Source organism: Microbacterium deminutum (genome assembly GCF_039530205.1).
In the GTDB taxonomy this organism is placed as follows: Bacteria; Actinomycetota; Actinomycetes; order Actinomycetales; family Microbacteriaceae; genus Microbacterium; species Microbacterium deminutum.
On sequence record NZ_BAAAOG010000001.1, the window covers coordinates 399,754 to 457,424 of the forward strand.

Genomic DNA, 57,671 nt, shown 5'->3' on the forward strand with positions numbered 1-57,671 from the left:
GGGCGCAAGCAGGAATCCCTCGATGCGGCTCTCGCCGAGCTGGGTCCGCGGGCATCGGCGATGGCGGGCAAGGCCGACGATCCCGATCATCGCGCCGAGGCCTTCGCGCATGTGGCCGAGCGTCACGGCCGCCTCGACCATCTCGTCAACAACGCCGGCATCAACCCGGCCTACGGCCCGGTGCTCGAGATCGCCCCCGGGATGGCACACAAGATCCTGGCCGTCAACGTGCTCGGGACGCTGGAGTGGACGCGCGACGCCGTCGCCGCCGGCCTCACGCGCTCGGTCGTGAACCTGTCGTCGATCAGCGCGCTGAGCGCGGCGCCGGGCATCGCGTTCTACGGCGTCTCGAAGGCGGCGATCATGAACCTCACGATCCAGCTCGCGCACGAGCTCGCGCCCGGCATCCGGGTCAATGCCGTCGCCCCCGCCGTGATCAAAACCGCGTTCGCGCGCGCCCTCTACGAGGGTCGCGAGGCCGAGGTTTCGGCCGGCTATCCCCTCGCGCGGCTGGGAGAGCCCGTGGATGTCGCCGGGCCGGTCGCGTTCCTGCTCTCCGACGATGCCGCGTGGATCACCGGGCAGACCATCGTTATCGACGGCGGAGCGAGCATGCGCTCGATCGCGTGAGGAGCGGCGTGAAAGCCACGAACGTCGCGGACGACGTCACCCATGCCGCGGTGCGGCTGTTCGCCGAGCAGGGCTACGCGAACACCTCCGTGCAGCAGATCGTGGAGGCCGCCGGCGTCACCAAGGGCGCGATGTACCACTACTTCGAATCCAAGGACGACCTGCTCTTCGCGATCTACGAGCGGATGCTGTCACTGCAGAAGTCGCATCTCGACGAGATCATCGCGCGCGGCGGCCCGGTCGAGGACGTCCTTCGCACAGCGTGCGTCGACGTCGTCGAGACGTCCATCGAGTTCCTCGCCGAGGGCACGGTGTTCTTCCGCAGCCAGCACATGCTGACCGAGCCCCGGCAGCAGGAGGTGGTGAGACGTCGTCGCGAGTACCACGACGAGTTCGCGAGGCTGATCCAGCGCGGGCAGGCCGAGGGACTCTATCGCGCCGACGTCCCGCGCGCCGTGCTGATCGCCAACTTCTTCAGCGACATCCACTATCTTTCCCACTGGTACGACCCGGCGGGGCCCGAGGACAAGACCCTGGTCGCCGAGCAGATCACCGATCTGTTCCTGACCGGGATCAGGAGGACGGATGCCTGAGCTCGAAGCCGCCGCCCTCCCGCCGTCGATGCGCGCCTGGCGTGTCACCGGCCTCGGGGAGCCCGCGCAGGTGCTCTCGCTCGACGCGGTCCCGGTGCCCGAACCCGGTCCGGGTGAGGTGCTGGTGCGGGTCGTCGCGGTCGCGGTGAACTTCCCGGATGTGCTGCTCGCCCGCGGACAGTACCAGGTGCGGCCGGAGCTTCCCTTCGTGCCGGGAGTCGAGTGCGTCGGTCGCGTCGCAGCGATCGGTTCCGGGGTGACGGGAGTCTCGGTGGGCGACCGGGTCGTCGGCTCGAAGATCGGCGTGCTGGCGGAGTACGCGGCGCTGCCGGCATCGGATGTCTGGGCGGCGCCTGATTCGCTCAGCGACGCCGAGGCATCCGGTCTGACCGTGGCGTACCAGACCGCGTGGTTCGGACTCCACCGGCGTGCAGCGCTGCAGCGGGGGGAGTGGCTGCTCGTGCACGCGGCAGCCGGCGGGGTCGGACTCGCGGCCGTGCAGCTCGGTGCAGCGGCGGGTGCGCGGGTGATCGGGGTCGTGGGTTCCGCGGCGAAGGCCCGGACCGCGATGGATGCCGGCGCAGAGGTGGTGATCGTCCGAGGCGTCGACGACGTCGTGGGCGCCGTCAAGTCCGCGACGGACGGGCAGGGAGCCGACGTCGTGTTCGACCCGGTCGGCGGCGAGGCCTTCGATGCGTCGACCCGGTGCATCGCGTTCGAGGGCCGGATCGTCGTGGTCGGCTTCGCCGGCGGCACGATCCAGAGCCTCGCCGCCGGGCACGTGCTCGTCAAGAACTACTCCGTGCTCGGACTCCACTGGGGCCTCTACCCGAGCATGCGGCCCGACCTCGTCGAGGTCGCACGCGAGGAACTGAGCAGGCTCGCCGACAAGGGCGTCATCCGGCCCGTCGTGGATCGCGTCGTGCCGTTCGCCGACGCGCCCGCCGCGTTCACGGCCCTGGCGGCGGGTGACACTGTCGGCCGGGTCGTGATCGAGGTGATGCCGTGATCGACCTCGGGGGAAGGGTCGCCCTCGTGACGGGCGGGGCGCGAGGCATCGGCGAAGCCTACGTGCGGGCACTGCACGCCGCCGGCGGCCGGGTGGTGGTGGCGGACATCCTCGACGACGATGGTGCGGCGCTCGCCGCCGAGCTCGGCGATCCGGCGAGGTTCGTCCACCTCGACGTGACCGACGCGGATCAGTGGGATGCCGCCATCCGCGCCGCCGTCGACGCGTTCGGCGCGATCGATGTGCTGGTGAACAATGCCGGGATCGCCAACGCGGCGCCCATCGAGCACTTCACCCTCGACAAGTGGAACGCCGTGATCGCGGTGAATCTGACCGGCGTGTTCCTCGGCTGCCGCGCGGTCGTGCCGCAGATGAAGGCGCGGGGACGTGGCTCGATCATCAACATCTCCTCGGTCGAGGGGATGCGCGGCAGCCCCGGTCTGCACGGCTACACTGCCTCGAAGTTCGGGGTTCGCGGCCTTTCGCAGTCCCTCGCCGTCGAGCTCGGGCCGTCCGGCATCCGCGTGAACTCGGTGCATCCCGGCTTCATCCGCACGTCGATGACGTCGCGCATCGACCCCGCGCACCTGGACATCCCGCTCGGGCGGGCGGGCGATCCGTCGGACGTCGCCGGCACGATCGTCTTCCTGGCCTCCGACGCCTCGGCATTCACGACCGGCGCCGAGTTCGTGGTGGACGGCGGCATGATCGCCGGCATCCCGCACCGATAGCCGGGACTGCGGGTGGCTCACACGCGCAGCTCGGCGCGGCCGAGGCTGCTCAGGTGCACCTCGTCGGGGCCGTCCGCAATGCGCAGCGAGCGGATGCCGGCGTACAGCTCGGCCAGTGGCGTGTCGGCGGAGACCCCGGCCGCGCCGAACACCTGGATCGCCCGGTCCACGATCGTCTGCACGGCGCGGGGCACCGCGATCTTGATCGCCTGGATCTCGGTCATCGCCCGGCGGTTGCCCACGGTGTCCATGAGCCACGCCGTCTTCAGGACGAGGAGGCGCAACGCCTCGAGCTGGATGCGGGACTCCGCCGCCCATTCCCGCACGACGCCCTGCTCGGCGAGCGTCCGGCCGAACGTGTGGCGCTCGTTCGCGCGTTCGCGGACAAGCGCGAGCGTGCGCTCGCCCATGCCGAGCGCACGCATGCAGTGGTGGATGCGCCCGGGGCCGAGGCGCGCCTGCGCGATCGCGAATCCCGAACCCTCGTCGCCGATGAGGTTGATCGCGGGCACGCGCACCTCGTCGAAAGCGATCTCGGCATGCCCGCCGTGGTCGCGATCGTCGTACCCGAACACGCTCAGGGGACGCACGATCCGAACCCCCGGGGAGTCGCGCGGCACGAGGATCATCGACTGCTGACGATGCCGCTCGGCCTCGGGGTCGGTCTTGCCCATCACGATGAAGATCGCGGCATCCGGGTTCATCGCACCGGTCGACCACCACTTGCGCCCCGTCACGATGCAGTCGTCGCCATCGCGGCGGATGCGCGTGGCGATGTTGGTCGCATCTGAGGACGCCGTGTCGGGCTCGGTCATGCAGAACGATGAGCGGATCTCGGCACGCAGCAGCGGATCGAGCCAGCGATCCTTCTGTTCAGGCGTGCCGAAGTCGTTCAGCACCTCCATGTTCCCGGTGTCGGGCGCGGCGCAGTTGAAGGCCGCCGGCGCGAGCCGGGGACTCCACCCGGTGACCTCGGCGACGGGCGCGTACTGAAGATTCGTCAGCCCCGCGCCGTTCTCGCCGGGAAGGAAAAGGTTCCACAGCCCCTGTGCGCGGGCCTCGGCCTGCAGCTCGCGCACGATCGGGCGCACGCCCCACTCGTGAGGTGACGCGGCGAGCTGCTCGTCGAGCACGGGCTCGGCGGGCATCACATGCTCCTCGAGAAATACGCGGGCTCGCTCGCGGAATTCGCGTGCACGCTCATCGAGTGCGAAGTCCATCAACGCGCCTCCAGTCCTCTGCGGGCGAGCGGCTCGACGAGCGCGCCCATTCGATCGAAGCCCTCGCCGACGGTCTCGCCGGCGCGGTAGCGGAAGTTGATCCCTTCGAGGATCACCGCCAGCTTGTAGGCCGCGAACGCGCGGAACCAGCTGAGGTCCGGGATGCCGATTCCCGCGCGATCGGCGTAGACGCCGACCAGCTCGTCGAACGAGGGGTAGCCGGCCGCCGGATCGACCGCGCTCGCGACGACGTCGGGCCCGCCGGGAAGCGCCGCGATGTCCCAGTAGAGCGCAAAGATGCCGAGGTCGACGAGCGGATCGCCGAGCGTCGCCATCTCCCAGTCCAGGATCGCGGAGACGCGGGGATCCTCTCGGCTGCCCACCACGAGGGCGTTGTCGAGGCGGAAGTCGCCGTGCACGATCCCCGCGCGCGCCGAGACCGGCACATCGTGCTCGAGCGAGGACTGCAGCTCGTCGAGCGCGGGAGTGTCACGGGAGCGCGAGGCGTCCAGCTGGCGCCTCCAGGTGGAGAGCTGGCGGACGAGGTAGCCGTCAGGGCGTCCGAAGTCCTCGAGTCCGACGGCTCGAGGGTCGACCGCGTGCAGGTCGGCCAGGTGCTCAACCAGCTCGAAGCCGAGGTGCCGCAGTCCCGCGCGGCTGTAGCCGGCGTTCTGTGCGGGATGCGCCAGGACCTCGCCCGGCGCACGCTCCATGACGAAGAACACCGTGCCGGTGATCCGCTGCCCGGCGGTGTCGTCGACCACATCGACGACGTTCGGCACCGGCACGGCGCTGCCGGCGAGTGCCGAGATCACCCGATGCTCGCGTCGCATGTCGTGCGCGCTCGAGAGCACGTGTCCGAGCGGCGGACGGCGGAGGATCAGCGGAACCCGGGCGCCTTCGACCGCGTAGGTCAGGTTGCTGCGTCCTCCGGCGATGACGCTCGCGGTCAGCGAAGCGTGGGCGAGGTCGGGATGCGTGTCGGCGAGCCAGTCCGTGAGCCCCTCGATGTCCAGGCCGGGAACCTCGGTCATCGTCGGCCCGCCTCCCCGGTTGCGCTGCATCGTCGCGGTCGGCTCAGCATACCGGATGGTCGGTTTGTCACCCGCCGAGGCCTGTCGGACGGGGGCTCTATGGTGGGCCGCGAGTCAGACACGACCGGGGAAAGAGGAGGGAACAACCTATGACGTCGAAACTCGGCAACATCACCTTCTACGCGGACGATCCCCGACGGCTCTCGCGCTTCTGGGCCGAGGTCTTCGGCTACCCGCCCGTCGACTGGGAGGAGCCCCTCAAGAGCGAGCTGCTCGCATCGGGTCTCACCGAAGAGGACCTCACGCACCGAGGCCTGGCCGAGGATCCGGACGGCGTCGGGCCGCGCCTGTTCTTCCACCATGCGTCGGCTCCGAAATCCAGCCGCAACAGGCTGCACCTCGACATCCAGGCCACCCCCGGCCGCCGTCCCACGCGAGACCAACTCGAGGCGGAGAAGGACCGCCTCGTCGCGCTCGGCGCCGAGGTTGTGCGCTTCGTCGACCAGACCTGGGGACCCTGGCCGGATGTCTACTATCAGCTGCGCGATCCCGAAGGCAATGAGTTCTGCCTGCAGTGACGGGGGCACAACGGCGCTCTCCGCGGTGGCGCGGCCCCCCCGTGTCGGGACTTCGACGCTCGCGGCGGTGGCGCGGCCACCCCGGTTGTGCGGCCGGTGACAGCCGTCGTCACGGACGAAGCAGCTGCACCTCGATGGCCGATCGCATCGCCGCCGGAACCGGCGTCGGGCGGCGGGTCTCGGCATCCACGAACACGTGAACGAAACGGCCTGTCGCGATGGGGTCGTCTTCGTCAGGACGCAGGATGCCGAGAGCCCACGTCACGCTCGTCGTGCCGAGCCGCTCCACCGCGAGCCCCACCTCGAGCGGTTCGGGAAAGGCTGCGGACGAGCGGAACTCGCACGAGGATGCGGCGCACAGCGCGATCGCGGCGTCTCCGAGGGGATCGAGGCCGGCGGCGCGGATCATCCAGGAGTTTGCCGCGGTATCCATCGCCTCGTAGTAGACCGCGTTGTTGAGATGGCCGTACTGGTCGTTGTCGTTCCATCGCGTGGCGAACGGCAGGCGCACGGGATAGGAAGTCATGGGTCTCCTCGCGGTTGGTCTGCGGGCCGTTCAGCCGTCGACGCGCAGCAGCAGCCGGAACGCGACGCGAGCGCGCTCCGCGCTGGGGTTGTCGCCTGAGATCAGATCGGCGTACGTGAAGGACTCGGACGTGCGGACCAGAAGGTATGCGAGGCCGGCGGGGTCGATCGCGCCGCCCAGCGGCGCTTCTCCGAGATCGCGGCGAACGAGCCACTCGGCGGTGGCCACATGGCGGCGCTGGATCGGGCTCTCCTTCGTCGTGAGCAGTCGCAGCGCCCGTGCCGGCTCGCGGCGCAGAAAGTCGCGGAAGTAGCGAGCTGTGATGAGGTCGTCCACGAAATGGGTCAGGATGCCGGCGACGCGCGGGCCGCCCGAATGCCATTCGTTCGCGTGGTCGGCCTGGACGAGCGTGGGCACTGCGAGCGACCACAGCACTTCGCTCAGGAGCGCGTCGCGGTTCCCGACCCATCGGAACAGCGACGTGCGATCGACGCCGAGCGAGGCGGCCAGCGCCCCCATGTCGATGCGGCGGGACGAGATGAAGGCCTCGCGTGCGGCATCGAACGCGCGGCGGGCGTCGTCGTGCGCGCCGTCGGCGAGCCGTTCGGACAGCCAGGAAGGAGCGGCCTGCACACCGGCCGTGGCGATCGTGACCACCGCGGGCATGGTCGTGGTCATAGCGGGAACTCTACCCAACGGCCGCTCCGGAGGTGCAACGTTCGCCGATTCGTTGCGCCACGGTCGTCGTCCCCGCTCGGTGACGATCTACCGGGCGGGGACGAACAGGCCGATCGTCTCGGCGACGAGCGCGGGGCGCGGTGAGCCTTGGAGCTCGACGGTGGTGTGCAGCGAGACCCGGTACCCCTTCGTGCTCGGATCGACTGCCGCGATCTCGGTCACGGCGCGCAGCCGGGAGCCGACGGGAACCGGCTGGAGGAACCGCACGCGGTCCAGGCCGTAGTTGACGATCATCTCCGTGCCGCCGACCGACAGCAGCCCCACGGTGAGGCGGGGGAGGAGCGAGAGTGTGAGGTAGCCGTGCGCGATGGTCGTTCCGAAGGGGCCGGATGCCGCGCGCTCGGCGTCGAGGTGGATCCACTGCCAGTCGTCCGTGGCGTCGGCGAACGCCGCGATCCGGGCGCGGTCGATCAGGAACCATTCACCCGCGGCGCGCCGGCCCACAGCATCCACGAGTCCTTCCGGCGAATCGACGACGATGGTCACGCTCGCGGACCGCCCGACACGTAGAGCACCTGACCGGAGACGAACCCGGCCTCGTCCGAGCAGAAGAACGACACCGCCGCCGCGATGTCGTCGGGGTGGCCTGCGCGGCCCACCGGGACCTCGGCGGCCCGCGCGGCGATGAAGTCGTCGAACCCCATCCCGACCCGCTCGGCGGTCTGGCGGGTCATGTCGGTGACGATGAAGCCCGGTGCGACGGCGTTCGCCGTCACGCCGTAACGGCCGAGCTCGAGCGCGAGGGTCTTCGTCAGCCCCTGCATGCCGGCCTTCGCGGCGGCGTAGTTCGCCTGGCCACGGTTTCCGAGCGCGGAGGTGCTCGAGAGGTTGACGATCCGGCCCCAGCCCGCGGCGACCTGGTGCGCCTGCACGGCACGCGACATCAGGAACGCCCCCCGCAGATGGACCGCCATGACCGCGTCCCAGTCGTCCTCGCTCATCCTGAACAGCAGGTTGTCGCGGATGATCCCGGCGTTGTTCACGAGGATCGTCGGGGCGCCGAGCTCGGCGTCGACGCGGGCGACGGCATCCGCCACGGCTGTCGCGTCCGCGACGTTCGCGCCGACGGCGATCGCACGGCCGCCCGCCTGTGTGATCGCGTCGACGGTCGCGGCGCAGGCATCGGCGTCGAGGTCGAGGACGGCGACGGCGTTGCCGTCTGCGGCGAGGCGGACGGCGGTCGCTGCGCCGATCCCGCGCGCGGCGCCCGTCACGATGGCGGTTCGGGTCATGAGGTGTTCCCTTCGAACCGGATGAGCTGGCGCAGCTCGCCGCCAGCGGCGAGCCGGTCCATGGCCTGGTCGATCTGCTCGAGTGCGACGTGCGACGTCACGAGGCGTTCGAGGGGCAGACGTCCCGCGCGCCAGAGGTCGACGTACCGCGGGATGTCTCGACTCGGGACCGCCGAGCCGAGGTAGCTGCCGACGACCGTACGTGCCTCGGCCGTCAGCTGCAGCGGCGACACGCTCGCGCGCGCGTCCGGAGCCGGCAGGCCCACGGTCACCGTCTTCCCGCCCGCAGCGGTCAGCGCGATCGCCGTCTCGAACGCGCGCGCCGAACCCGCCGCCTCGATCACGACAGGGGCCCGGATGCCGCGCTCGGCGGCCGCCGCCGGGCTGAAGGAATCCGCGGCGCCGAGCTCGTGCGCCAGCTCGAGCTTCGCCGCGACGGCATCCACGCCGACCACCTCATGACCGAACGCGACGGCGACCAGGAGCGCCGCCATCCCGACTCCACCGAGACCGACGACGATGACACGGTCACCCGGCTCGGGACGGCCCGCGTTGACGACGGCACCACCGCCGGTGAGCACGGCGCAGCCGAGGAGGGCGGCGATCTCGGGCGGCACGTCGGCGTCGACGGGAACGACCGACGTGCGGCTGACCACCGCGTGCGTGGCGAACGCGCTCACCCCGAGGTGGTGGTGCACGTCCTGCAACGTGCCGTCGCCGAGAGTGCGGTGCAGGCGCGTGCTGCCCGCGACGAGCGTTCCGGTGCTGTTCGCGGCGGTGCCGATCTCGCAGGGGAGGCGGCCGCCGGTCCGGCATCCGGCGCATTCACCGCAGCGGGGCAGGAACGTCATGACGACGCGGTCGCCGGGTGCGACATCCATCACCCCGTCGCCGACCTCCTCGACGATTCCGGCCGCCTCGTGGCCGAGCAGCATCGGCGTCGGACGCACCCGGTTGCCGTCGACGACGCTGAGATCGGAATGGCAGATTCCGGCGGCTTCGATCCGCACGAGCAGCTCGCCGCGGCGCGGCGGATCGAGCGTGAGCGCCCCTACCGTGAAGGGCCGGGACTGGCTGAAGGGCGCCGCCGCTCCGGAGCGTTCGAGCACGGCCCCGACGATCTGCACACGGTCCTCCTCATCGAGCGGTGTTGCGCTCGGACAGCATACCGACCGTGCGGTTTGCGCGGGTGGCTGGACGCCGGTCAGACCGGGCCGTCGTCTCCCGCGTCCGGCGGCGTCGCGTCGGGCGGGGTGTCGGCTGCCCTGGCCCGCGTGCGGCGTCGGTAGAAGACGAAGAACACGATGCCGGCGATCAACAGCACCAGCGCCACCAGCCATGGCCACCAGGCTGTGGCCGCCTGTTCGGCGTCGCTGCCTGCCTCCGAGGTGGGCGTCGGCGCGGGAGTCGTCACCTCGGGCGTCGGGGTCGGCGTCGTCGTCGGACTCGGTGTCGGGGTCGCGCTCGGCTCAGCGGTCGGCACGACACCGGCTGACGGAGTCGCACTCGGGGTCGGCGGCGACGGAGCGGTCGGAGTCGGCTCGGGGACGCTGGTCGGAGTCGGCTCGGGGGCGCTGGTCGGCGTCGGCTCAGGAGAATCGGTCGGCGTCGGGATCGGCAGGGGAGTCCTCGTGGGCCGGGGCAGCGGCGTCCGGGTCGCCTCAGCCGTCGGTGTGGGCACCTCGGGTGTCGGCAATGCCGTGGGAAGCGCGACCGTCGGCGAGACCGACGGCAGGGCGGTCGGCAGGGTGATCGAGCCGTCGCACGCGGCGAGCATGGATGCCGAGAGTGCGATGGCGACGATCGCCGCCGCGCGCCGCATCCGCGTACTTCCCCGCATCTGAGTCCCTTCGGTGTGCGACGTCGAACCCACCGACTCGCGCCACGATCTGTTCGGCCGCAGCTCAGGCGTGCGTCATCCGGGCCCGCCGCGCGATCCGCGCGCGGCGGAGCCACTTCTCGACCTCGACGAAGATGGGCACGACGAGCGCCAGGCCGATGCAGATCAGCCACTGCCGACGGTCCAGCGACACCGTCCCGACGAGCCTCTGAAGGAAGCCGAGCTCGACCGCGGCCACCGTGAGCGCGATCGGGATCGAGAGCCACTTCACCGCCGCGAGGATCGGCGCCGTGAGACCGGGCTCGGGATCCCGCCGCATGGCGAGACCGCCGAGGACCGCTCCGAAGGCGGCGATCACGAACGTCATCGTGACCGGCACGTTGGGCTCGGTGGAGCTCAGCTGGTCGGGGTAGATCAGGAGGGGGATGAGCGTCATGAGGAACAGCAGGCCGCCGTAGATGAACCAGAGGGTGACCGCTCCGCCGTTGGCGATCGTCTTCTTCGGGTCGCGCGGCGGCTTCAGCATGATGCCATCCGGCACCGGGTCGAGCAGGATCACGATGACCGGGAAGATCGAGATGAAGAAGTTGAGGAACAGGATCATGATCGGCGTCAGCGGCACGCCGTTGTTGATGTCGAAGATGCTCGCGACGAGGAACAGCAGCACGAGCGAGAACAGCTGCGACATCTGGTAGCGGACGTAGCTGACGATCTTGTCGTAGATCGCGCGGCCGAGCTTGACGGCAGTGACCAGGGTGCCGAAGTTGTCGTCGACGAGGATCATCTTCCCGGCCTGCTTGGTGACCTCGCTGCCCGAGCCCATCGCGACGCCGATGTCGGCCTGCTTGAGGGCGGCCGCATCGTTCACGGCGTCGCCGGTCATGGCGACGACATCCCCGTTCTCCTGCATCAGGCGGGCCAGGCGCAGCTTGTCCTCCGGCGTCACGCGACCGAACACGTGCAGGTTCGGCAGTGCCGACTTGAGCTCGTCGTCGCTCATCGCCTGGATGTCGGCACCGCTCGCGGCCCCGGGGCCGAGGCCGAGCTTCGCGCCGATCGCCGCAGCAGTGATGGCGTGGTCGCCAGTGATCATGCGGACCTCGATGCCCGCTTCGTGCGCGATGCGCACCGCTTCCTTCGAGGAGGGGCGGAGCGGGTCGATGATGCCGACGAGACCGACGAGGGTCAAGTCCGCCACACCGTCCATCGGATCCGCCGGCACCGCGCCACCCGCCCCGAACCGGCGGACAGCGAACGCGAGCACGCGAAGCCCCTGCTCCGACAGCTCGCGGTTGGCATCGAGGATCGTTTGGCGGGCCTTGTCGATCGACACCGGGCCGTCGGCCGTCGAGACCATCGAGCAGCGGTCGAGCACGACATCCGGACCGCCCTTGACGAGCAGGATCAGCTGCTTCGCGCCGTCCTCCTCCACCTCGTGGTACGTGCCCATGAACTTGTAGGCGGAGTCGAAAGGCACTTCGGCAGCCCGCGGGTACTTGGCGCGGCTGAGCTCGGCATCCGCCCCCATCTTCGCCGCGAGCACGATGAGCGCGGCCTCTGTCGGGTCTCCGACGACGACACCATCGTCGGACACGGTGGCGTCGCTGCAGAGGGTGAGTCCGAGGGCAAGATTCGTGAAGTCGGGGTTCGGCGCGCCCGCGACCCGGCGGATCTCGCCGGTCTTCTCATACCCGTTGCCCGAGACGGAGTACCACTCACCCCCGAAGTAGAGCGACTCGACGGTCATCTCGTTCATCGTGAGCGTGCCGGTCTTGTCGGAGTTGATGGCGGATGTCGCGCCCAGGGTCTCGACATCAGTGAGGTTCTTCACGACCGCGTTGTGCTCGGCGAGCTGCCGCGACCCGAACGAGAGCATGGCCTGCACGAACGAGGGCATGCCGGTCGGGATCGCCGAGATGGCCATCGAGATGCCGAGGAGGATCACCGATGCGAGCGGCTGGCCGCGCACCAGCCCGAAGATGATGATGACCGCCACCGCACCCCATGCGATCCAGCCGAGGACGCCGGTCAGGGAGTCGAGTTCGCGCTGAAGCGGCGACTTCGCCTGCTTCACGGACGACAGCATCGACGCGATCTGGCCCATCTGGGTGGTCATGCCGGTGTCGGTGATGACGACCGTCGCGGTGCCTCTGGTGACCTGCGTGTTCTGGAACACCGAGTTCGCCCGGTCGCCGAGAGTCGTCTCGGGGTCGGCGATGGTCGCGGCATCCTTCGGGATCGGCGCGCTCTCTCCGGTGAGAGCCGCCTCCTGCGTCTCGAGAGTCGCCGAGCGCAGGATCCGACCGTCCGCCGGCACGATGTCGCCGGCTTCGATGGAGACGATGTCGCCGGGCACGACGTCGGTCGAGGGCACCTGCAGCAGGCTGCCGTCGCGGAAGACCTTGGCCTGGGGGATCTGCATCTTCGACAGCGCGTCGACGGATGCCTTGGCCTTCATCTCCTGGCTGGCACCGAGGAACACGTTCAGGATCACAAGCCCGCCGACCACGATGCCGACACTGAGCTGGCCGATCAGGAGGCTGATGACCGCGACGATGACGAGCATGACGTTCATCGGATCGGCGAGCTGGCTGAGCGACACCTGCCAGAGCGACGGCGGCTTCTCGGCGGCGATGGCGTTGGGCCCGTGCTCGGCCAGCCGGCGCGCCGCCTCGGCCTGAGTCAGCCCGCGTTCCCGGTCGGTTTCCAGCACGGCTATGACGGCGTCGGCGTCCTGGGTGAACCACGGTGCGGATGGGGAGGTGTCCACAGTGCTCATGGCATGACGATACGCCGTGGGGTATGGCGTTCGGGGGTGAAACGGCCGGTGATCCGGGTGATCTTTCGACGTCAGCCGAGGCGGTCCTGGAGCCGTCGCGACACCTCGGCTGGGGGCATCCGCCTGGGGAATACCGCGACGACGATGTCGTCCGCGGCGGCATCCACCTCGTCGGGATGCACGCCGTAGCGGCGGAGCACATCGTCGAATGCCGCTCGCAGCACACCGGGGCGCACGCGGTTCCCGCGCAGCAGCCGGCGCAGCACGTGGTTGTGGACGGCGGTCACGAGTGCCGCGAAGCCCACCGCGTCGAGCGGGTCGAGCCCGGGCACGGCGGAGCGGAGGTACTCGTCGAAGAGGCGCTCGTAGCGGAACACGGTCACGATCTCGCGCTCGCGCAGCGCGGGCACCTGCCGCACCACGCGGTACCGGCGACGGGCGACCTCGGGGTCGGCGGCGAAGTGCCGGAACACCCGTTCGGATGCCTCGCACACGGCCACCCAGGGATCGCGGTGACCCACGGCCAGCCACTCGCGCAGCTCGTCCAGCAGCACCTCGTGGTCGGCGAAGACGACATCCTCCTTGCCGCCGAACTGACGGAAGAACGTGCTGCGCGAGACCCCGGCCGCCTGAGCGATCTGCTCCACCGAAGTCGCCTCGAATCCCTGCCGCTCGAACAGCTCGAGCGCCGCGGCCACGACGTCGGTGCTCGCGGCGGACGCGGAGGGTGTCTCGCTCATGTCGACATGAGCCTAGACCCGGGCCGTCAGGGTGGCGCGCGGGGCGGTAGTAGGCTGGGGGATTGGTCGAGTTGTCTCGACATCAAGACGCTTTTCGCGTCATCCCCCATCGCCCCAGCGAAGGACGGCACTGTGGATCTGTTCGAGTACCAGGCACGTGATCTTTTCGAGAAGTACGAGGTGCCGGTGCTCGCCGGCATCGTCGCCGATACGCCGGAAGAGGTGCGGGCGGCGGCCGAGAAGATCGGCGGCGTCGTCGTCGTGAAGGCGCAGGTCAAGACCGGCGGCCGCGGCAAGGCGGGCGGCGTGAAGGTCGCCAAGACGCCCGACGAGGCGTACGAGGCCGCCAAGGCGATCCTCGGGCTCGACATCAAGGGCCACGTCGTCAAGCGGGTCATGGTTGCGCAGGGTGCCCGCATCGACAAGGAGTACTACTTCTCGGTGCTGCTCGATCGCGCCAACCGCGCATACCTGTCGTTGTGCAGCGTCGAGGGCGGCATGGAGATCGAGGAGCTCGCGGTGGAGCGCCCCGAGGCCCTGGCGCGGGTCGCGGTCGATCCGCTCACCGGCATCGACAAGCAGAAGGCGGTCGAGATCGCCGAGGCGGCGGGCTTCGCCCCCGAGCTCGTCGACAAGGTCAGCGACGTGTTCGTCAAGCTCTACACGGTCTACAAGAAGGAGGACGCGACGCTCGTCGAGGTCAACCCGCTGGTGCTGACCGAGGAGGGCGAGGTCATCGCGCTCGACGGCAAGGTCACGCTCGACGAGAACGCCGACTTCCGCCACGCCGGGCACGCGCTGCTCGAGGACAAGGATGCCGCCGACCCGCTCGAGGCGAAGGCCAAGGCGAACGACCTCAACTACGTGAAGCTCGACGGCCAGGTGGGCGTCATCGGCAACGGTGCGGGGCTCGTGATGTCGACCCTGGACGTCGTCGCCTACGCAGGCGAGAACCACGGCGGCGTGAAGCCCGCCAACTTCCTCGACATCGGCGGCGGCGCCTCGGCAGAGGTCATGGCAGCGGGCCTGGACGTCATCCTCGGCGACCCGCAGGTCAAGAGCGTGTTCGTGAACGTCTTCGGCGGGATCACCGCGTGCGATGCCGTCGCCAAGGGCATCGTCGGCGCACTCGCGGAGCTCGGCTCGACCGCGACCAAGCCGCTCGTCGTCCGCCTCGACGGCAACAAGGTGGATGAGGGGCGCGCGATCCTGCGCGATGCGAACCACCCGCTCGTCACCCTCGCCGAGACCATGGACGAAGGCGCCGACAAGGCCGCCGAGCTCGCGAACGCATAAGGACGGAACGAACAGTGTCGATTTTTCTTGACAAGGACTCCAAGGTCATCGTCCAGGGCATCACCGGCGGCGAAGGCACCAAGCACACCGCGCTGATGCTCAAGGCCGGCACGCAGGTCGTCGGGGGCGTCAACGCCCGCAAGGCGGGCACCACCGTGCTGCACACCGACCAGGACGGCAAGCCCGTCGAGCTGCCGGTGTTCGCGACCGTCGCGGAGGCCATCGCCGAGACCGGCGCCGACGTCTCGATCGCCTTCGTCCCGCCCGCCTTCACCAAGAGCGCCATGGTCGAGGCGATCGACGCCGAGATCCCGCTGCTGGTCGTCATCACCGAGGGCGTGCCCGTCGGCGACACCGCCGAGGCATGGGCCTACGCGCAGTCCAAGGGCAACACGACCCGCATCATCGGCCCCAACTGCCCCGGCATCATCACGCCGGACGAGGCGCTCGTCGGGATCACGCCCGCCAACATCACCGGCAAAGGTCCCATCGGTCTCGTCTCGAAGTCGGGCACGCTGACGTATCAGATGATGTACGAGCTGCGCGAGATCGGCTTCTCGACGGCCATCGGCATCGGCGGAGACCCCGTCATCGGCACGACCCACATCGACGCGCTCGCGGCTTTCGAGGCCGACCCCGAGACCAAGGCGATCGTGATGATCGGCGAGATCGGGGGCGACGCCGAAGAGCGGGCGGCCGACTTCATCAAGGCGAATGTCACCAAGCCCGTCGTGGGCTACGTCGCCGGCTTCACGGCACCGGAGGGCAAGACGATGGGCCACGCCGGCGCCATCGTCTCGGGCTCCGCAGGCACCGCGCAGGCCAAGAAGGAGGCCCTCGAGGCCGCCGGGGTCAAGGTCGGCAAGACGCCGTCCGAGACGGCCGACCTGATGCGTGACATCATCCACGGGCTCTAGACCGCAGACGAGGGCGGATGCCGCAGCCATGGGTCGCGACATCCGCCCTCTCGTCACGGCCCCGGGGCCGCAGGCGGGATGCCGGCGAGCTGGCGCAGCGCCTCGTCATAGGCCGTGGCGCGGTAATACTCGCCGTGCGTTCCGACGCTGACCATGTACCCGGTGGTGTCCAGTTCCCCGGCGTAGCGGTCGATGTCGTTGCGCCAGCCGCCGCCCGCCGCGGCTCGGACGGTGCTCATGGCGGGGAATCCGAGGAAGTCGCTGGCTCGCCAGAGGCTCACCCAGCGGACCGGGGTTCCGAAGTCGGTGCCCTCGCTGACCATCGTCCCGCTCAGGCGGCCGACCGCCGGCTGCTCGGTCGACAGGACGAACTGCCCGGGCGCGGGGGCGTCGCGCTGCGCGTGGAAGTCGGCGCTCCACGGGTCGCGACTCCACAGGCGTGGCCGATGCGCCGGCTCCACCCCGAACACGGCGGGGCCGAGCAGCTCGGGAAGCATCCGGCCGAAGAACGGCCGCAGCTGCACGCCGAAGGTGAGCAGCGAGATCCGCGTGAGCTGGGTCCGCGTGCTCGCGACGCTCGCGAGCAGCGCCAGGCTCGAGACGGCGAGGACGCCGCCCATGCTGTGCGCCGCGAGTACGGCGCGCCGCTCGGGCCGGCGCAGCCACGCGTTCAGGCGTCCCGCGATCTCGGGCACGGCCCGCTCGGCGTAGCACGGCGGCCCGAACGGGTGCCCCGTCTGCGGCAGATAGCAGGCGATGTCCCAGACGATCCCGAGGGGGCGCGTCCCGCCCGAGCTCGCTCCCGCGGCGAGCACCGCGACCAGCAGGGCGCCGACGCCGGTGAGGCCCAGCATCCCGACGTCGAGGATGTTCACGATGAACTGCTCGTTCGATCCGATCGACCACAGCGACTCGTCCGTTGTCGTCGCCCACCAGATCCACACGACGGCCAGCACGATGGCGATGGCGAGTGTCGTCGTGATGACGCCCACGGCAGGTTCGACCAGGTGCAGGCGCGCAGCGCTGCGGCGCTTCGCCTCGATGCGCGAGAGGAGCGCCTTGGAGGACGGCGGCAGCACGCCGCCGCCGGGCACCGGGATCGGTGAGGCGGGCGGAGCATCCCACGCCGACGCCCGGGCGGTCACGTCGCGTGGGCGGAGGAAGGCGATCGCGGTCACGATCATCGCAGACACCACGACTCCGATGAGGATGAGCGCCCCGAGGGCGACATAGCTGCGGGAGATCCGCAGATCCAGCGCCGCGGTCGGCGGGCCGCCGATCGTCGTCTCCCCGGTCGCGCCGGACGAGTCGGTCCACTGGACGTCGATCCGTCCGGAGGTGGCCGGAGCGTCGCCCTTCGTCCAGCCCAGGAGCGCGGTGGGACCCTTCGAGCCGTTCAGCCAGTCGCCGATCATCACGACCACGATCGCGCTGCTGCCCGCCGCCACCGCGAGCGCCAGCGTCATGAAGACGGCCGGAGCGCACCCCGACCACGCCGTCTTCCACCGGTCGGCCGCGGGCCGCCAGGTGACGCCGCTCAGCGCGCACACGGCCCCCGCGACCACGAGCACCAGCGGCGCGTTGCCGGCGCCGTACAGACGGTCGACCTTCGTGGTGGCGCCACTCATGAGGTCCGGCGCGGTGGGACCGAATGCGAGGAGGATCAGGATGCCGGCGAGCACGGCGAATGCGAGGGTCAGCAGCACGATGCTCATCGTGTTCGGCCACTTCGCCCCTCGCTCCTCCTCGGGCTGGATCGTCATCGTGGGGATCACCGTGACGAGCACCGCGGACGCCAGCAGCAGCAGCGCCGCGGCGCATGCGAGCACCGCGTACGTGACGAACCAGCGATCCTGGGCGGTGGGCAGGCACGACGCGGAAAGATCCACGCCTTCACAGCTCGAGCGCCATCCCAGCGAGCCCTGGGCGCCCGCGAAGCCGGCGACGAGAGCGACGGCGCCGGCGAGGTGCACACGGGCGAGATGACGGGTGACCCGGTTCGACCAGAAGCCCGGCACGGCGAGGACCGCGCTCGCCGGGGGGTGCGGCGGGATCGGCGCCTGATCCTGCGGCGCGGCCGGCCCATCGGCATCCGCGCCGACGTCGTCGGCCGGTCCGGCTTCCTCGACATGGGTCTCCATGCCCGGCAGCACGTCGTACCGCAGTCGAGACACCGCGCTCATGATCCACAGCACGACGATCGCCGCGACGGGCACGAGCGACAGCAGCGCGACGCGCTGGCCCGGGCTCCACCCTTGCATCGGCTCGAACACCGCCTTCAAGGGCTCGCACCTGGTGGCATCCGCGGCGCACTGCAGGGCACCGATGTCGATCGCCAGCGTCACCAGCGTGGTCGTGAACAGCAGCGTGAGGATCAAGCCGAACAGCCTGGCGATTCCCGCAGTGATCGCGATCCACACCCTGCGCCCGCCCGAATCGCCTGGCTGGGTGATGCGCCGCGACCAGATCACCGCGTTCCCGATGCTGAAGGGCAGGATGAGCGCGTAGAAGATCCTGGCACCGACGGCAGCGATCTTGCTCGCCGTGCCGGATCCGCCGAACTGGGGAGTCGTGCGCACCATGCCGCCCCACGAGTACGCCTCGCGCCGGATGCCGAGGGGGACGTGGCCGTGCCTGCCCTCCGCAGGATTCGCCGTAGACTGCCAGAACGATCCGAGCTTGTCGCCCGAGGCCAGCTCCACCGAGTCCGCAGGCACATCGAGCAGGGCCGCCGGGGTCGTGTTGTTCACGCCGTGGACGCGCAGTTCGAGCACATCCGGCTCGGGTGGCGCGGGGGGCGGGGGTGGTGAGGGGGACGGCTCAGGGCCGGCCCCCGGGGGGACGTTCCGATCGCCTATCGCGATGTCCGCAGAGCTGTTGATGCCGGCCATGACGCCCCCACTGTTCGCGTCGATGCGATTGGCCACATGCTAGCGAGTGCGGGATACGGTGGACAGATGCCGTTGACCGGAGAGTACAAGCCGTCCACATCCGACTGGGCCCGCAAGCAGGCCGAAGCGTACGAGGCATCCGGTGGTGCGCACGCGAATCTGCTGCGCGGGGTGCCCATCATCGTGCTCACGAGCATCGGTGCGAAGAGCGGTGCGCTGCGCAAGACCGCGCTCATGCGCGTCGAGCACGACGGACGCTACCTCGTCGTCGCGTCCAAAGGCGGGCATCCCGATCCGCCGGCGTGGTACTGGAACGTCCGCGCGAATCCGCACGTCGAGCTGCAGGACGGGCCGGTCAAACGCGACTACCGCGCTCGAGAACTGGCGGGTGACGAGCGCGCGGAGTGGTGGGCCCGTGCCGCCGAGGTGTGGCCGGACTACAACGTCTATCAGACGAAGACCGACCGGCAGATCGCGATCTTCCTCCTCGATCCGATCGAGCGCTGACCCGGCGCGCGCTTCGTATCCCGGTCTCAGCCGCCGAGCAGCGTCTCGACGGGGCCGCGCGCGAAATAGATCAGGAAGCCGGCCGCCACGATCCACAGCAGCGGGCTGATCTCCTTCGCCTTGCCCGACAGCGAGCGGATGACGACCCACGAGATGAAGCCCGCACCGATGCCGTTGGCGATCGAGTACGTCAGCGGCATGACCGTGATCGCGAGGAACACCGGCAGCAGGACCGAGAACTCCGAGAAGTCGATGAACCTGATCTGCGACATCATGAGCGCACCGACGATGACGAGCGCTGCGGCCGCGACCTCGCTCGGCACGATCGAGACGATCGGCGTGAAGAACATCGCGGCGAGGAACAGCACGCCGGTCACGACATTCGCGAAACCGGTCCGAGCACCCTCGCCGATGCCCGCCCCCGACTCGATGAACACGGTGTTGGACGACGCCGACGCGTAGCCGCCGGCCACCGCGCCCACGCCCTCGACGATGAGCGCCGACTTGATGCGCGGGAAGTCGCCCTTCTCGTCGGCGAGCCCGGCCTCCTTCGACAGGCCCGTCATGGTGCCCATCGCGTCGAAGAAGTTCGTGAAGACCAGGGTGAAGACGAGCATGAGCGCGGCGAGGACCCCGATACGGGCGAACGCCCCGAACAGGTCGACGTTCCCGACGAGCGACAGATCGGGGATGCTGACGAGCGAGGTCGGAAGCTGCGGCACGGTCAGTCCCCACCCGCCGGGGTTCACGCCTTTGTCGGTGAGCTTCGGCCCGATGTGCCAGATGGCCTCTACGACGAGCGCGATGACCGTGCCGCTCACGAGCCCGATCAGGATGCCGCCCTTCACCTTCCGCGCGACCAGGACGCCGGTCAGCAGCAGCGTGATGACGAAGACGAGCGTGGGCACGGTGGCGACCGATCCGTTGATGCCGAGACCGACCGGAGGCGAGCCGGTGCCGGTCGAGGTCACGAAGCCCGCATCGACGAATCCGATGAACGCGATGAACAGGCCGATGCCGACCGTGATCGCGAGCTTGAGCTGAATCGGGACGGCGTTGAAGATCATGCGCCGCAGACCCGTCGCCGCGAGCAGCACGATGATGAGGCCGTTGATGACGACGAGTCCCATCGCCTCCGGCCAGGTGAGCTGCCCGACGACGGAGACCGCCAGGAAGGAGTTGATCCCGAGCCCTGCGGCGAAGGCGAACGGCAGTCTCGTCACGAGGCCGAACAGCACCGTCATGACGCCGGCGGTCAGCGCAGTGACGGCGGCGACCTGCGGGAAGGCGAGGCTGTTGCCGGCGACATCCGTCGTGCTCGACAGGATGATCGGGTTCAGGATGACGATGTACGCCATGGTCACGAACGTGACGAGGCCGCCCCGGACTTCGGTGCCGACCGTCGACCCGCGTCTGGTTATCTCGAAGAACCGATCGAAGCCGTTGCGCGCCTCAGGTGGTTCGACGGCGTCGGTGGTGCCGGTTCCGGACGACGGCGCTGTGCTCATGTGTGACCTCCGAGGATGACGTTATCGGTTCGGGCGGGTCGTGAAAGAACGCGGAGCGGATGCCGCGCCGCAGCGGTCGGCAGGCGCGAGGTGCGGCTCGGTTAGGGTCGATGGCGCATGCATCGCCTCATCGTCGCCCTCCTTGCCGCCGTCGACGCCGCCATCGCGGTGGCGGTCGGCCTCGCGGCCGTCGTCGCGCCGCTCACCCTGCTCTGGATGTTCGGACTCGGCGGCGCCGACTGGAGCTCTCTCTGGCCGGCGAGCGCCGCGATCTGGCAGCTCGGCAACCTCGTCCCCCTCGCGATCACGATCCCGGCGGGCTACATCGCCTCCACCGGCATCGATCCTGCCGCGGCATCCTTCACCCTCTCTCTCGCTCCGCTCGCGTTCGCCGGGTTCACCGCGATCTTCGCCGCTCGTTCCGGAGCGCGGGCGTCCCGGGCGGAGGCCTGGCTCACCGGGGTCGTGGCGGGCTCGCTGGTGGTGGCGGCGCTCAGCACGCTCGTCGCATTCACGTCGGCCAACGACGTCGCCGCGTCGAGACCATGGCAGGCGGTGCTGCTGCCCACGGCGGTCTTCGCCCTGCCGGCCCTCGTCGCGGCCGTGGTGACGGAATGGCGCGAGGCCGGCACCGGCGCAGTCGCCCGGCTGCGCGATCGCGTCGAGGCCGTGCGGGGCGGGTGGGGCGCTGCGCCGGGACTGATCGCGCGCGGAACCGCGGTGGTCGTCGCCGGGCTCGTGGGAGTCGGCGCGCTTCTCACGGCCGTCGCGCTGATCCTCAAGGCAGGCGACATCATCGCCCTGTACGAGACCGCGCATCTCGACGTGCTCGGGGCGACGGTGGTGACGCTCGCACAGCTGGCCTATGTGCCGACGCTGGTCGTGTGGGGCCTCGCATTCGTCGCGGGTCCCGGTTTCACCGTCGGCGCGGGGACGTCCGTCTCGCCCGCGGGCACCCAGCTCGGCGTCGTGCCGGGGCTCCCGCTGCTCGGCATCCTCCCCGAGTCGACCACCCCGTGGCTGCTGCTGCTCGCCCTGGCGCCGGTCGCCCTCGGCGCCCTGGCAGGCTGGATCGCGCGGTCGCGTCTCGCCGGCGTCGGCGCTCCGACGGCGGCGACGGCACAACCGCAGGACGCACCCGTCGCAGCGCCGATGCCGTCCGCCCCCGACACTGCTCGCACGTCCGCGCTCGCCGGACTGCTCGCGGCATCGCCGGTGCCGACGCCGGACGCGCCACCCGATCCCCTCGGTGTGCGGCTCGTCATCACCATCGGAATCGCCGTGCTGTCGGCCGGCGGAGCGGCGTTCCTGGCCGCTGCGGCATCGGGTTCCCTCGGCCCCGGCCGGCTCGCCGTGCTCGGGCCCGCTCCCGGCCCGGTCGCTCTCGCCGTGGGTCTCGAGGTCGTCCTCGGCGCCGGCATCCTGCTGATCTCGCCGCGCCCGCACCGCCGAGCGCGCACACCGGCGGCGCCCACGCCGGCGGCTGCGGGCACCAGCACCGAGTCGGATGCGGGCGCAGAAGAAGCGCTGACGGACGACGATCGCGACTCGCCCACGGAGCAGATCCCGGATGCCCTGCGCGAGCCGCGCGAGCCGCGCGAGCCGTTCACCTTTCCCACGCTGCCGCGCATCACGCACGCCCCGCGCATTCCCGGCCCCCCGGAGAGCGGAAGCGACGCCGGCGGCGGGGACGGCCGGGACGCGCCGCTAGACTAGCCGCGTGCTCACGGTCGCCGTCCTCATCTCGGGCGCTGGGTCGAATCTTCGGGCTCTGCTCGACGCGGCGGCGGAGCCGGACTTCCCGGCACGCGTCGTCGTCGTCGGGGGCGACCGCGAGGCCGATGGATTCGCACACGCCGAGGACTACGGCATCCCGACCTTCATGGTTCCCTGGGTGCAGTTCGACACCCGCGAGGAATGGGGCGACGAGCTCGACGCGCAGCTGCGGGTATGGCAGCCGGATCTGGTCGTACTGAGCGGTCTGATGCGCCTGCTGCCCCCGACCGTCGTCGACGGGTGGTCGCCGCGGATCGTGAACACCCATCCGGCCTATCTGCCCGAGTTCCCGGGCGCGCACGGCGTGCGCGATGCGCTCGAAGCCGGCGTGTCGCAGACCGGCGCGAGCGTGATCATCGTCGACAATGGCGTCGACAGCGGTCCGATCCTCGCGCAGGAGCGCGTCCCCGTCCTTCGCGGCGACGACGAGCACTCGCTGCACGATCGCATCAAGCCCGTCGAGCGCCGCCTGCTGATCGACGTCGTTCGCCGCGTCGCCACCGGCGAGCTGGACCTCGCCGCCGTCGCCGCGTCGCCCGCCTGACTCCATCCCCCACCCTTCGAGGAGCCTCCATGGCCGGCCCGAGCCACGATCCCGCCCTTTACCGTCACCGCGACCTCATCCCGATCCGCCGTGCGCTCGTCTCGGTGAGCGACAAGTCCGATCTGCTGCGGCTCGCCGAGGCTCTCGCCGCGTCCGACGTCGAGATCGTGTCGACCGGATCCACGGCCGCGACGATCCGGGATGCCGGCTTCTCGGTCACCGATGTCGCTGCCGTGACCGGCTTTCCCGAGTCGCTCGGCGGTCGCGTGAAGACGCTGCACCCGGGAGTGCACGCGGGACTCCTGGCCGACCTGCGCCTCGAGGACCACGTGCAGCAGCTGGCCGAGCTCGGCATCGAGCCGTTCGAGCTCGTCGTCGTGAACCTGTATCCGTTCGTCGAGACGGTGCGCTCCGGCGCACAGGGCGACGACGTGGTCGAGCAGATCGACATCGGGGGGCCGGCCATGGTGCGAGCGGCGGCGAAGAACTTCTCGAACGTCGCGATCGTGGTCTCGCCCGAGTCCTACCCGTCGATCATCCAGGCGCTCGGCGAAGGTGGTACGACGCTGACCCAGCGACGCGAGCTGGCGGCGCGCGCCTTCGCGCATACCTGCGAGTACGACAGGGCCGTCGCGACCTGGTTCGCCGAGCAGACCCTGGGCGGGGTCGACCTGCCCCAGCACCTCACGATCACGGCCGAGCGCCTCACGACACTGCGCTACGGCGAGAACTCCCACCAGCGGGCCGCGATCTACTCGCGCGTCGGCGGTCACGGCATCGCCCAGGCGACGCAGGTGCAGGGCAAGGAGATGAGCTACAACAACTACGTGGATGCCGATGCCGCGCTGCGCGCCGCGTTCGACATGGTCAAGCCCGCCGTGGCGATCATCAAGCACGCGAATCCGTGCGGCATCGCCGTCGCCGCGCCCAACGCGCTGGATCCCATCGCCAGCGCCCACCTGCGCGCGCACGAGTGCGACCCCGTCTCGGCGTTCGGGGGCGTCATCGCCGCGAACCGCACGATCACGCTCAAGATGGCCGAGAACCTGCGCGACATCTTCACCGAGGTCATCGTCGCGCCGGACTTCGAGCCCGAGGCCCTCGCCGTCTTCCAGCTGAAGAAGAATCTGCGCGTCCTCAAGCTTCCCGCCGACTGGCAGCAGGAGCGCATGGACGTGCGCCTCGTCTCGGGCGGTCTCCTGCTGCAGGACGCGGACCGGTTCCCCGAAGACATCGAATCCGTCGCCCGGGATTGGCGGCTCGTCTCGGGGGAGCGCCCCACGGACGACGAGATGACAAATCTGATCTTCGCGTGGAAGGCGTGCCGCGCGGTGAAATCCAACGCGATCGTGCTCGCGCAGGCGTCGGCGACCGTCGGGATCGGGATGGGTCAGGTCAATCGCGTCGACTCCTGCCGCCTCGCTGTCGAGCGCGCCGGCAGCCGCGCAGCCGGATCCGCCGCGGCATCCGATGCGTTCTTCCCCTTCGCCGACGGCCCCCAGGTCCTGATCGACGCGGGCATTCGCGCGATCGTCCAGCCCGGCGGGTCGGTGCGCGATCAGGAGGTCATCGACGCGGCGCAGGAAGCGGGCGTCACTATGTTCTTCACGGGGGAGCGGCACTTCTTCCACTGACGGCGACGGCGGAAGTCGCTGTCCGACGAGGTCACGCCGCCGTGTCCGATTTCCGCCAGCCGATGTCCTGGAGCCGTGTCAGGCTAGGGGCATGAGCAGTCCAGGATTGAGCTTCGACGAGCGCTATCGCGTGATCGAATCGCGCGATACCCGCTTCGACGGGCAGTTCGTCACCGCGGTGCGCTCCACCGGGATCTACTGCCGGCCGAGCTGCCCCGCACGCACGCCGAAGCCCTCGAACGTCACGTTCTACGCGACCTCGGCGGCGGCGCACGAGGCGGGGTACCGCGCCTGCAAGCGATGCCTGCCCGAGGCCGCACCGGGCTCGCCGGAGTGGAACCTGCGCGGTGACACGGCAGGCCGGGCGATGCGCCTCATCGCCGACGGCGTCGTCGAGCGCGAAGGGGTTCCAGGCCTTGCCGCGCGTCTCGGCTATTCACCGCGGCATCTCACGCGCCTGCTCACGACCGAGCTCGGCGCTGGCCCGCTGGCCCTCAGTCGCGCGCATCGCGCGCACACCGCGCGGATGCTGCTCGTCGGCACCGAGCTGCCGGCGGCGGATGTCGCGTTCTCAGCCGGATTCGCGAGCGTGCGCCAGTTCAACGAGACGATCCGCGAGGTGTTCGGGATGCCGCCCCTCGAGCTGCGGGCGCGACGGCGGCGCGCCGGTCGAGCCGGCGAAGCCGCCCCGCAGCCCGTAGGCGCCATCGATCTCGTGCTGCCCCATCGCGGACCCCTCGACGCCGCCGGGCTGTTCGCATGGATGGGCGCACGAGCCGTGCCCGGGGTCGAGAGGGCCGCCCCCACGGCATTCGCGCGCACGCTTCGGCTCGAGGGCGGCCCCGCGTGGTTCGAGATCCGGCTCGACGAAATGGGCCGTCTGCGGCTGAGAGCCCGCATCACGCACCTCGGCGACCTGTCGACCCTCGTGACCCGTGCTCGGCGCCTGTTCGATCTCGACGCGGACCCGATCGCCGTCGACGACGCACTTTCGCGCCATGCGCCACTCGTTCCGCTCGTCGCCGGAGTTCCCGGCATCCGCGTGCCCGGCGCCGCCGATCCTCACGAGATGCTGGTACGGGCCATGGTGGGGCAGCAGATCACGGTGTCCGCGGCCCGGAGGGCCCTGACCGTGCTCGCGGACGCTCTCGGTGAGCGCGTCGACGGGTTCGAAGGGGCGCACCTGCTGTTCCCGACGATGGCGTCGATCGCCGAGCGCGGTCACGAAGTGCTGCGCGGACCCGCGGCGCGCACGACCGCGTTGATCGGGGTGGCGACCGCGCTCGCGGACGGATCCCTCCGGCTCGGCGCCGGGGACGACGGCACTGAGCAGCGCGCGGCGCTGCTCGCCATGCCCGGAATCGGGCCGTGGACAGCGGACTACGTGCGGATGCGCGTGACGGGAGACCCCGACGTGGTCCTCCCCGGTGACGTCGCCGTTCGCGCAGGCGCGGCGGCAGCCGGCATCCCGTCCGATTCCGCGTCGCTGACCGAGTGGGCGACACGCACCGCGCCGTGGCGCTCATACCTCACGGCGCACCTCTGGCGGGCGGTGCATCCCCGCGCGGCGCCTGCGCCCCGCAGCCGCGCCGCCCGCGGTGCCCTTCGCGAACTCGGCCGACCCCAGCGAACACCCGCCCTCGCAGGCGGAGTGAAGACCCACACTCCGAAGGAGAACCTGACATGACCGCGACCATCCAGACCATCGACACCCCGGACGGCGCCTTCACGATCGTCGCCGACGAGGGCGGCCGCGTGCTGGCTTCGGGCTGGACCGCCGATCCGGACGCCGCGCTGGCCCGCATCCACCCCCGGCTGCGGCCCGCGGACGTCGCGGAAGGCAAGACGGCTGCCGGGGCGTCGGCCCTCGCGTTCTACGCCGGCGACCTGACGGCGATCGACACCGTCGAGGTCGTGCAGGACGGCACGCCCATGCAGAGCGCGGGATGGGCGGCGCTCCGCCACATCACGCCGGGCCACCCGCTCTCCTACGCCGAGTTCGCGGCGACACTCGGACAGCCGAGCGCGGTGCGGGCCGCGGCATCCATCTGCGCGCGAAACGCGCCCGCCCTGTTCGTTCCCTGCCACCGGGTGCTTCGCTCGGACGGCTCGCTCGGTGGATTCGCCTGGGGGCTCGACGTCAAGCGCAGCCTTCTCGCCCGCGAGGCCGCCGCGTAGCCTTCGGCTTGGACGCCTCGGACCCGACTGCTCCACTGCGGTCGGGTCCGAGGCGTCGAAAAGCAGTTTGCATTCAGCCGACTCTCAGGGCTAATCTGGAGGGCTGTCGCGCTTGCGCACAGCTTCGTCCGATCACACCTCAGGAGGATGCCATGTACCAGGTCGCCATTGCGAAGACCGGGTTCGTCCTCGGTGTCACCGGACTCCCGCGGCCTCGCATCGAGGGGTAGCCGCTCCGCGTAAACCTCGGCATCCGCCGTCCGGCATACCGCCGCGTCACGGAGCGTTCCCTCCCTTCAGAAGGATCCGCTCCGTCGCGCGTCGCGCGCCTCCGCCCGCTCCGGGCCTCCGCTCCACCGTCCCCACCAGGACCCTCAAGTACCCCCACAAGGATCATGACCCTCACCGCCGAACCACCACGGTCCGAATTGTCCACTCCTCGCGCGCTGGCGAGGCTGCTGCCCTTCGCCCGGCCAGTGCTCCCGCGCCTCACCCTCGGCGCGATCAGCGCGCTCATCGCGAGCCTGCTCGCGCTCAGCATCCCGCTCGTGCTCGAGGCGGTCGTCGCAGGACCGATCGCGTCGGGCGACCCCGCTCAGCTGGTCTGGGGATCGGTGGCGATCCTCGTGCTGGGCCTCCTCGAGGCGCTCATGGTGTGGGCGCGACGCTGGTTCGTCCTCGCTCCTGCGACGAAGGTCGAGTACGACCTCCGGGTGGGCTTCTTCTCACGTCTGCAGCGCCTGCCCGTCGCGTTCCACGACCGGTGGCAGTCGGGGCAGCTGCTCAGCCGCATGATGCAGGACATCAGCCTGATCCGGCGCTGGATGGCGTTCGGAATCGTGCTGCTCGTCGTCAACATGATCACGATCTTCGTCGGGTCGATCATCCTGTTCCGTTGGCATTGGCTGCTGGGGACGATCTTCGTCCTGAGTGCGGCACCGTTGTGGTATTCGGGCTACCGCTTCGAGAAGACCTACGGGTCGCTCGCAAGGAAGAGCCAGGATCAGGCCGGGGATCTCGCGACGTCTGTCGAAGAGAGTGTGCACGGCATCCGCGTCCTGAAGGCCTTCGGGCGTGGCAAGCACGCCCTCGAGAAGTTCACGCGCCAGGCCGAGACCCTCCGCCAGACCGAGCTGCGCAAGGCCGCCGCAACCGGCTGGATCTGGTTCTGGCTCGTGCTGCTGCCCGACATCGCGTTCGCGCTGTGCCTGGGCGCTGGCATCGTGCTGGTGCAGCTCGGTCAGCTGCAGGTGCCCGAACTCATCGCGTTCTTCGCGATGGCCACGGTGCTGCGCTGGCCGATGGAATCGATCGGGTTCCTCTTCTCGTTCCTGCTCGACGCCCGCACCGCGACGGACCGCATCTTCGAGGTGTTCGACGAAGAGAACACGATCGTGGATCCCGAGAGCCCGTCGACGATCGCCCGCCCGCGCGGCGAACTGGCGTTCGAAGGGGTGCACTTCCGGTATCAGGATGCCTCGGCACACGAACCGGATCTGCTCGACGGCATCGACCTCGTGCTGCAGCCTGGTGAGACGATGGCGCTCGTCGGCCTCACCGGCTCGGGCAAGACGACGCTCACGACGCTGCCGTCCCGGCTGTACGACGTGACGGGAGGCCGGGTGACCGTCGACGGGGTCGACGTGCGCGACATGGAGCTGACCGACCTGCGCCGCCACGTCGGGATGGCGTTCGAGGACGCCACGCTGTTCTCGCAGAGCGTCCGCGACAACGTGCTGCTCGGGCGCGAGGATCTCGAGCCCGGCGGTCCCGAGGCCGAGGCCGTGCTGCGCGAAGCGCTCGAGGTCGCACAGGCCGGATTCGTCGACGACCTCCCCGACGGCGTCGATACGATCATCGGCGAAGAGGGCCTGAGCCTCTCGGGTGGCCAGCGTCAGCGCCTCGCCCTCGCTCGCGCTGTTGCCGCACGCCCGTCGGTGCTCGTACTCGATGACCCGCTGTCGGCGCTCGACGTCGACACCGAGGCCCTCGTCGAGGACGCGCTGCGCGAGGTGCTGTCCGAGACGACGGCGCTCGTCGTCGCGCACCGTCCGTCCACTGTCATGCTCGCGGATCGGGTGGCCCTCCTCGAAGACGGCCGCATCACCGCCGTCGGGCGTCATTCCGAGCTGCTGCGCGAAAGCGATCACTACCGACATGTGATCTCGAGTCTCGAGGTCGAAGAAGCCCGCCTGCGGGAGAGGGAGGTGAACCTGTGAGCACCACGACCGTCACCGGGACGAGCGGCGAAGACCGCTCCGACTACTCGCGCGAAGAGAGCCAGGCGATCCGCCGCAGGTCGCTGCACCTGCTCGGCACGCTCGTCAGCCCGCTGAAGTGGCAGCTCGTGCTCGCCGCCGTGGTCCTGATCGTCTCGACAGCCCTGCGGGTGGCAGGTCCCGCGCTGATCGCCTTCGGGATCGACAAGGCACTTCCGGCGGTGATCGACGAGCTGAACTGGATGCCGACGATCGGCGTCGTCTCGGTCTATCTCGTCGCCGGCTTCGGCGGCGCCGCCCTAATCGGGTGGTACGTGGTCGTGGCCGCACGGCTCACGCAGGCGATCATGCTGGATCTGCGCAAGCGGATCTTCCTGCACACCCAGCGCCTGAGCCTCGAATTCCACGAGTCCTACACGTCGGGCCGGATCATCTCGCGCCAGACGAGCGACCTCGACTCGATCCGCGAGCTGCTCGACGGGGGCCTCAACGAGCTCGTGTCGGGGTTGCTGTACGGCGGTTTCACGCTGATCGCGCTGGTGCTGCTCGACTGGCAGTCCGGCGTCGTGCTGATGGTCATGGGCATCCCGCTCTACTTCCTGATGCGCTGGTTCTACACGCGGTCTCAGGTCGTGTACCGCGAGTCGCGGGTGATCAGCGCGAAGGTGATCGTCAAGTTCGTCGAGACGATGACCGGGATGCGGGCCGTCAAGGCCTTCCGCAAGGAGGTGCGCAACGACGACGAGTTCGGCGAGCTGTCCAGCGACTACCGCGACGTGAACATGCGCTCGATCAGGCTCTTCGGAACCTTCGAGCCCGGGCTCATGGCTGTGGCGTCGGTCACCGTGGCGCTCGTGCTGCTGTGGGGCGGCATCCGGGTCATGGACGGCGCGCTCGCGCTCGGTGTCCTCACCGCCGCGGTCCTGTACGTGCGCAACTTCTTCGCGCCGCTGCAGGAGGTCGCGTTCTTCCTGAACTCCTACCAGTCCGCGACGGCTGCGCTCGAGAAGGTGTCGGGCGTGCTCGAGGAGCAGCCCACGGTTCCCGATCCGGCGAAGCCGGTGGACCTGTGGCACGCCCGCGGGCACATCCGCTTCGAGGATGTCGAGTTCGGCTACGCCAGGGACCGGGTGATCCTGCCCGACTTCTCGCTCGACATCCCTGCCGGCGAGACGCTGGCTCTCGTGGGCACGACGGGCGCCGGAAAGTCGACGCTCGCCAAGCTGGTCTCGCGCTTCTACGACCCGACACGGGGCGCGGTGACGCTGGACGGCGTGGATCTGCGGAACCTGCACCCGAAGGACCTGCGGCGTGCGATCGTCATGGTCACCCAGGAGGCGTACCTCTTCAGCGGCACGGTCGCCGACAACATCGCGCTCGGCAAGCCGGACGCGACGCTCGACGAGATCCAGGCTGCGGCACGGGCGGTGGGGGCGGATGTCTTCATCGACAAGCTCCCGGACGGCTACGACACCGACGTCAACAAGCGCGGTGGCCGCGTCTCGGCGGGTCAACGGCAGCTCATCTCGTTCGCGCGCGCGTTCCTGGCGAATCCGTCGGTGCTGATCCTCGACGAGGCCACGGCGTCGCTCGACATCCCGAGCGAGCGGATGATCCAGGACGCGCTGCAGACCCTGCTCGCCGACCGCACCGCGATCATCATCGCGCACCGCCTGTCGACGGTCGCGATCGCCGACCGGGTGCTCGTCATGGAGCACGGCCGCATCATCGAGGACGACTCTCCCGAGAACCTGATCGGTGGTGAGGGTCGGTTCGCAAAGCTCCACGCCGCGTGGCGCGAGTCGCTGGTCTGAGACGGGTTCGATGGACGGATGCCTCGGCCCCCGCGGATGCGGAGGACCGGGGCATCCCGCGTCGGGGTCGGGGGTGGTCGCCGCGCTGGGCAGGGTCCGAACTTCGGAGATCGAGCCGGTCTTCGGAACCGCGAGCCTGCGAACGGCCGGGAAACTGCGACATTCCCGAAACTCGGAGCCTAGGCGGCACGGTGAAACCCCGCTGCGATGGCTCGCGCCATCGTTCGCTCGACCGAGTCCCAGTCGTGGATGACCTGTGCGTAAGTGAAGCGCAGCACCGTGTAGCCGCGAAGGACGAGCTCAGCGTCCAGGGCGACATCCTTCGTCCGCTGCTGCGACGAGGAGTGGTGCGCGTATCCGTCGATCTGAACGACGAGCCGATCGCCTACGAGCAGATCCACGCGCCTGCCGGCGATGACGACCTGCTGGCGGATGCCGACATCCCACCCCTCCAGCTTCACCACGAAGATGGTCTCCAAGCCCGAGTCCGACAGCCCTGACGCGGCGCCTGCACAGGCCGCGGCGGCGCGCGTGGGCCAGGGGACTCGGCGAAGCGCTTCAAGTGACAGCCCTTCGACACGTATCGCCGACTCCCACACGACGCGGGCATTCTCGGACGTCAGGCATACGGCGATGTGGGCGAGCGCGTCCTCAACTGACTCGACGAGCCCGTAGCCGGGGGCAGGGGCGAGCTCTCGGGTCCAGTGAGCCAATACGGCCTTGTCGGCCGAGGCGCCATTCGGATCCAGTCGCAGGTGGATCCGCTCGTCGATGTCCTCAGGCATCCACCACCCCCGCCGTCGTGCGGCCGACACGCACGCGAGCCGGCCGGAGTTCTCCGCGGCGGTTCGGAGATCCGCCGGAGCCGAAGCGGTCGCCAGCCAGTTGTGACGAATCCGCTCGACCAACCCATCCCGGACGGCCGCTCGACGGGTTCGGAGCGCGAATCCCGCCTCGTCGGCCGCTCGCCGGTGCGCGATGCCGCCGTTCTCGTCGATCCACTCATGCAGTTCCATGACGAGATGCTGAAGCGTCCACGGGCATCGTGCGGTCCGGGGGGTCGCAGTGGTGTGCACTCCACGGTTCAGCGGAGGTGGGGAGGAGGCGTGTCCCTCGAAAAGCACGCCGACCGCACTCCGAAGTTCGGGGAACCCGCCTCAAATCGGAACTTCTCCGCACTCACACACCGAGATGCGGCCCGATTCCCGATCTTCGGAGCCCGGGGGCCGGCCCGGGCCCCGCAACCACGCCACTACCCAGCCGCGCCGCCGCGCGGCGCCCAACGCGTCGCTACAGCCGGATCTCGGCGATGACCTCGCCGTACTCCGTCTCGCCCACGGGCGTGAACCCGACGCGCTCGAAGAAGAGCTCGGGGCCGCCCTCTCCGGCCTCATAGATCACGTTGACCCGGTGCATCTCGCGTCGGCGGGCCTCTTCGAGCAGCTGGGCGACCGCGAATCGGCCCACACCCCGACCCTGGTCGTCGGCGTCGACGTTGATGCGCCACAGCACGGACTGGAAGTGCTCCTGCGGCTCATCGGGGTCGAAGTTCGCACTCACGAATCCGACGACCTCGTCGCCGTCCACCACGACGCGCTGCCACGTCGTCTGCGGATTGACCACAGTCGCGGCGATGCCGTAGCTCACGGGCGCCAGATACTGCTCCTGCCCGGGCTTGAGCGACATGTTGTTGACCGCCACGATCGTCGAGGCGGACAGTTCGACCAGTCGGAGCTCACCCATGAGGCAACGTTAGTCGGATGAGCCGGATCTCGCCCGCCCGAGAATCCGCTCTAATAAGGAATTCACCTGGCGAGATATCTTGACGTCAAGAGACTTTCGCCCGTGCGATAGGCTGAAAACACGCCCCCAACGAAAGCAGAACCGGTGACCGACTCGACCATCATCTACACCCACACCGACGAGGCTCCGGCGCTGGCGACCGCTTCGTTCCTCCCGATCGTGCAAGCCGTGACAGGGCAGGCGGGGGTGGATGTCGAGACCCGCGACATCTCGCTCGCGGGACGCGTGCTGGCAGCGTTCCCGCAGAAGCTCACGCCCGAGCAGCAGGTCGGCGACGCGCTGGCCGAACTCGGCGGACTCGCGACGCTGCCCGAGGCGAACATCATCAAGCTGCCCAACATCTCCGCGTCGATCCCTCAGCTGAAGGCGGCCATCGCGGAACTGCAGAGCCAGGGATTCGACATCCCCGACTACCCCGACGAGGCGGAGACCCTCGAAGACAAGGACGTCCGGGCGCGCTTCGACCGCATCAAGGGCTCCGCGGTCAACCCGGTGCTGCGCGAAGGCAACAGCGACCGCCGCGCACCGCTGTCCGTGAAGAACTACGCGCGCAAGCATCCGCACCGCAACAAGGCCTTCCCCGAGGGCTCGAAGACCCGGGTCGCCACGCTCGGCCACGACGACTTCAAGTTGAACGAGAAGTCCTGGGTCTCGCCGGGCGACGATGTGCTCACGATCCAGCACGTCGCCGCCGACGGCACAGTCACCACGCTCAAGACGGGGCTCAAGGTCCTGCCCGGTGAGATCGTGGATGCCACGTTCCTCTCCGCCAAGGCGCTCGACGCGTTCCTCGCCGAGACCCTGCGTGAGGCGGCGACCGACGACGTCCTGTACTCGGTGCACCTCAAGGCCACGATGATGAAGGTCAGCGACCCGATCATCTTCGGTCACGTCGTCAAGGCCTATTTCGCCGACGTCTTCGACGCGTACGGCGACAAGATCGCTGAAGCGGGGCTCACGCCCAACGACGGCCTCGGCGCGATCCTCGCCGGTCTGCCGTCGGTGGAGGGCGGCGATGCGATCGCCACCGCGATCACCGCGGACCTGGCGCGCGGGCCGCGACTGTCTTACACGAACTCGGACAAGGGCCTCACGAACCTGCACGTCCCCTCCGACGTCATCGTGGATGCCTCCATGCCGGCGCTGATCCGAAACGGCGGCAAGCTCTGGGGCGTCGACGGTGGCGAGGACGATACGCTCGCCGTCATCCCCGACTCCTCCTACGCCAGCGTGTACCAGACCGTGATCGACGATGTGATCGCACATGGACCGCTCGATCCCGCGACGATGGGGACCGTGCCCAACGTCGGCCTGATGGCCCAGGCCGCCGAGGAGTACGGCAGCCACGACAAGACGTTCGAGATCGCGGCGGCCGGTGTCATGCAGGTCGTGAACGGGGCAGGGGATGTCGTGCTCGAGCACGACGTCGAGCCGGGGGACATCTGGCGCGCGACGCAGACCAAGGACATCGCCGTGCGCGACTGGGTGAAGCTCGCCGTCACCCGTGCACGTGCCAGCGCCACCCCCGCCGTGTTCTGGCTGGACGCCGCCCGATCGCACGACGCCGCACTGATCGCGAAGGTGGACGAGTACCTGGCCGATCATGACACCGCCGGCCTGACGATCGAGATCCTCCCGCCTGCGGCGGCCACCCAGTACGCGCTGGACCGCCTGCGCAGGGGAGAGGACACCATCTCGGTCACCGGCAACGTGCTGCGCGACTACCTGACCGACCTCTTCCCGATCCTCGAGGTCGGCACGAGTGCCAAGATGCTCTCGATCGTCCCGCTCCTCGCCGGCGGCGGCCTGTTCGAGACGGGCGCGGGCGGCTCCGCCCCCAAGCACGTCCAGCAGCTCCTTGCCGAGAACTACCTGCGCTGGGACTCCCTCGGCGAGTTCTTCGCACTCGCCGCGTCGCTCGAGCACCTCGCGGACTTCACAGGGAACGTCCGCGCGCAGATCCTCGCGGACACACTGGATGCCGCCACCGGCACATTCCTCGAGAACGACAAGTCACCCGGACGCGCGCTCGGCACGATCGACAATCGCGGCAGCCACTTCTACCTCGCGCTCTACTGGGTGCGGGAACTGGCTGCGCAGCAGGCGGATCCCGAGCTCGCCCAGGTCTTCGGGCCGATCGCCGACGCGCTCACCTCGAAGGAGCAGACGATCGTCGACGAGCTCCTGGCCGTGCAGGGCTCGCCCGTCGACATCGGCGGGTACTACCACCCCGACGAACTTCTCGTCGCGGGCGTGATGCGGCCGTCGAAGACCTTCAACGAGGTCATCGACGACCTGCGCTGACCGAACGGGGTGACGGATGCCGCGACATCCGTCACCTCCTCGTCCGCGGATGCGGTCGCGGGACTAGCGTGCGGCGCTCGCGCGTCGCACCGCAGAGGCGAGCGGATGCCCCGGCGCGAGGTCGGCGAGGGCGATGGCGCCGTCGATCCCTTCGCCGCGCGGATCTGCCAGCGTGAGCCTCGCTCGACCGACGGTTTCGGGAAGTGCTGCGGTGAACGCGTTTCGCAGCCGCCGGGAGCGGAACACGCCGCCGAGCGCGCACACCGCGAACCCTTCGTCGTCGGCATGTGCGATCTGTCGCAGCGCGGTCATCACGCTGTGCGCGAGCTGCTGCCCGGCGGCATCCGTTATGTCGACGGCGACCGGGTCGTCCTCGTCGGCGCATCGGGCGACGTGGGCGGCGAACGAGGCGACGATGCTCACCCGATCCTCGGCGGCCTGCAGTGCGATGTAGGCATGAGACAGGTCGGGCCAGCGCTCCTGGACGGGCGCGCTGAGCGCCGTCCGCGGCCCACGGCCGTCGTACGCCCGCATGACCGCGTCGAGCGCTTCGCGTCCGATCCAGTAGCCGCTGCCGGCATCCCCCATGATGTATCCCCAGCCGTCCACACGAGCGGTCGATTCTCGGCCCACCGCGAGGGTGACCACACCCGTGCCGGACGCGACGACGGCACCGCGCGCGTCGCCGAGCGCTCCCAGGAACGACGTCGTCGAGTCATGCGCGAGAACCGCATGGTGGATGCCGGTGTCCTGCAGCAGCGCGAGCAGGGCGGCCGGATCGCTGTCACGGTCGGTGAGCCCCGAGACGCCCGCCGTGACGACGTCGGGGTTCGCCGCCGTCCGCGTGATCGCGGCGCGGACGACTTCGGCGAGCTGCGGCAGCAGCGGTTCGTGCGTCCCGATGCCGGCGAACACGATGTCCTCGCTGCGGCCGTCATGGTGCACCCGCACCTTCATGCCGGTCTGGCCGGCGTCGATCGCGACGACCCGTCCCGATGCCGCATCCGTCACGTGGTCTCCTTGTCTGATGCGGGGGACAGGCTGATCTCGTGGCCCGCCCTCCCAGCGTACGCACGCGGCGCTCGAAAGCCTGGGGCGTCAGCGCGGCGTGCGGGTGCGACGCGATGACGTGGGCGGCGACACGAGACGGCTCAGGAAGCTCGCCTGGACCGGCCACTGATAGCCGCCGCCGCCCTCATGGTCGTTGAAGTCGTAGACCTCGATGCGCTTGTCGGAGACGGGCACGCGGTTGTACGCGGCGTAGACGGTGGATGGCGGGCATGTCTCGTCCTGCAGCGCGACCGAGAAGAGCGTCGGGGCGGTGATGCGTGAGGCGAAGTTCGCGCCGTCGAAGTACGACAGGGTCGAGAACACGCGCTCCCGCGCGCCTCGGTTCACCTGCAGGTACCGCACGACTTCCTGATAGGGGTCGCGTCCGGTCATTCCGATGGCGCGTTCGAAGTGGCACAGGAAGGGCACGTCGGGCATGACGGCGACGAGGTCATCCGCCAGTCCTCCGACGGCGATCGCGATGCCACCGCCCTGGCTGCCACCGGCGACGGCCACTCTCGAGGGATCGACGAGATCGAGAGAGCGCACCGCGTCGACGGCACGGACGCCGTCGGTGAACACGCGGCGGTAGTAGTAGTCCGCGGGGGAGTCGATGCCGCGCGTCATGAACCCCGGTGCCGCGGGACCCGACCCGTGCGGATCAGGCGTCTCGCCGCCGGAACCCCACACCGCGCCCTGACCGCGGGTGTCCATGAACAGGTGCGCATATCCTGCGGCGGCCCACGTGAGCCGCTCGTGCGGCAGACCTCGCCCGCCGCCGTAGCCGTTGAACTCCACGACAGTGGGGAGCGCCTCTGAGGCACCCCGGGGCGCCCACAGCCACGCCTTGACGGGATCGCCGCCGAAGCCCGGGAACGTCACGTCGAACACGTCGATCTGACGCAGCGCGGAATCCACGGGGATGACGACCACCTCGTCTCGGAACTCGCGCGCAGCGCTGACCGTCCGGGCCCAGAACCCGTCGAAATCGGCCGGCTCGCGGATGTCGGGACGGTACGACTGCAACTCGGAAAGGCTCAGATCGAAGCGTGGCACCCAGTCAGGGTAGTGCGTTGCGGGCGGGCCTCGCGTCGCAGCGGGCGAGACTCAGAGGTGCACCCAGACCTCGGTGCCGATCGGAGCCCACGTGTAGACGAGCGCCGCGGCATCGAGGGGCATGTTCACGCAGCCGTGGCTCATCCGGTGACCGAAGTTGTGGTGCCACCACGCACCGTGCAGGGCTTCATCGCCGTCGAAGTAGGAGATGTTCGGCACGTTCTTGGTGTAGTAGTTCGGAGCCTTCGTGAGGTCCGGGTTGCCCATGTTCTGGCTCTTGACCTTGGAGTAGATGTGGAAATGCCCCAGGTTGGTGTCATGCCCCGGCAGCCCCGACGAGATCGGGTACGAGTACACCACCCTTCCGTTCTCGAAGAGGTACGCGTGCTGCTGGCTGATGTTGACCTCGATGCGGCGGGCGAGGGAGGTCGTCGTGAAGGCGTTCACGGTGACGGGAAGCACGTAGACGCCTTTGCCGCGGGCGAGCTGTGCGGCGTAGTCGGCGGCGATCGAGCGGGTGTCGCCCAGTGTGCGTCCCGCAACCCCGGCGGTGACCTGCCGGAGCACGCGGCCCGCCGAATTCGTGATCACGGTCGCGTTCACCACGTCGCGGTTGATCGCCTTGGGAAGCGTCTCGACGAGCTTCTGGATGGCGGCCTTGTCGGCGGTGGTCGTGAACGTGCCGTCGGGTTGGTGCGTGACCGTCAGCCACGATGCCACCGTCGCGCGGTCGACCGGGACCGTGCGTTCCTCGCCGACATAGAAGCCGGCGGTGCCGAGGATGTTGTTGAGGCTCTTCGCGGTGGCGGCGGCCGTCTCGGTGGTGGTCGTCGGCGCGATGGGCGAGACGGCGGGGGTGAAGGTGACCCGGGTCTTGCCGGAGTCGTAGGCATTCTGCAGAGCGGCGCGCACGGCGTCGACGTCGATGCCCTGACCCGGTTTGGCAGCCGTCGTCACATACTTCGCGGTCGCCGCGTCGTACGCGAGCGACGCGTCGACGGGATCCGCGTACAGACCGGGTGCGGCCTTTCTCAGCGCGGCGTCGGCAGTCGCCGGGTCGATGTGCACCGGTGCGTCGATGGATGCCGGGAACCACTGCGTCGGATTCCACATCGGATGCTCTGCGAAGGCGTCCTCGGCAAGGGCCCGCGCATCCACGGAAGCGCCGAGGTCGGCGCCTGTCACGACGGCGTCGCCGCCGTCTCCGGCGAGGACGATCGTGGTGTCATCGAGTCTCTGCTGCAGCGCGCCGGCGGCTCCGCCCTGAGTGAGGCCGCCGACCCCCACGCCCGCGACCGAGGTGCCCGGTGCGATGAGGACGAGCGATGATGCGACCAAGCCGACGAGGGCCACACCTGCGGCGAGACCGATCCACAGCGGCGTCCGGCGCCTGCGGCGAGCGGGTTCGGTGGGCGCCCATGCGTAAAGGGCGGCGTCTGCGGGTGGTCCCGCGGCGCTCTCCGTGGATGCGTCGGCGGCCGCGACAGCGCGAGCATCCTCGTGCGGAATGGTCGCGTCGGGCTCGATGACCTCGGTCGTGGCCGATGCACCGTCCGCTGCAGGGTCGTCCGCGGTATGCGCCGTGTCGTCCTCCGGCCCGCCATCCTCGGAGGCGGCTCCGCTGGAGTGGTCGAGTTCTGCGTCGCCACCGTCGACGGCGTCGTCTGGCGACTCCTCGTCGGAGGCGCCCGGTTTCGTCGCCAGATCCGTCACGCCAACACCCCCCGGCTGATACACCTGTGCCCTCAATGGTAATCGACAGCGGACTACGCTTACGCATCAGCGACGTGGGCGTCGCACGCAGACCGGCCCGACATGTCGCTGGGCGAATGTAACGGTTTTGTAAATACGCCGTTCAAATCGCTCGGCACACTTGCGCGATGTTTGTTCGTAAGGTCTACTAACAAACATGTCTGCATCGGAAGTGCAACGCGGCTCTTCCACTCTCGAGCCGTCGCACTCTTCAGGAACCGGGAACGGTCACTCGTTCGGTCCCGGGCGCTCGTTGCGCCAGGGAGCGAAGGTGCTCCCCGAGCACGCGCGCGGTCATAACCGCTCGCTCGTGCTGCAGACCCTGTTCCACCAGGGCGCCATGAGTCGCGCGGATCTCTCCCGCGAGACCGGCCTCACCCGTGTCACGATCTCGGATCTCGTCGCCGAGCTGATCGCGGACGGATTCGTCGTCGAGAAGGGCGTGCGCGAGGCATCCGGTCCGGGCAAGCCCGCGATCCTGCTGGACCTGGACCGTGACGGCCATCGGATCGTCGGGATCGACCTTTCCGAAAGCGACTCGTTCATCGGCGCCGTGCTGACGCTCGACGGCGACATCGTCGTACGTCGCGAGGTCGCGCTTCCGGCTGCGGACGACGTCGTCGCGACGGTCGTCGAACTGGCACGGGAACTCGTCGCCGAGTCCCACGCTCCGGTCCTCGGAATCGGCGTCGGCACGCCGGGTGTCGTGGACGAGCACGGCGTCATCCTCACCGCCCCGCATTTCGGATGGGCGGGATTCGACCTCGAGGGTGCCCTTCAGAAGGCGCTCAACCTGCCCGTCCTCGTCGCAAACGACGCCAACGCCGCCGTGCTCGCCGAATACACCTTCGGCGGCGCGGGCGATGATGTGCTGCTCGTGAAGGTCGGCCGCGGTGTCGGCTCGGGTCTGCTCGCCGGGGGTCAGCCGATGTCCGGCAGCCGTCACGCGGCCGGCGAGATCGGGCACGTGACCGTCGGCACGGACGGCGGACCCCTCTGCGTGTGCGGCAAGGTCGGATGCCTCGAGGCCTGGCTCTCGGTGCCGGCGCTGACCGCGCGCCTGAGCGCGGCTGCGATTGACAGCGACGACGACGTATCCTCCGTCGATGTCCGCGAGGGGATCCTCCGCGACGCAGGGGAGCGCCTGGGCATCGCGCTGGCGCCCGTCGTCGGTGTCCTCGACCTCTCGGAGATCGTGCTCGCCGGTCCCCCTGAACTTCTCGACGGACCACTCGCGCAAGCGACCGTCGAGACCCTCCGCAATCGGACGCTCGCCCAGTCATACGAGGGCGTCCGGGTGCGGATGACGGAGCAAGGCCAGGACATCGTCCTGCGCGGCGCGGCCGTCATGGTCCTGTCGGGACAACTCGGGGTGTCGTAACGGCCCCCCTCCCCCGGATGGGTCACCCGGCCCATCACCCAAGAGAAAACACCAACACAAGGAGACACATTGCGCACTTCACGCATCGTCGCTGCCGGAGCCGTCGGCGTCGCAGCTGCTCTGGCGCTGAGCGCCTGTGCCGGCAACAGCGCCGGTAACAGCGGCGCTCCGTCGTCGAGCGGAGCGGTCGACGGCAAGGGCAAGACGCTCACCGTCTGGGCCATGACGGGCGACCTCTCGGATGCCACGCTCAAGGCGATCAACGACGAGTTCACCAAGGAGACCGGCGCCAAGGTCAAGGTCGAGACCCAGCAGTGGACCGACATCGCCACGAAGATCACGACGGCGCTCGCCTCGAGCACCCCGCCGGACGTGCTGGACCTCGGCAACACTCAGGTCGCGACTTTCGCCTCGAGCGGCGGCCTCGCCGATCTGACCTCCTACAAGGATGACCTCGCGCAGGGTCAGACGTGGCTCGGCGGCCTCGCGGACCCCGCCACGATCGACGGCAAGCTCTACGCTGTGCCTTCCTTCGCAGGCGCCCGCGCCGTCCTGTACAACAAGGACGTCTGGACCGCAGCCGGCATCACCGCCGCGCCGACCACGTACGACGAGCTCAAGGCCGACCTCGACAAGCTCAAGGCGAAGAACCCGGCGTCCGACTTCTCGGCCTTCTACCTGCCCGGCCAGTACTGGTACGCCGGCATGCAGTGGATCTGGGACGCGGGCGGCGACATCGCCACTCAGAGCGGCGGCAAGTGGGAGGCCGGCTTCTCGAGCAGCGAAGCCCAGCAGGGCCTCGCCGCCTGGAAGGAATTCCAGAACGCCTACTCGTCGGCCGCGAGCCAGACGCTCAACACCGACAAGCCCGACCAGGACCAGCTCTTCGCTGACGGCAAGGCCGGCGCGATCATCGCCAACGGCTGGGAGATCGGCGTTGTGCAGAAGGACAACCCGAAGCTTACGGACGCCGTCCTCGGCTCGTTCCCGATGCCCGGTGTGTCGGGCTCGAACCAGCCCGTCAACCTGGGCGGCTCGGACTGGGGCATCGCCACGAAGAGCGCGCAGCAGGACCTCGCCCGCGCGTGGGTGAAGATCGCTGCGAGCCCCGACATCCAGAACACCTACGTGTTCGGCAACGACGGCTGGATTCCGAACAGCGTCGAGGGCTCGAAGGCTGCCGTCGACGGCGGCACGCTGTCCGACCTGCAGAAGGCGTTCTTCACCTCGGCTCAGAACTCCAAGGCCACGCCGGCCTCGGGCAACTGGGCTTCGCTGGAGGACCCGGGCATGAAGCAGTTCTTCCAGTCGGTCACCTCTGGCAGCAAGTCGATCGCCGATGCGGCGAAGTCGTGGGATGACACGGTCAACTCCACGCTGAACCAGTGATCGATCGATAGTCAGAGCACACTGAGAAAATGACCATCGCCTCAACTGCGACCAACGTCGCAGGCGAGGGAGTGGCCGCCGCCCGATTCGGGCGGCGGCCACGGCCCCCTCGCCGTTATTCCAGGCAGGCGCGATACGCGCCGCTCTGGCTGTTCTCGCCGGCCGGGATCGTCATCGTCGCCCTCATCGTGGTGCCGATCGTCTTCCTGGTGTTCACATCGTTCACCGACTTCAATCAGCGAACCCTGTTCACGGGCGAATTCAACGGCGTCGGGTTCAAGCAGTATGTCGACACGTTCACAAGTCCGCAGTTCTGGTGGTCGACAATCCTGACGATCGGCTTCACCGCGGCGCTCGTCATCGGAAGCCTCGTCATCGGGGTCGGCGTCGCCGAACTCATGACGCGGCTCTCCACCACGATGCGGTACGTCGTCACGATCGTGCTCATCTTCGCGTGGGGCATGCCCAACGTCGCGTCCTCGCAGGTCTGGAACTGGCTCTTCCAGCCGGGGTACGGGGTCGTCAACTGGATGCTCACGCAATTGCGCATCTTCGGTGATGTGACCAACCTCTCGTGGGCCAACAACACCTTCCTGGCGCTGTCCTGCATCTGGATGCTCGTCGTCTGGCAGGCCGTGCCCTTCATCGCACTGACGACCTACGCAGCACAGACCCAGATCGACACCTCGATGCTCGAGGCGGCGCGAATCGACGGGGCAAGCGAGCGTCGTATCTACTTCTCCATCGTCTTGAACTACCTCAAGCCGACGATCCTGCTGGTCACGGTCCTCTCGATCATCTGGGACTTCAACGTCTTCAACCAGATCTGGCTCGTGACCCAGGGCGGACCCGACAACACGACGGCGACACTCGGCATCTGGACCTACCTGACCGCCTTCAACACCTTCAAGATCGGCACAGGCGCGGCGATCTCCGTGATCACCACGGTCATGCTCATGATCATCAGCGGGTTCTACATCCGCGGCCTGCTGCGATCGGGGGAGGACCTGTGAGCACGATGACCACCTCGGCCCTGCCCACCCGCGCGAGTGCAAGTGCGAAGACCGCTGCGGCACCTCCGCAGCGCCGGCGCCGCAAACGGCACGTCTGGGTGAACACCATCGCGATCGTCTTCAGCATCGTCTGGATCTTCCCCGTCTACTGGATGGTGAACACGGCGTTCAAGCCTCAGCCCGAGGTGATGACCTCGACGCCGCACTTCCTCCCGCTGAATCCGACGCTGGACAACTTCGTCGTCGCGATCACCCAGACGAACTTCCTGATCAACCTTCGCAACAGCGTGATCGTCGTCGTCGGCGCGGTCGTCTTCGCGCTCGCGCTGTCCCTGTTCGCAGCAGCGGCACTGAGCCGATTCCGGTTCCGCGGGCGCCGCACGATCATGGTGCTGATCCTCGCAGTCCAGATGCTCCCCGGTACCGCTCTGCTGATCCCGCAGTTCCTCATCTTCAACAATCTCGGCCTGCTGGGTTCGTACTTCGGGCTCATCCTCGCCTACGTCGCCGCCGTGCTGCCGTTCGCGATCTGGACGCTCCGCGGATTCTTCATCACCATTCCGGTGGAGCTCGAGGAAGCCGCCATGGTGGACGGCGCCGGCACTTGGCGGATCCTCCGGAGCATCCTGTTTCCGCTCGTCGTGCCCGGCGTGATCTCCACCAGCATCTTCGCCTTCATCTCCGCCTGGAACGAGTACATCCTCGCGTACACGTTCATGAAGGAGCAGACGATGTACACGCTGCCGATCTGGCTCGTATCGTTCTCGTCGCCGACGACCGGCACGGACTACGGCGGGCAGATGGCCGCCTCGGTCCTGTTCGCCCTGCCGGTCGTCATCTTCTTCCTCATCATCCAGCGCCACCTCGTGGCAGGGATGTCCGCCGGGGCGGTCAAGGGCTGATGCGCGAGATCGATGCAGCCGCCTCCCGCAGGGAGGTCGGCCGATGAAGGTCGGGCTGGACGTCGGGGGAACCAAGACGGATGTCGTCGCGGTCGACGCCGGTGGAGCGATCGTCGGGCGCGTGCGCCTCGCCACCGGGTGGGGTCCCGAGGCCGTCACCGCCACCGTCATCGACGGGGTGCGGGCGCTCGGGACGGATGCCGGCGTCGACGTCGCAGCGATCCGCTCGGTCGGGATCGGCATCCCGGGTCAGGTCGAACCGGGCGGGGGCCGGGTCGTGCACGCGGTGAACCTCGGCGTCGACGAGCTGGATCTGGCCGCCGCCGTCGAGCCGGTCCTCGGCGTGCCGGTGCGTGTCGAGAACGACGTCAAGGCTGCCGCGTTCGGCGCGTACGCGTTGCACGGCGGATCAGGCTCGATGGCCTATCTCAACCTCGGCACCGGAATCGCGGCCGGCATCGTGTCGCACGGTGAGCTCTGGCGCGGAGCCCGCGGCACGGCCGGCGAGGTCGGCCACATCTCGGTGGATCCGGCGGGTCCGCTGTGCCGCTGCGGCCAGCACGGCTGCATCGAGGCGCTCGCGGGGGGCGGCGCCATCGCGGAGCGGTGGGGCCGGCCCGGCGCGCTTCCGGTGCGAGATGTGTTCGACGCCGCCGAGCAGGGCGATCCGGCGGCTCGCGAGCTGCGGAGCGGACTCGCGCGCGGCGTCGCGTCCGCCGTACGGATCCTCGTCCTGACGGCCGATGTCGACTCGGTCGTGCTCGGCGGCGGCGTCACCGCCCTGGGGGATCGGCTGATGGCGGATGTCGCAGCCGAGCTCGCGGCGAGCGCCGAGGCATCCCCGTTCATGCGCTCGCTGCGACTCGAGGAGCGCGTCGAGCTGCTGCCCGCCGGTTCGCCGGCCGCGGCGCTCGGCGCCGCCCTCGTCGGCGCGGCCCGTGACTCCGAGGAGGCGCTCGCCCATGGCTGAGGTCGTCATCGTCCCGGATGCCGCGGCCGCGGGCGTCCTCGTGGCCGAGGAGATCGTCAGCCTGATCAGGGCGAATCCCGACGCCGTGCTGGGTCTTGCGACGGGATCGACGCCCCTTCCGGTCTACGAGGCGCTGCGCTCGCGACTGGGCGGCGTCGACGTCTCGCGGGTGCGAGGATTCGCGCTCGACGAGTACGTGGGAATCGACCCGTCGCACCCCGAGAGCTATCGGTCCGTGATCGCCCGGGAAGTGGTCGAGCCGCTCGGCCTCGATCCGCAGCGGATCCGGGTGCCGAATGGATCGCTCGACGGGATCGAGCACGCCGGCGACGACTACGAGCGCGCGATCGTCGCCGCCGGTGGTATCGATCTGCAGCTGCTCGGCATCGGCACGGACGGCCACATCGGCTTCAACGAACCCGGTTCGTCGTTCGCCTCGCACACGCGTGTCAAGACCCTCACCGAGCAGACCCGCGAGGACAACGCGCGGTTCTTCGACTCGGTCGAGGACGTTCCCCAGCACTGCATCACCCAGGGGCTCGGCACGATCCTGCGGGCGCGCCACCTCGTGCTCCTCGCCTTCGGCGAGGGCAAGGCCGAGGCAGTCGCCGCGGCCGTCGAGGGTCCGCTCACTGCGTCGCTGCCGGGGTCGGCGATCCAGCTGCACCCCCATACGACGGTCGTGGTCGACGAAGCCGCCGCCTCCCGGCTCGCCCACGCCGACTACTACCGGTACACCTACGCGAACAAGCCCGCGTGGCAGGGTCTGTGACGTGATCTCGATGGCGTCGGGGCCCGCGCAAGGCCCTGACCTCGTACGGGGGCGTTTCGGGCTTCTCACAACGCCCTCGACGTAGGCTCGGAGGATGACCCTACCCGACGGGCTCCTGGCCCTCCTGCGCGCTCCCAGCACCTGTTACATCGCCACCCTGATGCGCGACGGGTCCCCGCAGCTGACGCAGGTCTGGGTCGACACGGACGGCGAGCATATCGTGGTCAACAGCGTCGACACCCACCTGAAGGTGCGCAACCTCCGCCGCGATCCGCGGGTGGCTGTCACGATCAGCGATCCGGCACGTCCTGGCGGGTATGTCCAGGTGCGAGGCCGTGCGATCGAGATCACCGAGGTCGGCGGTCCGGATCACATCGAGAAGCTCTCGCACAAGTACACCGGCCGGCCCTATGCCTGGTACGGCGGGCGTGATCAGGTCCGGGTCGTCATCACGATCGAGGCCGACAGGATCAGCACCACCGGGCGCTGACCTTCGCCTGACCGCTCGTGCCCGGATCAGCGCGCGCGGACTGCCTCGGACGGGCGAATGAGCGGGCCGGTCACGGCGTGAAGACCTTTCCGGGATTGAGGATCCCGTGCGGGTCGAACACCCGGGCGATCTGACGCTGCAGTTCCCACTGGTCCTGCCCGAGCTCATCGGCCAGCCATCGGCGCTTGAGCACGCCGATCCCGTGCTCGCCGGTGAGAGTGCCTCCGAGTCGGATCGCGGCGCGGAAGAGGTCGTCGGCGGCATCCCAGATCTCGGGCGGCACTTCTGAGCCGGCGAAGATGAAGTTCGGGTGAAGGTTGCCGTCCCCGGCGTGCGCGACGGTCGGGATCGCCACCCCGTGCACCCGCTCGACGCGTGCGATCTCGTCGAACATCGCGGGCAGTGCGCTGCGCGGCACCGAGACATCCTCGATGAGGGTGGTGCCGAGGGTCTCCATCGCCGGATGCATCGATCTGCGGATCACGAGGAGCCGCTCACCCTCGTCGCGATCGTGCGACACCGAAACGGCACCCCCGGCGTCGGTAAGCACGGCCGCGATCGCGTCGGCCTCGGCGGCCGCAGCGGGCCCGTCCGTCTGGATCGTGAGCTGCGCGGCGCCGGGGGTCGGCGGATCGAGCTCCAGCAGGGCGTGGACGGCGGCGAGGGACGCGGCATCCATCAGCTCCATGATCGCGGGCTGCACACCGGAGGCGGTGACGGCGGCGGACCCCTCGGCAGCGCTGCGCACGTCGGCGAACGTCGCCGCGATCGTGCATACGTCGCCCGGGACGAGTCGGCGCAGCTTCAGCGTCGCACCGACGACGACGCCCAGCGTGCCTTCGGATCCGATCACGAGCGAGGTCAGATCGAGCCCCGTCACGCCTTTCACCGTGCGATGGCCGAGCCGCAGCAGTCGCCCGTCCGCGAGCACCAGGTCGACGCCGAGTACGGCGTCCCGCACGACCCCGTACTTCGCGCACAGCAGCCCGCCCGCTCCGGTCGCGATGTTGCCCCCGACCGTCGAGATCGCCCGGCTCGCCGGATCGGGCGCCCACCACAGTCCGTGCTCGGCCAGCACGGCGTTGAGGTCGGCGTTGAGGATGCCGGGCTCGACCACCGCGAGCAGATCGTCGGGCCGCACCTCGAGGATGCGGTCCATCGCCCGCAGCGAGAGGGCGATCTCGCCCGCTCCGGCGTTCGCGCCGCCCGCAAGGCCGGTGCCGGCCCCTCGGGTGACGACCGGGGTGCCCGTCGCGCTCGCTGTGCGCAGGGTCGTCTGCACATCCTCGATCGCCGCGGCGTTGACGACGGCCAGCGGGGTTCCGGATGCGGCATGTCCCGACTTGTCGGCGCGTGCGGCGTCCAGAGCGGCCGCCGTCGTGTCGATCCGATCGCCGAGTGCCGCGCGCAGCAGCGCGACGACGTCGGACCCGGGAGTCACGCCAGTCGGCGTCGGCCGGCGAACACGCCCACGGTCACGGCGACGACGCCGAAGATCAGGCCGGCCCACGCGAGCCCCATGCTCCACCACGCGATCGTCGCAGCGGCGTACACCAGCAGCTCTGCGATCGCCCGGACGAACGGGTGGACGGCGAGCACGGCCCGCGGCGAGACGAAAAGCGCCCAGACCACGATCCCCAGCGCCGGCGCGCCGATCCCGGCCACGATGTTCCACGGGAAGGCCCACATCGCGAAGCCCCAGATCGCCAAGGTTGCGAAGGCGACCAGTTCGCACGCGAAGGCCAGCAGATCGACGGCCGACAGCGGCGCCCGGGTGCCGGGAGCGAGCTGATCCGTCGGGGCAGGGCGGGGCGAATCGGACATGGATTCCAGTCTACGGCGCGATCATGACGCGGCTGGATCCCGTTGCATCGCAGGCACAGCCCGGGTCGGCCGCAGGCGCTCGGGGTCGCATCCGGTCGCGAACTCAGGTCGGAACAGCCGAGCGGGGCGCGAACGGCGTCTCACTCCGCGAGAGGGGCGCCCGCCGCGGGCGTCGGTCCGCCGTCTGCCGGCGTCATGGTGGTGGGATGTGCGGACGCGGGTCGTCGGCAGCCCCCGCAGCACGTACGGGGAGGCGACCGTCTAGGGCGTGCCGGCGTCGACGTGATCGAGTTCGGACTGCGCCGGCTCGTCGGCCGGAGATGTCATGATACTGAGCGGGTCGGCGGGGCCGGGGTCGGCGGGGCCGGGGTCGGCGGGACCGGGGTCCGTGGTTCCCGGGTCGGTGGTTCCCGTGCCGGCGGGGCCGGGGTCCGTGGTTCCCGGGTCGGTACTGCCCGGATCGGTGATTCCCGAGCCGCCGGAGCCGGGGTCCGTGGTTCCCGGGTCGGTGCTGCCCGGGTCGGTGGTCGCCGGGTCTGTGGAGCCTGGGTCCGTGGAGCCTGGGTCCGTGGAGCTCGTGTCGGTGGAGCCCGTGTCCGTGCTGCCGGTGTCCGTGCTGCCGGGGTCCGTGGCGCCGGTGTCGGCGGGAACCGAGTACGTCGACCCCTGACCCGCTGCCGCGCCGTCACCCGCTGCCGGGGCCGTCGCGACCGCATCCGGGGCTGGGCCCGCGGACGGCGTCGGCGTCGGCTGGACCGCGATGATAGCGGACGTCGAGGACTGGCCGAGGTCGATCACACCGGGGTCGGCAGGGGATGCCGCCGGCGGATCAGCCGGGGTCGTCGGCGCCGGCGGCGGATCCGCTGGCGCCGCAGCCAATGACGGCGGGAGGGAGGATGGCTGCTGCACGACCGAGATCGGTGCGACGCTCGTGCTCGTGGGCTGAGCCGACGCGCCGGGTGCAGCGACGCCACCGGCGATGAGCGTGCTCACGACCACCAATCCCGTCGCTGCGAGGCTCGCCACGGCGCCGAGGCCCGAGAGGACCCCTCCGACGGCCGCACCGGCGGTCGCGACGCCGGCGACCGTGGCGGCACCGGCTGCCACTGCCACCGTCGCAGCACTCGCCGCAACCGTCGCAGCGCCTGCTGCGACCGTTGTGGCCGTCGCGGTGGTGATGACGGCGCCCACAGTTCCCGCCGCGGCCGTCCCTGCCGCGGCTCCGATCGAGGCGGCACCGGCGGCGGCAGAACCCAAGGCGCCGACGGCCGAGCCCGCGGCGACGCCTGCTGAGACCGATGCCGCCGTTGCTGACCCTGCGGCGGCGACACCGGCGGTGGCGGCACCGGCCGCCGTTGCCGCTCCTGTCACAGCGCCGACGGATCCCGATCCCGCTGCTGCACCGGCGAGCGCGCCTGCGCCGGCGGTTCCCGCGCCCACTGTTCCCGCACCCGCCGAACCGGCGCCGACCGCGAGGGTCGCTGTCGGCAGCGCGGGACCGACCGTCACGGCGCCCGGAATGACCGAGGACGGCATCGCGGCGAGTGCCATCGAAGGGATGCCGCCGCCGTGGAGCGAGGCGAGATATCCCGCGGCGCCGACCGACCCGACCGTCAGCGGGACGAGGACGAGGGCGAGACGGCTCGATACCTCGCTGGCCTCGCTGGCCACGATGGTGCACCGCGCACATTCGCCGAGGTGGGCGTCGACCTTCATGCTGTCGCGCCGGCTGATGTTCCTACGCGAGTAGGCGCCGAGGTGGTCGATGGTCCACTGGCAGGCGGATCCGTCCGCCACAGCGCGCAGATGGGCCTGGATCCACGCTTCGCGCAGCCCCTCGCGGGCCCGGAAGGTCAGCTGCGCGACCGCGGTCGGCTTCATGCCGAGAAGCGGCGCGATCTCCACCGGCTTCATCTGCTCGATCTCGGAGTACCAGAGCACTTCCTGCCAGCGTGTCGGGAGACTGCGGAATGCGCGATGCGTGAGGCTGCGGTCCAGAGCCTCGGCCGTCGCCTGGTCTGTCGTCGCGGGGTCTTGCAGGGCCTCGAGCGCGTCGAACGACGTCTCGCGGTGCGCCCGGCCCCATGCAGCCGCGGTGTTGCGGATGCAGGTGAACAGGTAGGCGCGGAATGAGCCGGTCGGGCCGCCCCCCGCCACGATGGACTGATAGATGCGGGTGTAGGCCTCTTGGACGAGATCGTCGGGGTCGAGGCTGGAGGTCACCGATCGTGCGACCGTCACGCCGGATCGATAGTGTCGCCGCCACAATTCGGCGAAGGCGATTCGATCGCCCGAGCGCGTCCGCAGCACGAGATCCGCGTCGGCGTCGCCGCCTTCGTCCGCCGGTTCGGCGGGACCGACCGGCGCCGATCCGACGTCGTTGATGGTCACAGCTCTCTCCACTGTTCGGGCGTCACCGGGAGCGGCGAGACCCCAGCGAGGCGCGCTACGCGTTTCCCCCAGTGCGTTCATTCTCGCGCGTGATCGGTCCTTGCGCCAGCAATTCCGAAATCGCGGCAGAAAGTTGTCAGAATCGGCGTAATAGAACGACCGATCCCGCATCTCATCTAGTAGGAGGGTTGCTCGGGCTTTCCGGGGAGGGACCGGGCACCGGTGAATCTGGGGTTTGGACTTCGGTCCACATCACCGGGGATTGTCTGGAAGGGAACTGGAAAGAGCGCCCTTTCACGCCACCTGAGTTTGCTGGGGACCACGGCCGCTGCATCATCGATGCAGCGGCCACTCCCATTTCCGGGACCGGCCTCCGAAGCCGTCACGCGCTCCGTGCCGGTGCTCCGGCCGTCCAGACCGACTTCACGGCGAAGTCCGCAGACAGCAGCACGGCGTCCGCGAGGAAGCCCGGGGCGAGCGCACCGAGGTCGCCGTCTCGGCCGATCGCCCGCGCCGGCGCGCCTGTCAGGGCATGGACAGCCGCAGCGACGGGTACACCGGCGCCGACCGCGAGGCGGAGAGCGACATCCTGGGTCAGGGTCGACCCGGCGATCGACCCGCCCCCCGCCAGCCGCGCGACGCCGTCGACGACGTCCACCTTCAGCGCTCCCAGGTCGTAGCGTCCATCGCCGCCCCCCGCCGCCGCCATCGCATCGGTCACCAGTGCGATCCGCCCCGGCGCGAGCGCGAACGCCAGTCGCACGACATCCGGGTGCAGGTGCACGCCGTCCGCGATGACCTCGAGCGTCACGCGCGGATCGGCCGCGGCGGCAGCCACTGGGCCGGGCGCACGATGGTGCAGACCCGGCATCGCATTGAAGGCGTGCGTGAGGATCGTCGCGCCCGCGTCGAACGCCGCGCGGCACAGGTCGTAGTCGGCGGCGGTGTGGCCGATCGCGGCGGCGGCTCCGGCGCCGACGACGCGACGGATCGCCTCCAGGGCGCCCTCACGCTCGGGCGCCAGTGTAACCTGGCGTACGGTGCCGCGTCCCGCGTCGAGCAGTCGCCGCACGAGGCCGGGCTGGGGGTCGCGCAGCAGTCCCTCGTCGTGAGCGCCCTTGTGGCCGGGATCGAGGAAGGGGCCTTCCAGATGCGATCCGAGGATGTCGGCATCCGTCTCCATCAGATCCGCGACCATCGCAGCCCGGCGCTCGAGCGTCTCGAGAGGAGCCGTCACGAGTGAGACGACCGCGCGGGTCGTTCCGTGCGCGCGGTGGATGGCCCGCGCCGCCCGGATGGCCTCCGGGCCGTCGTCGTACGCGGCGCCGCCGCCGCCGTGCCCGTGGATGTCGATGAATCCCGGCACCAGCAGCGCACCATCGCCCGCCACGGCGACGGCATCGACGACGGCATCCGCCCCGGCACCCTGCCATCCGTCACCGGTGCCCGTCGCGACGACGCGGTCGCCTTCGAAGCGCACCCACCCGTCGTCGATCGATCCGCCGACGGCCAGAGGTTCGCCGACGAGCCGCGCCGAGTGGACGATCGTCCTCACTCGGTCGTCCAGGGGATCTCCTCCGACGCGTGGAAGTGGATGCCCAGGCTCTTCCAGAGCGGGCCCAGGTCGCCGACCCGCTGGCGGAACGACTGCCAGTTTCGCAGGTCGCTGCGTCCCGTCGCCGGCGACCAGGCGGCCTCGGCGGCTGCGGCGATCCGCGGGAAGGCCATCTCGTCGATGTCGTCGAGCGTGCGGATCGTCTCCGACCACATCGGCGCCTCGACGCCCAGGATGTCGCTGTCGTCGATGCCGGAGATGACATCCGACGGCTCCCAGGAGTAGGCGCGCTCGACGCTCGTCGGCCCGTTCGCCCAGGTGAGGCCGAGCGGTGCGTCGGCGGAGTACTTCATGTCGAGGTAGACGGCATCCGCGGGGGACAGGATGAGCTGAGCGCCGTTGTCGACGAAGCCCTTCGCCGTGACGTCCATGCCGCCCGTGGGGGTGACGAAACCCCAGTACTGGCCGATTGTGGTGTCGGCAAGGCCGGGCGCGTCGCCGGCTTCGTGCCACGCGATCGGCGTCTTCCCGAGGTCGGCGATGATGCTGCTGGCTCGCGCGACGAACTCGGCGAAGTCGTGGGGATCCGTGCCCAGCGACTCGTCGCCGCCCAGGTGCAGGTAGGGCCCGGGGGTCATCCCGGCCAGCTCGCCGAAGACGTCCGAGATGAAGTCGTAGGTGGCCTCGTCATGGATCTTGAGCGACGAGAACCCGACGACTGTGCCCTCGTACGGGGCGCCGGCCACGGGAGCCGCGATGCCTTCGCCGCGCGCCTGCTCGGTCATCTGATCGGTGAGCACGGGCGCCTCGGCAAGCTCGGGATACGCGACGCCGACGGCGTGCGTGTGGCCGGGCATGTCGATCTCGGGGACGACGATCATGTGACGGGATGCCGCATACTCGACGATCTCGCGGTAGTCCGCCTTGGTGTAGAAGCCGCCCGGATCGCCGCCGACGGCGGTGCCCGAGGCGAGCTCCGTCAGCTTCGGACGCGAGTCGAGCTGGATGCGCCATCCCTGGTCGTCCGAGAGATGAAGGTGCAGAGCGTTGAACTTGAGTCCGGCCGCGCGGTCGATGTACGCCTTGACCGTCTCGACCGGGTGGAAGTGGCGCGCGACATCGAGCATCACACCGCGATAGGCGAAGCGGGGAGCGTCTTCGATCACCACTGCGGGCACCGACCACCCGTCGCCCTTCCGCGCGATGAGCTGCGACAGCGTCTGCACGCCGTAGAACAGTCCTGCCGCATCGGCGCCGGTGACGACGACGGATGCCGCGTCCGCTTCGATCCGGTACGACTCGGCCGCGCCGCCCGGCGTCACCGACAGCTCGATCCCTCTGCCCGTCGCCGAACCGGTCGATGGGCTCAGCGCGAGGCCCGTGCGGGCATGCACCACCGCGGTCAGCGCGGCCGCGGCATCCCGCGCCCCCTGGATCGGCGTGTCGGCATCGAGGGCGAACGCGGCGCCGTCCGCGGCGACTATCGAGGATGGGGCGGGAACGACGGAGGGGAGGGACACAGTGGCTCCATTCTGTGCGGTGGGCACGCATCCCACCAAGGCGACGGCGAACGCCGTGACGACGGCCGCGGCGGTCGTCCTTCTCCGGCGAAGTCTCATGTAAAGATCCCTAACAAAAGCGGGATGCCCAGCCTATCAGCGCGAGGCCCGCGGTCCCAGCGTCACCGCCCGCGCGGCATCCGTTATGCTCGGCATGTCGCAACTGGCGTTGAGGTGGGTAACCACCGGGGAGCGACCGACTACGGCATTCGGCCGCACGCCTGGGCCGATGCGAGCTTCGATATGCCCGTCCCGCGGGCCGCTGCGAAACCGAGCCCGACACCAGCCGCAGTCAAGGAGATCGAATGACCGATCAGTACTTCAACGCCCCCCTCGCCGAGGTGGATCCCGAGATCGCAGAGGTCCTCGAGCGCGAACTCGACCGCCAGCGCGGATACCTCGAGATGATCGCCTCCGAGAACTTCGTGCCCGTCTCAGTGCTGCAGTCACAGGGCTCGGTGCTCACCAACAAGTACGCCGAGGGCTACCCCGGTCGCCGGTACTACGGCGGCTGTGAAGAGGTGGATGTCGCCGAAGAGCTCGCGATCGCCCGCGCGAAGGCGCTCTTCGGCGCGGAGTTCGCGAACGTCCAACCGCACTCCGGTGCGACCGCGAATGCCGCGGTGCTGCACGCGATCGCCCGACCAGGAGACAAGCTGCTCGGCCTCGCCCTGGACCAGGGCGGACACCTCACGCACGGCATGAAGATCAATTTCTCGGGGCGGCTGTACAACATCGTCGCGTACGGCGTCGACCCCGAGACCTCGGTCATCGACATGCACGAGGTGCGCCGACTCGCGATCGAGCACCAGCCGAATGTGATCATCGCCGGCTGGTCCGCCTATCCGCGGCAGCTGGATTTCGCGGCTTTCCGCGCGATCGCCGACGAGGTGGGCGCGCTGCTCTGGGTCGACATGGCGCACTTCGCGGGACTCGTCGCCGCAGGCCTGCACCCGAACCCGGTGCCGCACGCGCACGTGGTGTCGTCGACCGTGCACAAGACGATCGGCGGCCCGCGCTCGGGCTTCATCCTGACGAACGACGAAGAGATCGCCAAGAAGATCAACACCGCGGTGTTCCCCGGTCAGCAGGGCGGTCCGCTCATGCACGTGATCGCCGCCAAGGCGACGGCCTTCAAGCTCGCGGCGACGCCGGAGTTCAGAGAGCGCCAGGAGCGCGTCATCAGCGGCGCCCACATCCTCGCCGAGCGCCTCTCGCAGCAGGACGTCAAGGACGCCGGCATCGCCATCCGGTCCGGCGGCACAGACGTGCACCTGGTGCTCGTCGACCTGCGCAACGCCGAGATCGACGGCAAGCAGGCCGAGGACCTGCTGCACGAGATCCACATCACCGTCAACCGCAATGCCGTGCCCAACGATCCGCGCCCGCCGATGGTCACGTCGGGGCTGCGCATCGGGACCCCCGCGCTGGCAACGCGCGGATTCGGCGACGCCGAGTTCCATGAGGTCGCCGACGTGATCGCCTTGGCGCTCCAGCCCGGTGCGGATGCCGAGGCGCTTCGCGAGCGAGTGGCGGCGCTGACGGCGGCATTCCCCCTCTACCCCGGTCTGCAGCAGTAGCACCAGGCGGATGCCGAGCGCCTATCCTGCGAGAAACCACCCCGTGCATGAGAAGTCATACGGCGCGTGATGTCTCGTCGGGAATGTGGTTTCTCGAGATGACGAAGGACTGAGCATGACAGCACAGAAGCTCGACGGCGTCGCTGCGGCGGCATCCATCAAGGACGAACTGCGAGTGCGTGTCGCCGCACTCAAGGAGCGCGGCATCGTCCCGGGGATCGGGACGATCCTCGTCGGGGCGGACCCCGGCTCACAGCTCTACGTCGGCATGAAGCACCGCCAGTCCGAGGCCATCGGCATGAACTCGATCCAGCGGGAGCTCCCGGCCGACGCCAGCCAGGCAGAGGTCGAGGCGCTGATCGACGAGCTCAACGCCGATCCGCAGTGCCACGGATACATCGTGCAGCTCCCCCTGCCGAAGCACCTCGACACGGACGCCATCCTGGAGCGCATCGACTCGGCGAAGGATGCCGACGGCCTGCACCCCACCAACCTCGGGCGTCTGGTGCTCAACGTGAACAGCCCGATCACCTCGCCGCTGCCCTGCACGCCGCGCGGCGTGATCGAGCTGCTGCTGCGCAACGGGTACGACCTGAAGGGCAAGCACGTGGTGGTGGTGGGGCGCGGCGTCACCATCGGCCGATCGATCGGCCTGCTGCTGACGCGGCGCGAGTACAACGCCACCGTCACCCTCACCCACACCGGCACGACCGACCTCTCGCATCACCTCCGGGAGGCGGATGTCATCGTGGCTGCGGCAGGCGTCAAGCACATCGTGCGCGCCGAGGACGTCAAGCCCGGCGCGGCCGTGCTGGACGTCGGAGTCACGCGCGAGGTCGATGAGGAGACGGGCAAGTCGCGGGTCTTCGGCGACGTGCATCCGGATGTCGCCGACGTCGCAGGGTTCCTCTCGCCGAACCCGGGCGGGGTGGGCCCGATGACGGTCGCGCTGCTGATGACGAACGTCGTGGAGGCCGCGGAGCGCGGATAGACGCATCGGAGAGGCTCGGAGCGTTTCGTCTCGCCTTCGGCTCGCTCAACGACCGGGAGGGGTGTGGCCGCGCCTCGCCTCGGCGGCGGCCAGGGCGGCGCGGCCGCCGGCCGTCGGTGCCAGCGCGACGAGGCCGCGGTAGAGCGTGACGAGCGTGTCGACGTCGAGCACGCCGGTGCGGGCACGGTCGCAGTGCACGGCCTGGATCGCGGCCTCGAGCTGGAAGCGGCCGAGCGGCGCGCCGAGCGACGAGGCCCGGCGAAGGAGTGCCCTGCCTTCTCCGATGAGCTCGGCATCCCACAATCGCGGGTCCTGGTCGTCGAGCGGCGGCCACGGCACGACCGCCCGGGCGGGCGCCCGCGACTGCGCGAACGTGAGGAGCGCTGCGAGGCCCCATGCCTCGGGCTCGGTGTCCAGCAGGCTCGCGGTCAGCACCGCCAGCCATCGCGCCTCGTCCGCGATGGATTCGCGGATGCGGTCCCCCTGATCGAGCCAGTCGATCGCGTAGGCCCCGTAGATCGCCTCGAGCACTTCGGCGAGCCTCGCCGGCAGGTCGGCCCTCGTCGGCAGAGCGAACGGGATGCCCGCGTCACGGATCCGGCGCTTGGCCCGGACCAGGCGCTGCGCCATCGCCGCCGGCTCCATCCCGTACGCACGGGCGATGCGGGCCGCGTCGAAGCCGAGCACCGTCTGCAGCATCAGCGGGCTGCGGATGCCGGGATCCAGTGCCGGATGCGCGCACGCGAAGAGGAGCTCGAGGCGCTTGTCGGGGATCGCATCAACGTCGGCGACGAAGTCGGCGACATCCCCGCCGCTCGCGCGCGAAGCAGCCTCGTCCAAAGGTGCGCTCGTCCGCCAGGCGGCGGAGCGCACGATGTCACGGAGCCGATTGCGTGCCACGGTGACGAGCCACCCCTCGGGGTTGTCGGGGATGCCGGTGTCCGGCCACGTGCGCAGCGCCTTCTCGAAGGAGTCCGCCAACGCGTCCTCCGCGAGCGAGACATCGCGGGTCTGAGCGGCGATGAGCGCGAGGAGGCGGCCGTACGAGGTCCGCGCGGCGCGCTCGGCGACCGCGTGAACCTCGTCGACGTCGGCCATCAGGAGTCGAGGGCCGTCCATCCGCCGTCTGAGAATCGCAGTGCGACGGGCCGGATCTCCACCGCTCCCCAGCCGATGGACGGCGCTCTGCCGGCCCACTCGATGGCGGTGTCAAGGTCGTCCACCTCGATCACGAACGTGCCGCCGAGCTGCTCCTTCGTGTCGGCGTATGGGCCGTCCTGCACGCGAAGCGCACCGTCGTCGCCCTTTCGCACCGTCGTCGTGAGCGAGGACGGCTGGAGGACCTCGGCGGAGGCGAGGATGCCCGCGGCGTCGATGGCCTTCGCGTATTCGTCGAACTCGCGCATCGCGTCGGCCAGGGCCTCGGGGTCGAGCTCGTCCGTGGACATCTCGGGGTACTGAAGCAGGAGTGTGTATCGCATCATTCGTCCTTCGTCGTGTCGGTCATTCACACCCTGATGACGATCGTGCGTCACGGCGATCGACAGGCTCGCGGGATCCGTCAGCTGTTTCCGAGCTCGTCCAGCATGCGTCGCTGTTCATCGGTGAGACCGTCCTGCAACTCTCGCCGGCCGGCGGCGGCCTCGGCCGACGGCACCGCAGGGACGGCGGTATCCGAACCGCCCACCGCGGCTGCCGGTGACCCTGTCGTAGAGCGCAGCGGCGTGCGTCTCGGCACGGTCGTCGATGGCGTCGTAGATCGCCCACCCGATCAGGATGAACACCGGCGGCAGGACCCAACCCCAGAACCAGCCGTCGACGCTGACACCCGAGAACAGCACGGTCACGGCCCAGACGACCAGGGCGACGGCGAACACCACGGCGAACTGCCCGAGCTTCTCGCCGAGCCGGGTGCGCCGGCCCGCGGACTTCGCGGCCATCGAGCTGAACCAGCG

50 protein-coding genes and 1 riboswitch (2 of these 51 only partly in view) are annotated in these 57,671 nt (G+C 69.7%); of the genes, 26 read left to right on the forward strand and 24 right to left on the reverse strand.

Translation table 11 applies throughout. The features are described from left to right. The 4 genes in view from ABD212_RS01785 to ABD212_RS01800 are tightly spaced (at most 8 nt apart) and all read left to right on the forward strand, a layout consistent with a single transcriptional unit that may run on beyond the window. Positions 1–630, forward strand: partial view of an SDR family oxidoreductase gene (locus ABD212_RS01785; RefSeq protein ID WP_425561222.1) — the 3' portion only. Its footprint begins 108 nt before the window's first position; the window shows 630 of its 738 coding nt (coding positions 109–738); its start codon lies beyond the left edge, outside the window; it ends in the stop codon at positions 628–630. Between the two features lie 8 nt (positions 631–638). Beyond that, complete coding sequence (locus ABD212_RS01790) at positions 639–1,223, forward strand: TetR/AcrR family transcriptional regulator (RefSeq protein WP_344090570.1); 585 nt, start codon at positions 639–641, stop codon at positions 1,221–1,223. Beyond that, positions 1,216–2,232, forward strand: a complete 1,017-nt coding sequence (locus ABD212_RS01795) for an NADPH:quinone oxidoreductase family protein (protein WP_344090573.1) — start codon at positions 1,216–1,218, stop codon at positions 2,230–2,232. The genes ABD212_RS01790 and ABD212_RS01795 overlap by 8 nt, the downstream gene beginning before the upstream one ends. Then, the gene (locus ABD212_RS01800; protein ID WP_344090575.1) at positions 2,229–2,963 is read left to right on the forward strand and encodes a glucose 1-dehydrogenase; all 735 of its coding nucleotides are present in this window, start codon (positions 2,229–2,231) and stop codon (positions 2,961–2,963) included. Before ABD212_RS01795 ends, ABD212_RS01800 begins: the two co-directional genes overlap by 4 nt. A 17-nt stretch (positions 2,964–2,980) precedes the next feature. Here ABD212_RS01800 and ABD212_RS01805 read toward each other — a convergent pair whose 3' ends face one another. Both ABD212_RS01805 and ABD212_RS01810 read right to left on the reverse strand, forming a co-directional pair. Beyond that, positions 2,981–4,183 carry an acyl-CoA dehydrogenase family protein gene (locus ABD212_RS01805; protein WP_344090577.1) on the reverse strand — a complete coding sequence of 401 codons (1,203 nt, stop codon included), beginning with the start codon at positions 4,181–4,183 and terminating at the stop codon, positions 2,981–2,983. Then, the gene (locus ABD212_RS01810) at positions 4,183–5,217 is read right to left on the reverse strand and encodes a phosphotransferase family protein (protein WP_344090579.1); all 1,035 of its coding nucleotides are present in this window, start codon (positions 5,215–5,217) and stop codon (positions 4,183–4,185) included. Before ABD212_RS01810 ends, ABD212_RS01805 begins: the two co-directional genes overlap by 1 nt. A 149-nt stretch (positions 5,218–5,366) precedes the next feature. Between ABD212_RS01810 and ABD212_RS01815 the strand changes: the two genes are divergently transcribed. Further along, entirely contained in the window at positions 5,367–5,795 is a 429-nt protein-coding gene (locus tag ABD212_RS01815) for a VOC family protein (protein ID WP_344090581.1), read from the forward strand. Between the two features lie 109 nt (positions 5,796–5,904). Here the strand turns inward: ABD212_RS01815 and ABD212_RS01820 are convergent, their stop codons facing one another. The 5 genes from ABD212_RS01820 to ABD212_RS01840 all read right to left on the reverse strand — a co-directional run bounded on the left by ABD212_RS01820 (position 5,905) and on the right by ABD212_RS01840 (position 9,418). Further along, the gene (locus ABD212_RS01820) at positions 5,905–6,321 is read right to left on the reverse strand and encodes an acyl-CoA thioesterase (protein ID WP_344090583.1); all 417 of its coding nucleotides are present in this window, start codon (positions 6,319–6,321) and stop codon (positions 5,905–5,907) included. A 30-nt stretch (positions 6,322–6,351) separates the two neighbouring features. Beyond that, entirely contained in the window at positions 6,352–6,999 is a 648-nt protein-coding gene (locus ABD212_RS01825; protein ID WP_344090586.1) for a QsdR family transcriptional regulator, read from the reverse strand. An 87-nt stretch (positions 7,000–7,086) separates the two neighbouring features. Then, positions 7,087–7,545, reverse strand: coding sequence for a MaoC family dehydratase (locus ABD212_RS01830; protein WP_344090588.1), 459 nt, complete (start codon positions 7,543–7,545; stop codon positions 7,087–7,089). Further along, on the reverse strand, positions 7,542–8,291 hold the full coding sequence (locus tag ABD212_RS01835; RefSeq protein WP_344090590.1) for an SDR family oxidoreductase: 750 nt from the start codon (positions 8,289–8,291) through the stop codon (positions 7,542–7,544). Before ABD212_RS01835 ends, ABD212_RS01830 begins: the two co-directional genes overlap by 4 nt. Next, positions 8,288–9,418, reverse strand: coding sequence for an alcohol dehydrogenase catalytic domain-containing protein (locus ABD212_RS01840; RefSeq protein WP_344090592.1), 1,131 nt, complete (start codon positions 9,416–9,418; stop codon positions 8,288–8,290). The genes ABD212_RS01835 and ABD212_RS01840 overlap by 4 nt, the downstream gene beginning before the upstream one ends. Before the next feature lie 177 nt (positions 9,419–9,595). Between ABD212_RS01840 and ABD212_RS01845 the strand changes: the two genes are divergently transcribed. After that, positions 9,596–10,135 (forward strand): hypothetical protein, encoded by a 540-nt coding sequence (locus ABD212_RS01845; protein ID WP_344090593.1) that lies wholly within the window; start codon positions 9,596–9,598, stop codon positions 10,133–10,135. A 60-nt stretch (positions 10,136–10,195) separates the two neighbouring features. On the opposite strand, the gene ABD212_RS01850 is transcribed toward ABD212_RS01845, so the two are convergent. Beyond that, the gene (locus tag ABD212_RS01850; RefSeq protein ID WP_344090595.1) at positions 10,196–12,910 is read right to left on the reverse strand and encodes a cation-translocating P-type ATPase; all 2,715 of its coding nucleotides are present in this window, start codon (positions 12,908–12,910) and stop codon (positions 10,196–10,198) included. A 71-nt stretch (positions 12,911–12,981) separates the two neighbouring features. Then, a complete protein-coding gene (locus ABD212_RS01855; RefSeq protein WP_344090597.1) occupies positions 12,982–13,650 on the reverse strand; it encodes a TetR/AcrR family transcriptional regulator in 669 nt (222 codons plus the stop codon). 132 nt (positions 13,651–13,782) lie between these two features. On the opposite strand from ABD212_RS01855, the gene sucC reads away from it, so the two are divergent. Together sucC and sucD are read left to right on the forward strand one after the other, a co-directional pair. Further along, entirely contained in the window at positions 13,783–14,946 is a 1,164-nt protein-coding gene (sucC, locus tag ABD212_RS01860) for an ADP-forming succinate--CoA ligase subunit beta (protein ID WP_344090599.1), read from the forward strand. Between the two features lie 14 nt (positions 14,947–14,960). Further along, on the forward strand, positions 14,961–15,863 hold the full coding sequence (gene sucD / locus ABD212_RS01865) for a succinate--CoA ligase subunit alpha (RefSeq protein ID WP_344090601.1): 903 nt from the start codon (positions 14,961–14,963) through the stop codon (positions 15,861–15,863). A gap of 53 nt (positions 15,864–15,916) precedes the next feature. On the opposite strand, the gene ABD212_RS01870 is transcribed toward sucD, so the two are convergent. Then, positions 15,917–18,754 carry a hypothetical protein gene (locus ABD212_RS01870; protein ID WP_344090603.1) on the reverse strand — a complete coding sequence of 946 codons (2,838 nt, stop codon included), beginning with the start codon at positions 18,752–18,754 and terminating at the stop codon, positions 15,917–15,919. 66 nt (positions 18,755–18,820) lie between these two features. Here ABD212_RS01870 and ABD212_RS01875 point away from each other — a divergent pair, with 66 nt between their 5' ends. Next, positions 18,821–19,261, forward strand: a complete 441-nt coding sequence (locus tag ABD212_RS01875; protein ID WP_344090605.1) for a nitroreductase family deazaflavin-dependent oxidoreductase — start codon at positions 18,821–18,823, stop codon at positions 19,259–19,261. Between the two features lie 26 nt (positions 19,262–19,287). On the opposite strand, the gene ABD212_RS01880 is transcribed toward ABD212_RS01875, so the two are convergent. Then, the gene (locus tag ABD212_RS01880; RefSeq protein ID WP_344090607.1) at positions 19,288–20,769 is read right to left on the reverse strand and encodes an NCS2 family permease; all 1,482 of its coding nucleotides are present in this window, start codon (positions 20,767–20,769) and stop codon (positions 19,288–19,290) included. 117 nt (positions 20,770–20,886) lie between these two features. Here ABD212_RS01880 and ABD212_RS01885 point away from each other — a divergent pair, with 117 nt between their 5' ends. From ABD212_RS01885 to ABD212_RS01915, 7 genes are all read left to right on the forward strand, one after another. Next, positions 20,887–22,485, forward strand: coding sequence for a cell division protein PerM (locus tag ABD212_RS01885; RefSeq protein ID WP_344090609.1), 1,599 nt, complete (start codon positions 20,887–20,889; stop codon positions 22,483–22,485). Between the two features lie 4 nt (positions 22,486–22,489). Beyond that, on the forward strand, positions 22,490–23,089 hold the full coding sequence (purN, locus tag ABD212_RS01890) for a phosphoribosylglycinamide formyltransferase (RefSeq protein WP_344090611.1): 600 nt from the start codon (positions 22,490–22,492) through the stop codon (positions 23,087–23,089). A 29-nt stretch (positions 23,090–23,118) separates the two neighbouring features. Next, complete coding sequence (gene purH / locus ABD212_RS01895; RefSeq protein ID WP_344090613.1) at positions 23,119–24,723, forward strand: bifunctional phosphoribosylaminoimidazolecarboxamide formyltransferase/IMP cyclohydrolase; 1,605 nt, start codon at positions 23,119–23,121, stop codon at positions 24,721–24,723. A 91-nt stretch (positions 24,724–24,814) separates the two neighbouring features. Next, positions 24,815–26,410 carry an Ada metal-binding domain-containing protein gene (locus tag ABD212_RS01900; protein ID WP_344090615.1) on the forward strand — a complete coding sequence of 532 codons (1,596 nt, stop codon included), beginning with the start codon at positions 24,815–24,817 and terminating at the stop codon, positions 26,408–26,410. After that, positions 26,407–26,901, forward strand: coding sequence for a methylated-DNA--[protein]-cysteine S-methyltransferase (locus ABD212_RS01905; protein ID WP_344090617.1), 495 nt, complete (start codon positions 26,407–26,409; stop codon positions 26,899–26,901). The genes ABD212_RS01900 and ABD212_RS01905 overlap by 4 nt, the downstream gene beginning before the upstream one ends. Before the next feature lie 395 nt (positions 26,902–27,296). Further along, positions 27,297–29,120 carry an ABC transporter ATP-binding protein gene (locus ABD212_RS01910; RefSeq protein WP_344090620.1) on the forward strand — a complete coding sequence of 608 codons (1,824 nt, stop codon included), beginning with the start codon at positions 27,297–27,299 and terminating at the stop codon, positions 29,118–29,120. Continuing rightward, entirely contained in the window at positions 29,117–30,934 is a 1,818-nt protein-coding gene (locus ABD212_RS01915) for an ABC transporter ATP-binding protein (RefSeq protein WP_344090623.1), read from the forward strand. Before ABD212_RS01910 ends, ABD212_RS01915 begins: the two co-directional genes overlap by 4 nt. 179 nt (positions 30,935–31,113) lie before the next feature. On the opposite strand, the gene ABD212_RS01920 is transcribed toward ABD212_RS01915, so the two are convergent. Together ABD212_RS01920 and ABD212_RS01925 are read right to left on the reverse strand one after the other, a co-directional pair. Beyond that, positions 31,114–31,950, reverse strand: coding sequence for an endonuclease domain-containing protein (locus tag ABD212_RS01920; RefSeq protein ID WP_344090626.1), 837 nt, complete (start codon positions 31,948–31,950; stop codon positions 31,114–31,116). A 274-nt stretch (positions 31,951–32,224) separates the two neighbouring features. Continuing rightward, entirely contained in the window at positions 32,225–32,677 is a 453-nt protein-coding gene (locus ABD212_RS01925) for a GNAT family N-acetyltransferase (protein WP_344090628.1), read from the reverse strand. Between the two features lie 144 nt (positions 32,678–32,821). On the opposite strand from ABD212_RS01925, the gene ABD212_RS01930 reads away from it, so the two are divergent. Then, on the forward strand, positions 32,822–35,041 hold the full coding sequence (locus tag ABD212_RS01930; protein ID WP_344090630.1) for an NADP-dependent isocitrate dehydrogenase: 2,220 nt from the start codon (positions 32,822–32,824) through the stop codon (positions 35,039–35,041). 63 nt (positions 35,042–35,104) lie between these two features. On the opposite strand, the gene ABD212_RS01935 is transcribed toward ABD212_RS01930, so the two are convergent. The 3 genes from ABD212_RS01935 to ABD212_RS01945 all read right to left on the reverse strand — a co-directional run bounded on the left by ABD212_RS01935 (position 35,105) and on the right by ABD212_RS01945 (position 38,860). Next, a complete protein-coding gene (locus ABD212_RS01935; RefSeq protein ID WP_344090632.1) occupies positions 35,105–36,052 on the reverse strand; it encodes an N-acetylglucosamine kinase in 948 nt (315 codons plus the stop codon). Positions 36,053–36,139: 87 nt separating this feature from the next. Then, a complete protein-coding gene (locus ABD212_RS01940; RefSeq protein WP_344090634.1) occupies positions 36,140–37,147 on the reverse strand; it encodes an acetylxylan esterase in 1,008 nt (335 codons plus the stop codon). Between the two features lie 51 nt (positions 37,148–37,198). Beyond that, a complete protein-coding gene (locus tag ABD212_RS01945) occupies positions 37,199–38,860 on the reverse strand; it encodes a L,D-transpeptidase family protein (protein ID WP_344090637.1) in 1,662 nt (553 codons plus the stop codon). A 196-nt stretch (positions 38,861–39,056) separates the two neighbouring features. Here ABD212_RS01945 and ABD212_RS01950 point away from each other — a divergent pair, with 196 nt between their 5' ends. From ABD212_RS01950 to ABD212_RS01980, 7 genes are all read left to right on the forward strand, one after another. After that, complete coding sequence (locus ABD212_RS01950; protein WP_344090639.1) at positions 39,057–40,280, forward strand: ROK family transcriptional regulator; 1,224 nt, start codon at positions 39,057–39,059, stop codon at positions 40,278–40,280. 69 nt (positions 40,281–40,349) lie between these two features. Then, entirely contained in the window at positions 40,350–41,669 is a 1,320-nt protein-coding gene (locus tag ABD212_RS01955; protein WP_344090640.1) for a sugar ABC transporter substrate-binding protein, read from the forward strand. Between the two features lie 29 nt (positions 41,670–41,698). Beyond that, positions 41,699–42,682, forward strand: a complete 984-nt coding sequence (locus ABD212_RS01960; RefSeq protein WP_344090642.1) for a carbohydrate ABC transporter permease — start codon at positions 41,699–41,701, stop codon at positions 42,680–42,682. 5 nt (positions 42,683–42,687) lie between these two features. Then, positions 42,688–43,584 (forward strand): carbohydrate ABC transporter permease, encoded by an 897-nt coding sequence (locus ABD212_RS01965; RefSeq protein WP_344092378.1) that lies wholly within the window; start codon positions 42,688–42,690, stop codon positions 43,582–43,584. A 43-nt stretch (positions 43,585–43,627) separates the two neighbouring features. Continuing rightward, the gene (locus ABD212_RS01970; protein WP_344090644.1) at positions 43,628–44,554 is read left to right on the forward strand and encodes an ROK family protein; all 927 of its coding nucleotides are present in this window, start codon (positions 43,628–43,630) and stop codon (positions 44,552–44,554) included. Next, complete coding sequence (locus ABD212_RS01975; RefSeq protein ID WP_344090646.1) at positions 44,547–45,326, forward strand: glucosamine-6-phosphate deaminase; 780 nt, start codon at positions 44,547–44,549, stop codon at positions 45,324–45,326. Before ABD212_RS01970 ends, ABD212_RS01975 begins: the two co-directional genes overlap by 8 nt. 94 nt (positions 45,327–45,420) lie before the next feature. Further along, positions 45,421–45,816, forward strand: coding sequence for a PPOX class F420-dependent oxidoreductase (locus ABD212_RS01980; protein ID WP_344090649.1), 396 nt, complete (start codon positions 45,421–45,423; stop codon positions 45,814–45,816). Positions 45,817–45,886: 70 nt separating this feature from the next. On the opposite strand, the gene ABD212_RS01985 is transcribed toward ABD212_RS01980, so the two are convergent. The 5 genes from ABD212_RS01985 to ABD212_RS02005 form a co-directional block, all read right to left on the reverse strand. Next, a complete protein-coding gene (locus tag ABD212_RS01985; RefSeq protein WP_344090652.1) occupies positions 45,887–47,257 on the reverse strand; it encodes an FAD-binding oxidoreductase in 1,371 nt (456 codons plus the stop codon). Continuing rightward, on the reverse strand, positions 47,254–47,640 hold the full coding sequence (locus ABD212_RS01990) for a YrdB family protein (RefSeq protein WP_344090655.1): 387 nt from the start codon (positions 47,638–47,640) through the stop codon (positions 47,254–47,256). The genes ABD212_RS01985 and ABD212_RS01990 overlap by 4 nt, the downstream gene beginning before the upstream one ends. Positions 47,641–47,901: 261 nt before the next feature. Then, the gene (locus ABD212_RS01995; RefSeq protein ID WP_344090657.1) at positions 47,902–50,031 is read right to left on the reverse strand and encodes a sigma-70 family RNA polymerase sigma factor; all 2,130 of its coding nucleotides are present in this window, start codon (positions 50,029–50,031) and stop codon (positions 47,902–47,904) included. 382 nt (positions 50,032–50,413) lie between these two features. Beyond that, positions 50,414–51,586: an N-acetylglucosamine-6-phosphate deacetylase gene (locus ABD212_RS02000; protein WP_344090659.1), complete on the reverse strand. Its 1,173-nt coding sequence runs from the start codon at positions 51,584–51,586 to the stop codon at positions 50,414–50,416. Beyond that, positions 51,583–53,106 carry a beta-N-acetylhexosaminidase gene (locus tag ABD212_RS02005; RefSeq protein ID WP_344090661.1) on the reverse strand — a complete coding sequence of 508 codons (1,524 nt, stop codon included), beginning with the start codon at positions 53,104–53,106 and terminating at the stop codon, positions 51,583–51,585. Before ABD212_RS02005 ends, ABD212_RS02000 begins: the two co-directional genes overlap by 4 nt. Before the next feature lie 188 nt (positions 53,107–53,294). After that, positions 53,295–53,379, forward strand: a riboswitch (ZMP/ZTP riboswitch). 71 nt (positions 53,380–53,450) lie between these two features. Here ABD212_RS02005 and glyA point away from each other — a divergent pair. Both glyA and ABD212_RS02015 read left to right on the forward strand, forming a co-directional pair. Then, positions 53,451–54,725, forward strand: a complete 1,275-nt coding sequence (glyA, locus tag ABD212_RS02010; protein ID WP_344090663.1) for a serine hydroxymethyltransferase — start codon at positions 53,451–53,453, stop codon at positions 54,723–54,725. 115 nt (positions 54,726–54,840) lie between these two features. After that, on the forward strand, positions 54,841–55,716 hold the full coding sequence (locus tag ABD212_RS02015) for a bifunctional methylenetetrahydrofolate dehydrogenase/methenyltetrahydrofolate cyclohydrolase (RefSeq protein ID WP_344090664.1): 876 nt from the start codon (positions 54,841–54,843) through the stop codon (positions 55,714–55,716). Positions 55,717–55,761: 45 nt separating this feature from the next. Here the strand turns inward: ABD212_RS02015 and ABD212_RS02020 are convergent, their stop codons facing one another. The 3 genes from ABD212_RS02020 to ABD212_RS02030 form a co-directional block, all read right to left on the reverse strand. After that, a complete protein-coding gene (locus ABD212_RS02020; RefSeq protein ID WP_344090666.1) occupies positions 55,762–56,814 on the reverse strand; it encodes an RNA polymerase sigma factor in 1,053 nt (350 codons plus the stop codon). Beyond that, the gene (locus ABD212_RS02025) at positions 56,814–57,197 is read right to left on the reverse strand and encodes a YciI family protein (RefSeq protein ID WP_344090668.1); all 384 of its coding nucleotides are present in this window, start codon (positions 57,195–57,197) and stop codon (positions 56,814–56,816) included. The genes ABD212_RS02020 and ABD212_RS02025 overlap by 1 nt, the downstream gene beginning before the upstream one ends. 117 nt (positions 57,198–57,314) lie before the next feature. Continuing rightward, a protein-coding gene (locus tag ABD212_RS02030) for a hypothetical protein (protein WP_344090670.1) crosses the window boundary here: on the reverse strand, positions 57,315–57,671 show its 3' portion. Its footprint extends 159 nt past the window's final position; the window shows 357 of its 516 coding nt (coding positions 160–516); the start codon falls outside the window, past its right edge — the gene reads right to left on this strand; the stop codon is at positions 57,315–57,317.

Coding starts and splice junctions, on each gene's coding strand:
- ABD212_RS01795 (WP_344090573.1), top strand. CDS start 1,216: ATGCCTGAGCTCGAAGCCGCCGCCCTCCCGCCGTCGATGCGCGCCTGG.
- ABD212_RS01805 (WP_344090577.1), bottom strand. CDS start 4,183: ATGGACTTCGCACTCGATGAGCGTGCACGCGAATTCCGCGAGCGAGCC.
- ABD212_RS01810 (WP_344090579.1), bottom strand. CDS start 5,217: ATGACCGAGGTTCCCGGCCTGGACATCGAGGGGCTCACGGACTGGCTC.
- ABD212_RS01815 (WP_344090581.1), top strand. CDS start 5,367: ATGACGTCGAAACTCGGCAACATCACCTTCTACGCGGACGATCCCCGA.
- ABD212_RS01820 (WP_344090583.1), bottom strand. CDS start 6,321: ATGACTTCCTATCCCGTGCGCCTGCCGTTCGCCACGCGATGGAACGAC.
- ABD212_RS01825 (WP_344090586.1), bottom strand. CDS start 6,999: ATGACCACGACCATGCCCGCGGTGGTCACGATCGCCACGGCCGGTGTG.
- ABD212_RS01835 (WP_344090590.1), bottom strand. CDS start 8,291: ATGACCCGAACCGCCATCGTGACGGGCGCCGCGCGCGGGATCGGCGCA.
- ABD212_RS01845 (WP_344090593.1), top strand. CDS start 9,596: ATGCCGGCGATCAACAGCACCAGCGCCACCAGCCATGGCCACCAGGCT.
- ABD212_RS01850 (WP_344090595.1), bottom strand. CDS start 12,910: ATGAGCACTGTGGACACCTCCCCATCCGCACCGTGGTTCACCCAGGAC.
- ABD212_RS01855 (WP_344090597.1), bottom strand. CDS start 13,650: ATGAGCGAGACACCCTCCGCGTCCGCCGCGAGCACCGACGTCGTGGCC.
- ABD212_RS01870 (WP_344090603.1), bottom strand. CDS start 18,754: ATGGCCGGCATCAACAGCTCTGCGGACATCGCGATAGGCGATCGGAAC.
- ABD212_RS01875 (WP_344090605.1), top strand. CDS start 18,821: ATGCCGTTGACCGGAGAGTACAAGCCGTCCACATCCGACTGGGCCCGC.
- ABD212_RS01880 (WP_344090607.1), bottom strand. CDS start 20,769: ATGAGCACAGCGCCGTCGTCCGGAACCGGCACCACCGACGCCGTCGAA.
- ABD212_RS01885 (WP_344090609.1), top strand. CDS start 20,887: ATGCATCGCCTCATCGTCGCCCTCCTTGCCGCCGTCGACGCCGCCATC.
- purH (WP_344090613.1), top strand. CDS start 23,119: ATGGCCGGCCCGAGCCACGATCCCGCCCTTTACCGTCACCGCGACCTC.
- ABD212_RS01900 (WP_344090615.1), top strand. CDS start 24,815: ATGAGCAGTCCAGGATTGAGCTTCGACGAGCGCTATCGCGTGATCGAA.
- ABD212_RS01905 (WP_344090617.1), top strand. CDS start 26,407: ATGACCGCGACCATCCAGACCATCGACACCCCGGACGGCGCCTTCACG.
- ABD212_RS01910 (WP_344090620.1), top strand. CDS start 27,297: ATGACCCTCACCGCCGAACCACCACGGTCCGAATTGTCCACTCCTCGC.
- ABD212_RS01920 (WP_344090626.1), bottom strand. CDS start 31,950: ATGGAACTGCATGAGTGGATCGACGAGAACGGCGGCATCGCGCACCGG.
- ABD212_RS01925 (WP_344090628.1), bottom strand. CDS start 32,677: ATGGGTGAGCTCCGACTGGTCGAACTGTCCGCCTCGACGATCGTGGCG.
- ABD212_RS01950 (WP_344090639.1), top strand. CDS start 39,057: ATGTCTGCATCGGAAGTGCAACGCGGCTCTTCCACTCTCGAGCCGTCG.
- ABD212_RS01960 (WP_344090642.1), top strand. CDS start 41,699: ATGACCATCGCCTCAACTGCGACCAACGTCGCAGGCGAGGGAGTGGCC.
- ABD212_RS01965 (WP_344092378.1), top strand. CDS start 42,688: ATGACCACCTCGGCCCTGCCCACCCGCGCGAGTGCAAGTGCGAAGACC.
- ABD212_RS01970 (WP_344090644.1), top strand. CDS start 43,628: ATGAAGGTCGGGCTGGACGTCGGGGGAACCAAGACGGATGTCGTCGCG.
- ABD212_RS01975 (WP_344090646.1), top strand. CDS start 44,547: ATGGCTGAGGTCGTCATCGTCCCGGATGCCGCGGCCGCGGGCGTCCTC.
- ABD212_RS01980 (WP_344090649.1), top strand. CDS start 45,421: ATGACCCTACCCGACGGGCTCCTGGCCCTCCTGCGCGCTCCCAGCACC.
- ABD212_RS01990 (WP_344090655.1), bottom strand. CDS start 47,640: ATGTCCGATTCGCCCCGCCCTGCCCCGACGGATCAGCTCGCTCCCGGC.
- glyA (WP_344090663.1), top strand. CDS start 53,451: ATGACCGATCAGTACTTCAACGCCCCCCTCGCCGAGGTGGATCCCGAG.
- ABD212_RS02015 (WP_344090664.1), top strand. CDS start 54,841: ATGACAGCACAGAAGCTCGACGGCGTCGCTGCGGCGGCATCCATCAAG.
- ABD212_RS02020 (WP_344090666.1), bottom strand. CDS start 56,814: ATGGCCGACGTCGACGAGGTTCACGCGGTCGCCGAGCGCGCCGCGCGG.
- ABD212_RS02025 (WP_344090668.1), bottom strand. CDS start 57,197: ATGCGATACACACTCCTGCTTCAGTACCCCGAGATGTCCACGGACGAG.